This window comes from Streptomyces sp. NPDC022910 (assembly GCF_055561075.1).
In genome coordinates, this window is the sequence record NZ_JBVHHL010000008.1 from 1 (window position 1) to 56,274 (window position 56,274).

The following is a 56,274-nucleotide window of genomic DNA, read 5'->3' on the forward strand; positions in this document are numbered from 1 at the left end:
GTCGCACCGACGTCCGACGTACGCGTCGTCGTCATCGACTGCACCGACACCGGGGCATCACCACCCACCGCCACAGATCCGACCTGGATCTGCCGGCTCTTCCGGCGTTCGGCGAGCTTGGTCGGAACGGACGGCATGCCGAGTGAAATCGCAGTCATCTGCTGTGCAACCCCAAGTTGTGGATCAAGGTCCGGTCCCGGAACGGCGGGCTCCAAGGCCTGAGATTACGCCACGGGCGTGGACGCCGGCACATCACGGTCCGTGGACCCACTCAATGGGCGGCGGCCGGGAAGGGACTCTTCCCGGCCGCCGCCAACTCCCGATGGCTAGGAGATTTTCACCGGGTTAACCACGTCCGCGATCAGCACCAGAATGGTGAAGCACACGAAGATCCCGGCCACCACGTACGCGACCGGCATCAGCTTCGCCACGTCGAAGGGGCCCGGGTCGGGGCGGCGCAGCACCCTGGCCACCGCGCGCCGCAGCGACTCCCACAGGGCACCCGCGATGTGCCCGCCGTCGAGCGGGAGCAGCGGAAGCATGTTGAACAGGAAGAGGGACAGGTTGAAGCCCGCGACGAGCAGCAGCATCATCGCGAGCTGCTGCGACGGCGGGATGTCCAGGGTGAACACCTCACCGCCGACACGGGCCGCGCCGACCACGCCCATCGGGGAGTCCGGCTCACGAGGGGCGTTGCCGAAGGCCGCGTCCCACAGGGCGGGGATCTTGCCCGGCAGGGAGACCAGCGACTCGACGCCGTTCTCCATCATGTCGCCCATCCGCTGCACGGACTGGTCGAAGGACTGCTGGACGATGCCGGTTGCGGGCGTGAAGCCGAGGAAGCCGGCGTACACGTACTTGCCCTCGACATAGCCGCCGTTGCCGTCCGTCTTGCTCACCTGGTTCCTGATCAGGTGGGCGTGCAGGTCGACCTTCTGGCCCTTGCGCTCGACGGTGAGCGTGACGTCCTTGCCGGGGTTGGCGCGGATGTCGGACTGGAGGGTGGACCAGTCCTTCACCTGCGTGCCGTCGAACGCGACGATCTTGTCGCCCGGCTTGAGCCCGGCGGCCTGGGCCGGTGCGGCCGGGTCGTCCTTTCCGCACTTCGTGCGATTGTCGCTCTGCTGGATGACGCAGTCGGAGACATTGGAGACCGTGGTGGTCTGGGTCTGGACGCCGAAGGTCATCATCACGCCGAGGAAGACCGCCACGGCGAGGACCAGGTTCATGAAGGGACCCGCGAACATGACGATGACCCGCTTCCACGGCTTGCGCGTGTAGAAGAGGCGCTTCTCGTCACCGGGCTGCAGTTCCTCGAAGGACTGCGCCCGGGCGTCCTCGATCATCCCGCGCCACGGTGAGGTCGAGCGGGCCTCGATCCGGCCGTCCGGGCCCGGCGGAAACATGCCGATCATGCGGATGTAGCCGCCGAGCGGGATCGCCTTGATGCCGTACTCGGTCTCGCCCTTCTTGCGCGACCAGATGGTCGGGCCGAACCCGACCATGTACTGCGGCACCCGGATGCCGAAGAGCTTGGCCGTCGACAGATGCCCCAGCTCGTGCCAGGCGATCGAGACCAGCAAGCCGACCACGAAGACGACTATGCCGAGGATCATCATCAAGGTCGTCATGCACGAGCCTCCGCAATTGCCGTCTGAGCCGTCAGTTCCCTGGCCCGGGCGCGTGCCCAGGTCTCCGCTTCGAGGACGTCCGCGACGGTCAGGGAAGTTCCCGTTCGAGGTGTGCCGTGCTCCTCCACCACGCGGGTGACCGTGTCCATGATCCCGAGATACGGCAGGGTGCCGTTCAGGAACGCGTCGACGCACTCCTCGTTTGCCGCATTGAACACCGCCGGGGCCGTGCCCGCGAGCTCTCCCACGTGCCGGGCGAGTCCGACCGAGGGGAACGCCTCGTTGTCGAGCGGGAAGAACTCCCAGGTCGACGCGGTGGTCCAGTCGAAGGCGGGTGCCGCGTCGGGCACCCGTTCGGGCCAGCCGAGTCCGATGGCGATCGGCCCCCGCATGTCGGGGGGCGTCGCCTGCGCCAGTGTCGATCCGTCCGTGAATTCCACCATCGAGTGGACATACGACTGCGGGTGCACGACAACCTCAATGCGGTCGAAGGGAATGTCGTACAGCAGGTGCGCCTCGATCACTTCGAGACCCTTGTTCACCAGGGTCGCCGAGTTGATCGTGATGACCGGCCCCATCGCCCAGGTGGGGTGGGCGAGGGCGTCCTCGGGAGTGACGTTCGCCAGCTCGGCCTTCGTCCGGCCGCGGAACGGACCGCCGGAGGCGGTGACGACGAGTTTGCGCACGTCGGCGCGGGTACCGGAGGCGAGGGCCTGGAAGAGGGCGGCGTGCTCGGAGTCGACCGGGATGATCTGGCCGGGCTTGGCCAGGGCCTTCACCAGCGGGCCGCCGACGATGAGCGACTCCTTGTTGGCGAGCGCGAGTGTGCGGCCCGCCTCCAGGGCGGCGAGGGTGGGGGCGAGGCCGATCGAACCGGTGATGCCGTTCAGGACGGTGTGGCAGTCGGAGGCGGCGAGGTGGGTGGCCGCGTCGGGACCGGCGACGATCTCGGGGAGGGGTTCGCCGGGGCCGTACTGTGCGCTCAGGGCCTCCCGCAGGGCCGCTACGACGTCCTCGCGCGCCACCGCGACCGTGCGCACCCGCAGGCGGTGGGCCTGCTCGGCGAGCAGTCCGACCCGGCCGCCGTTGGCGGAGAGCCCGGTGACCTTGAACCGGTCGGGGTTGCGCAGCACGAGGTCGACGGCCTGGGTACCGATCGAGCCGGTGGAGCCGAGGATCACGACGTCCCGCACTCCGTCCACGGGGTCGAAGACGAGATGGGGGTCGGCAAGAGGGGCTGGACTGTCGCTCATCCCTCCATTGTTGCCGCACCGTGCGACCGGGAGGACAGGGTGTCCCTCGAGCGTGTGGCATATCGGCCTCCGCTGCCGAATGAAGCGGATGCACCCTCTGTGAAGCCAGAGTGAAGATCATGCGATAACACTTCATTCCCGGTCGGCGGACGACCGGCCGATGAACGACACCCTGGGGGGATCTCCATGCGCATACGCGCTGCCTTGCCCGCGCTCGCGGGCGCCATCGCCCTGGCGGGCACGGCCTTGCTGGCCACTCCGGCGCAGGCCGCCGGAGGAGTGACCATCTACCACGTCTGGTTCGACAGTCCCGGCAAGGACGACCGCTCGAACAAGAGCCTCAACGCCGAATGGGTGCAGATCAAGAACAACGGCTCCTCGGCGGTCTCGCTGAAGGGCTGGATCTGAAGGACGCCTCGAACCACAAGTACACGTTCCCCAACGTGAAGATCGGGGCGCACAAGACGATGAAGGTGCACACCGGCCGGGGCACGGACACGACGGCGGACAAGTACCAGAACCGCCGGGCGTACGTCTGGAACAACACGAGCGACACGGCGACGCTCACGAAGGCGAACGGCTCGAAGGTCGACGCCTGCTCCTGGACGACGCGGGACCCCAGCGACAAGTACTGCTGAGCTGTTGGGCCGCTCGGGGCTGCGCGTCGTGCGTCGGCCGGGGGGCCGTCCTTGGCTGGTCGCGCAGTTCCCCGCGCCCCCACCGGGGGGCGCGGGGACAGGTGTCAGCGGATCGGCCGGTGGACGTTCTCCCGGAGCGACGGGCCGGGGGTCGCATCCGCGATCCACGGACCCTCGCCGGACGGGTCGACGACGCCCTCCTCCAGCCATTCATAGGTACCGGACAGGACGCCCTTGACCACCTTGCGGTCGAGGTCGTCCGTGTTGGTCCACAGCCGGCCGAACAGTTCGTCCACACGGATGCGGGACTGCCGGCAGAAGGCGTCGGCAAGCTGGTACGCCTCACGCCCGTGACGACCGGTCCTGCGCATATGCTCGGCCCGCACGCAGGCCGCGCTCATCGCGAACAGCTCGGCGCCGATGTCCACGATCCGGCCCAGGAAGCCCTGCTTGGTCTCCATGCGGCCCTGCCAGCGGGACATGCCGTAGAAGGTGGAGCGGGCGAGCCGGCGGGCGCTGCGCTCGACGTACCGCAGGTGCGACGAGAGGTCGACCTCCTGGTGGAACTCGCCGTACGCACCCGGGATCTGACCCTGCCCGGCCACCAGCTTCGGGAGCCACTTGGCATAGAAGACGCCGGCGTTCGCACCCGCCTTCGCCTTGTCGGCCAGAGTCTTGTCCGGGTCGATCAGGTCACCGGCCACGGACAGATGGGCGTCCACCGCCTCGCGTGCGATCAGCAGGTGCATGATCTCCGTGGAGCCCTCGAAGATGCGGTTGATCCGCAGGTCGCGCAGCATCTGCTCGGCCGGCACCGCCCGCTCCCCGCGCGCCTCCAGCGACTCCGCCGTCTCGAAGCCGCGTCCGCCACGGATCTGGACCAGCTCGTCGGCCATCAGCCAGGCCATCTCGGAGCCGTACAGCTTGGCGAGGGCGGCCTCGATGCGGATGTCGTTGCGGTCCTCGTCGGCCATCTGCGACGACAGGTCGACGACCGCCTCCAGGGCGAAGGTCGTCGCCGCGATGAAGGAGATCTTCGAGCCGACCGACTCGTGCAGCGCGACCGGCTTGCCCCACTGCTCACGCGCTCCCGACCATTCGCGGGCGATCTTCAGGCACCACTTGCCCGCGCCCACGCACATCGCGGGCAGGGAGAGCCGGCCGGTGTTCAGTGTGGTCAGCGCGATCTTCAGGCCGGCGCCCTCGGGGCCGATGCGGTTGGCGGCCGGGATGCGGACGCGGTGGAAGCGGGTGACGCCGTTCTCGAGACCGCGCAGGCCCATGAAGGCGTTGCGGTTCTCGACGGTGATGCCTTCCGACGCGGCTTCGACGACGAACGCCGTGATGCCGCCCTTGTGCCCCTCGGACTTCGGGACGCGCGCCATGACGACGAGCAGGTCGGCGACCACGCCGTTGGTGGTCCACAGCTTCACGCCGTCGATCACGTAGTCGTCCCCGTCGGGTACGGCCGTGGTGGCGAGGCGGGCAGGGTCGGAACCCACGTCCGGCTCGGTGAGCAGGAACGCCGATATGTCGGTGCGGGCACAGCGGGGCAGGAACGTGTCCTTCTGCCCCTGGGTGCCGAAGATTTTCAGCGGCTGCGGTACGCCGATCGACTGATGCGCGGACAGCAGGGCGCCGATCGCGGGGCTCGCGGATCCGACCAGAGCGAGTGCCTTGTTGTAGTACACCTGGGTGAGGCCGAGACCGCCGTACTTCGTGTCGATCTTCATACCGAAGGCACCGAGCTCCTTGAGCCCGTTGATCGTCTCGTCGGGAATCTGCGCCTCGCGCTCGATGCGGGCGGAGTCGATCTGCGTCTCGCAGAAGTCGCGCAGCTTGGCGAGAAACTCCTCGCCGCGCTGTACGTGCTCGTCGGCGGGCTGCGGGTGGGGGTGGATGAGGTCGAGCCGGAAACGGCCGAGGAACAGCTCCTTGGCGAAGCTGGGCTTGCGCCAGTCCTGATCGCGCGCGGCCTCGGCGACCTGACGGGCCTCGCGCTCGGTCACGGTGGGCTTGGGAGTGGGGGCTGTTGGTGCGGACATGAGGCTCACCTCGCCGCGAATCGGGGTCTTATGGGGCGTACGCCGATCAAGCTGCCGTACGACGACCAAGGGCGCCGTACGGCGATCTTGCGGGCGTACGTTACTGACCGGTGCTACTCGATCGTTGGTACCCCAATCCGGGCGCGGTCACCAGTCCTCGCGCAACCACCCGCCCGGGAAAACGCCCCAACCGATGTCCACCGAGCACGCCTTGGTGTCAAGTCGACCTGTGCCCCTGAAGCGCCGGCGTTGCATCGGGGTCCTTCCGAGGGGACGGTTCGGGTGCGCCCCTTCAGTGGCCGCCGGGTGCCCGGGAGGTTGCCACGGCCCTCTCGGGAATTTCGCGTCGAAGCGCTTCGACAACCTATGGACAGCCCTCCCCCCGTCAAGCTACTGTCGAGCCACCCTCACACGCCCCCCCCCTTTAGCAACGCGCACACTGTCGAAGCGCTTCAGTCACGCTTGGAGAGCTGGATGGTCACCCTAGCCGAGGTCGCCCAGCACGCCGGAGTGTCGGCGAGCACGGTGAGCTATGTCCTCAGCGGCAAGCGGTCCATCTCCGCGACCACCCGGCAGCGGGTCGAGCGGAGCATCCGGGAGCTCGGCTACCACCCGAACGCCGGGGCCCGCGCCCTGGCGAGCAACAAGTCGAACATCGTCGCGCTGATGGTCCCGCTGCGCACGGACATGTACGTGCCGGTGATGATGGAGATCGCCATCGCCGTGGCGACCACCGCGCGCACCCACGGGTACGACGTCCTGCTGCTCACCGGCGAGGAGGGCCCCGACGCGGTGCGCCGGATGACCGGCAGCGGCCTCGCCGACGCGATGATCCTGATGGACGTCGAACTCGACGACGAGCGGCTGCCGCTGCTGCGCGAGACGGACCAGCCGTCGGTGCTCATCGGACTGCCCGCCAGCACCTCCGGACTGACCTGCGTCGACCTCGACTTCGGGGCCACCGGGGCGTTGTGCGCGGAGCACCTGGCGACGCTGGGACACCGTGACATCGCTGTCATCGGCGAGGCGCCCGCCGTCTACGAGCGGCACACCGGTTTCGCCGAGCGCACCCTCGAGGGCCTCAGGTCCCGCTCCCGCGAGCTTGGACTGCGCGTACTGCACCGCCCCTGCGAGGGCGGATACGACGCGATGGCCGTGACCCTGGCCCGGATCTTCGACGAACGGCCGGGCACCACGGGGTTCGTGGTGCAGAACGAATCCGCGCTCGAGCCGCTGCTGGCGCTGCTGCGCCAGCAGGGCCGTGCCGTGCCCGAGGACGTCTCCGTGATCGCCGTCTGCCCGGACCAGGTGGCCACGCAGGCGTCGGTGCGGCTGACGTCCGTCGCCATCCCCGCGCACGAGATGGGGCGGCGCGCCCTCGAACTGCTCGTCGCCAAGCTGGACGGGTACGGAACGGACGAAGTGGTGCTGCTCGCACCGGAGCTGACGGTCCGGGCGAGCACCGGCCCGGCTCCGACCGCGCCCTGAGCCGGTCTTTCGGACCGGTCCGCCATGCCCCGCCGGGGCACCCGACGACCCCACTCCTCCAGGCACCCCCCGGGCACATTCCCGTCTTCCAGGCACTTCGCGGTCCGCACTCCTCCAGGAGCACCCCTCGTGAATCAGCCTGCCGAAAACCAGCCCCAGGTCAGTCTCGCCCAGTCCTCGCCCACCGTCGGCACGTTCCGAGAGCGGGACGGGGCGCTGGAGTGGAGCGGCCGCCAGGAGACCGTACGCATCGAGCCGTGGGGGCCGGACGCCGTTCGCGTGCGGGCCCGGCTCGGCGGCCCGGTCCTCGACGGACTGCCGGGCGCCCTGCTCGCCGATCCGCCGGCCGCCGAGTCCTCCGTCAAGATCGAGGCCGGGCGCGGGCGTTTGACGGTCGGCGGGCTCACCGTCGACGTGGACGCCGAGGGACTGGTCCCCGGCGGGGACCGGCCGCACTCCTCCCTGTGCCGCGGCTCAGCTGCTGCTGACGGTCAGACTGTTGGTGGTGAAGTCCAGGCCGCCGGAGGAGGACGTGATCTCGTAGCCGAACTGCACGTCACCGATGGTCACGTTGCCGAACCAGCCCTTGGTGTCCTTGATCCCCTTCAGGATCGGCAGGACGTCGACGGTGCCGGGGCTGGAGTTCGAGCTGCGTACGAACGAGAAGACGTCGTTCGCGCCGTTGTTGCCCTTGTAGACGGTCCAGGTGCTGCCGCCGAGCGTCACGCTGCCAAGCGAGGTGCCGAGAGGACCGACGGCTCCGGTCTTGTTCACCCAGAGCATGACCTCGTACTCGTAGCCGGTGTCCCAGATGTCGTACGAGGTGTTGTACGCGCCGGACGACGGGACCGTGACGTTGTAGCTGCTGGTGAGTGAGGAGAGGGAGGTGATCGACTTGTTGATCACCTTCTTGGCGTCGGGGTAGGACTTGATGCCGCCGGTGTGCGGGTGGTTGGCCCAGACGCCCCAGTTGGTGCCGGAGTTGGTCCAGATGCACCATCACCTCGCCGGCCGGATTCGCCGAGCTCATCGCCCGAGCCGGCACCCCAGTTCACCTGGCCACGCCGGAGACCGAGTTGGACGCGGAGCTGTTCACGGCGGTGACCGAGGAACTCGGCGATGTCGTCCTCGGCCCTCCCGGCATGACCCCCGCCGACCTGGACCGCCTCGGCCAGTAGCGGCGGACACCCGCCTTGGTCGTGATCGGCGAGCCCTGCCGGCGCCGAGGCCGCCATCGGCAGGACGATGACAGAACGCCCCGGAAACACCCTGCGGTAGGCGCCGTCGGCCCCGCGATCGCGGGGACAGTTCCGCGGACTTCACCAGCACGCAGCACAACGTCATGCTCGCCCCCGCGCCCGTCCTCGAAGCGACAACGGCCGGAGCCCCCGCACAGCGGGCTCCGGCCGTCGGCATGAAGGTGGCGTCAGAGAGCGAGGCCCGTGAGGACCAGCACACGCTCGTAGGTGTAGTCGTCCATCGCGAACTTCACGCCCTCGCGTCCGACGCCGGACTGCTTGGCACCGCCGTACGGCATCTGGTCGGCGCGGTAGGAGGGAACGTCGCCGATGACGACGCCGCCGACCTCGAGGGCGCGGTGCGCACGGAAGGCGACCTGGAGGTCGTGTGTGAACACGCCCGCCTGGAGGCCGTACTTGGAGTCGTTGACCGCGGCGAAGGCCTCGGCCTCGCAGTCCACCTTCTGCACCATGAGGACGGGCCCGAAGACCTCCTCGCAGGAAATGGTCACGTCGGCCGGCACGTCGGTCAGGACGGTCGGCGCGTACGAGGCGCCGACCCGCTTGCCACCGGTCAGGAGATTGGCGCCCGCGCCCACGGCCTCGTCGACCCAGGTCTCCACGCGCTTCGCCGCGTCCTCGCTCACCAGCGGACCGACGTCCGTCGCGTCGTCGGAGGGGTCGCCGGTGACCTGCGCCTCGACGGCGGCGACGATACGCGGCAGCAGCCGGTCGTAGACCGACGCGTCGGCGATCACGCGCTGCACGGAGATGCAGGACTGGCCGCCCTGGTAGTTGGAGAACGTGGCGATGCGGTGGGCGGCCCGGTCCAGGTCCTCGTCGCTCGCGTAGTCGGCGAGGACGACGGCCGCGCCGTTGCCGCCGAGCTCCAGGGTGAGGTGCTTGCGCGGCACCGAGTCCATGATCGCGTAGCCGACCTTGTCGGAGCCCGTGAAGGAGATGACCGGCAGACGCTCGTCCTGGACCAGGGCCGGCATGCGGTCGTTGGTGACCGGGAGGATCGACCAAGCGCCGGCGGGCAGGTCGGTCTCGGCGAGCAGGTCACCGATGATCAGGCCGGACAGCGGGGTGGCGGGCGCCGGCTTGAGGATGATCGGGGCGCCGGCGGCGATGGCCGGGGCCACCTTGTGGGCGCACAGGTTCAGCGGGAAGTTGAACGGCGCGATGCCGAGGACCACGCCCTTCGGGAAGCGGCGGGTCAGCGCCAGACGGCCCTGGCCGCCGAGGTCGGTGTCCAGGCGCTGGGCCTCGCCGCCGTTGAAGCGACGGGCCTCCTCGGCCGCGAACCGGAACACGGAGACGGCACGGCCGACCTCGCCGCGGGCCCACTTGACGGGCTTGCCGTTCTCGGCGGAGATCAGCTGCGCGATCTCCTCGGTGCGCTCCACGAGCCGCTTCGAGACGTGGTCGAGGGCGGCGGCGCGGACGTGCGCCGGGGTGGCGGCGAACTCGTCCCGCACGGCGTACGCGGCGGCCACGGCCTCCTCGACCTGGGCCTCGGTCGGAACGCTGACCTTGCCGACGAGCCGTCCGTCCCACGGGGAGGTGACGTCGAAGTGGGTCTCGCCGGTGGCCTGACGGCCGGCGAGCCAGAAGGCGTGGGTGGAGGTCATGGTCGAGTCCCGGCCCTTCCGAGGTTGATGAAGTTCGTGGTCCACGGTAGGGCCGGGGCGGCGGCGGGTCGTTTGTCCGGGGAGGAGTAGTGCGATGCGGGGGTTCTACGGGTTGTACAGCCGACGCCCGGTGGCCGTCACTCCCCCGCCGCCGCCGTCGCCTTGAGCGCCAGCCACAGCTCCATCCGTACGTCCGGATCGTCGAGCGAGCGCCCCAGGATCTCCTCGACCCGTCGCATCCGGTAGCGCAGCGTGTGGCGGTGGACGCCGAGGTCGGCTGCCGCCGCGTCCCACTGGCCGTGACGGGACAGCCAGGCCCGCAGCGAGGCGACCAGGTCGCCCCGTCCCGTGGCGTCGTGTTCGCGCAGGGCGCGCAGCAGGCCGTCGGCGAAGGCGCGCACCGCGTCGTCCGCGAGCAGCGGCAGGACCGACCCGGCCGCCAGCTCCTCGTGCTCGACCATCGACCGGCCGCGCCGCCGGGCCACCGACAGCGCCTGTTCGGCCTGCTTGTAGGCGGCCGCCGCGGCGATCGGCCCGGCGGGCGCCGAAAGACCCACCACCAGCTCGTCCTCGTCAGCGGCCGACTGCTCCAGGGTCGAGGCCCGCGCCGCCTGCACCGCCAACGCGTACTCCTGGCACGCGGCGACGGCCGCGCCCCCGTCCACCGCGAGCACCACGAGCCGCTCTCCGTCGGGCACGACCAGGACCGGCTCGCCGGAGCGCGCGGCGGCGGACTCCACGGTCTCGGCGAGCCCGCCCAGTGGATCGCCGCTCGTGTCGGCCGCGGCGAGCGCCGCGGCGGTGGGCGGCGCGGGTGCCACGCGCGCGTGCCCGTCGGCGTGCGCCCGGGCCGCCGACGCGGACGCCGACTCGGCGAGGATCAGCCGGAAGGGAGCGTCGAGGAGCTCGCCGTACAGGTCCCCGGCCACCGCCCGTGCGTGGTCCGGCTCCCCGGCGAGCAGCATGCGCAGCACGGCCGCGCCGATCCGCTGCTCGGCGGCGTGCAGGGACCTGGACCGCTCGGTGGTGAGGGTCAGCAGGGCGATCGCGGAGTGGACCGCGTACCGCTCGGCGGTGCCCAGTGCGGCCGCGGTACCCACGGCGAGCGCGGCGCGCGGGCGCCGTCCGGTGCCGAGGGAGTGCAGCTCGACCCGGTCCTCACCGCTCGGCCCGCCGACCACGGAACTGGCCGGCGCGGGCCGCTCCCGCAGCCGTTCCACGTCGGCGGTGAGCCGTGCGGCACGCCGTGCGGCCCACTCGGGTGCGGCGGCGACGACGGCGCCGGAGGCGTCGTACAGCGCGGCCCAGCCGTCCACCTGCCCGGCGAGGGCGGCGAGCAGCCCCTCGGGGCCGTCGTTCAGGGACTGCTTCGTCAGCTCGCGCTGGGCGGCGAAGCCGGCGGTCACGGCCCGGTACTGGTCGGCCGCTATGGCGGCGGAGACGGCCTTGCTGATGGCGAGGAAAGGGGTGCGCCGGGGTACCTCAAGCAGCGGCAGCCCCTCCTCCTGCGCCGCGTCCACGAGTGCCTTCGGGATGTCGTCGTAGTTCACGCCGACGGCGAAGCCGAGCCCGACGACGCCCGCGCCCACGAGCCGCTTCACATAGCGGCGCATGGCCTCGGGGTCCTCCGCGTCCAGCTTCAGCGCCGTGATCAGCAGCAGTTCGCCACCCTCCATGTAGGGCACCGGGTCGGCGAGCTCGCTGACGTGCGCCCAGCGGACAGGGACGTCCAGGCGGTCCTCGCCCGCGCGCACGGTCAGCTTCAGCGCGGAGTGGTGGACGAGCGAGGCGAGCGTGGGGGGCATGAGGCCTTCAGGTCTGCACGGGCCGGCGGTTCTCCACAGAATCCCTGACAGTCACGGATTATGTGATCTTCGTGATCCTTTGGCCGCCACGTATGAACGACCTATGTCGATTCTGCCTCACCGTACGGTCGCCGCGTGCCCCGATCCGGACATCCTGATCGTCGGCCTCAACCGCGCAGGTCCACGAGCAGCGGGGGCGCGTGCTCGCCCTTCGCATTCGTCAGGGACAGCACCGCGTGACCGGGCGGCACCGCGTGCGCCAGCTCGGACGCGGACCAGCGCTCGCGCTCGACCTGGCGGACGGTCACGGCGTCCGTGGTGACGGCCTTTCCGGTGATGAGCTTGCGCAGGGCGTGGATGGCACGGGTCATCGGCTGATCCGCGAAGACGGTGTGCTTGGCCACGTCGCGCGTCTCCACCCACTCCGTGCCCCAGGCCTGGGCGAACCTGCCGCCGTCCCATGTCGTGACGCCGGAGAAGGCCATGCGGCAGCCCACAGACCCGAACAGCGGCCCGTGCAGGGTCTCAGGGACGTCGCCGACCGTGCGCAGGGCGAGGACGACTCCCGCGTTCCGGGAGCGCAGTCGCTGGATGGCACGGACCGATTCGGTGGTCACCGTCCCGGTGGCGTCGTCGAGGACCAGACATACGTAGTGGGGACGCTCGCCGTCCCGCACGATCGCGGTGAACTGGGCGAGGACGAGCCGGGTGATCAACCGGGACGCCTCTTCGTGGCCGTGCTCCGGGAGGTCGATGCGGACCCGCAGCGGATGGTGGGCCACGGCGCGCAGCGAGAACGGCCGTACCGTGCCGCCGGCGCCGAAGAACTCGGCGAAGGCCGGCCGGTCCAGCAGGGCCAGCCGGTCGGCGAGCGCCGGACCCACGTCGGCGGTGCCGCCGATCTGCCGGACGCGGGCGTCGAGTTCCCGGCGCATCACCACGTGTTCCTCCCCCGAGAGGGCCTCGCGCAGGGACGAGAGCGCCGACGGCTCGCCCTCCAGCAGTTCTCGCAGGAGGGGCAGGGGCGGGAACGCACCGTGCACGGCCCGGTAGGGGCCGAGCAGTTGCGCGAGGGCGGTCGCGGCCCGCTGACTGCCGACCGTGTCCAGATCCCCGGCCAGGCCCTCGGCGAGGAATGCGGCCGTTTCGTCGGGGTCCTCACAGCCCGCGTACGGATCCAGGTCGTGGACGGACGCCGGGTCCCCGATCCGTACCACGACGTCGAACGCCGGATCCGGGGCGAGCGGCGCGCCGGCCGCACAGACCGCGACGACGGCGCACTCGCCCGTCAGGGCCTGCAGGGCGAGGGACTCGACCACGGGTGCGATGAGGTGGCGGGTCTTTCCGGAGCCCGGCGGCCCCACGGCCAGGAGCGAGGTGCCGAGCACATCCGGGCCGAGGGCCGCGCCGGTGCCGCGGTACGCGAGCGGCGTCCGGTCCCCGGCCACCCACTGTCCGATGCGAACCAGCCCCGTGAGCAGGTCGTGGCGTGCGGTGCGGCCGGGCAGGTCCCGGGCGCCGGACGGGTGGGTCCAGGCCGCGGCCCCCCGGCGCAACACGGTGTCGGTGAAGGCGGGGAGGCGCCCTTCACTTTGGGCCGCGGCCCAGGCGTGCGCTACCCGGGCGCAGTCCACGTCGTTCATACGACCGGCGAGCACCTCGGCGGTGAGCAGGTCCGCCGCCTCGTGCGCTCCGGCCTCTCTGAGCTCGGGCCACTGCGCGCGCGGCGCGTCCGGTTCGGTCGGTGCGGCCCGGCCCTCCTGCGTACGGCTGCGGGCGGCGAGCCGGTGCCCGGCCAGCGCCCACCATCCGCCGAGCCTCGCGAACGGCCACAGGACCAACACCGTGATCAGCGCGTACAGCGCGTCCGTGAACAGCTGCGACTGGAACAGTTCGTATCCGCCCGAGATCAGGACGATGAGGGAGAACACGGGGTCGACGACGGGCAGAGCGTCCCAGCCGATGCCGGGGAAGGCTCTCGGGAACACGAAGCTCAGGGTGACGAGGGCGCCGAGTGCGGCGAGGAGGGCCCGGGCGGGCTGCTCGCGGCGCCCGACGACGTGTCGGAGGACCTCGGGCCAGCTGCCGAGCCGCCCCACGGTGTAGACGAGCAGGCCGAAGAAGGCACCGTCGTAGACCACGATGGCCTCTTGGCCCCGCGATCCCTTGGGGGCCGTCGTACCGCCCCACCACCAGTCCTCCGGGGTGAACAGCTTGAGGACGGCCCACTGGTACGGGACGGCGCCGTGGCGCCACAGGGACCAGACGACCAACGCCACCACCAGGGGCACCGCGATGCCGACGATCGTGACCGGGGAGAGCCGGTCGGGTGCCTGTGCGTCCTTCGGAAGGCGGTAGCCGAAGCGCCAGATTCCCGGGCCGGCGGCCGGACGCGGCTCGTTGAGCCAGTCGGCGACCGCCGATCCTTGGCGCGGGGGCTGGTCAGGAGCGGAAGACACCTCCGGTGCCCGCGCCGGCCGTGGCGGGACCCGTGGCGGCCCCGCCGGACGCGGCACGGAACCGGCCCGTGTGGCCCGTGCGTCCTGCGTCCCGTCGCTGTCCATCGCCCTTGCCCCCTGACCAGCCGCTCCGTGCACCATCAGCGAGTCAATCTAACGCCCCCGCCAAGGGAGTTCACCGCATACACGGCCGAGCCCGCGAAGCCGGGATCCGCCGCGCTATGTCCACCGCGGACAAGCGGGCGCACCCAAGGCGCCCACATGGAGCATGCCCACCCTCCACGACCCGTCTTAGCCTGCGAGATAAAGAAGGCAAGCGTCCGAAAGACACCCCCGCCCGGAACCACCGGCCCACCGGGACGCCCGGTACGCCCAAACCTCCGGTTCGGTTCGCACGATCATCAGGGAGCCCCCATGACCGCACTTCCGCAGGAGCGCCGCGTCGTCACCGCCATCCCCGGCCCGAAGTCGCAGGAGCTGCAGGCCCGCCGTACCGCCGCGGTCGCGCAGGGTGTGGGCTCCGTGCTGCCGGTCTTCACCACGCGCGCGGGTGGCGGGATCATCGAGGACGTCGACGGGAACCGCCTGATCGACTTCGGCTCCGGCATCGCGGTGACGTCCGTGGGCGCCTCCGCCGAGGCCGTCGTCCGCCGAGCCTCGGCCCAGCTGCAGGACTTCACGCACACCTGTTTCATGGTCACGCCGTACGAGGGCTACGTGGCCGTCGCCGAGGCGCTGGCCGAGCTCACGCCGGGTGACCACGCCAAGAAGTCCGCGCTGTTCAACTCGGGTGCCGAGGCCGTCGAGAACGCCGTCAAGATCGCCCGCGCCTACACCAAGCGCCAGGCGGTCGTCGTCTTCGACCACGGCTACCACGGCCGGACGAACCTCACGATGGCGCTGACCGCCAAGAACATGCCGTACAAGCACGGCTTCGGCCCGTTCGCGCCCGAGGTCTACCGGATGCCGATGGCCTACGCCTACCGCTGGCCGACCGGTCCGGACAACTGCGGCCCCGAGGCCGCCGCGCAGGCCATCGACCAGATCACCAAGCAGGTCGGTGCGGACAACGTGGCCGCGATCATCATCGAGCCGGTGCTCGGTGAGGGCGGCTTCATCGAGCCGGCCAAGGGCTTCCTGCCCGCGCTGCGCAAGTTCGCCACCGACAACGGCATCGTCTTCGTCGCCGACGAGATCCAGTCCGGCTTCTGCCGCACCGGCCAGTGGTTCGCGTGCGAGGACGAGGGCATCGTCCCGGATCTGATCACCACCGCCAAGGGCATCGCGGGCGGTCTGCCGCTCGCCGCCGTCACCGGCCGCGCCGAGATCATGGACGCCGCGCACTCGGGTGGCCTGGGCGGCACCTACGGCGGCAACCCGGTCGCCTGCGCGGGCGCGCTGGGCGCGATCGAGACGATGAGGGAGCTCGACCTCAACGCCCGGGCGAAGGAGATCGAGGAGACCATGAAGGCCCGTCTCACGGCGATGGCCGAGAAGTTCGACATCATCGGCGATGTCCGCGGCCGCGGCGCGATGATCGCGATCGAGCTGGTGAAGGACCGCGCCACCAAGGAGCCGAACGCGGAGGCGACGGCCGCGCTGGCCAAGGCCTGCCACCAGGAGGGGCTGCTGGTCCTGACCTGTGGCACCTACGGCAACGTGCTGCGCTTCCTGCCCCCGCTGGTCATCGGTCAGGACCTGCTGAACGAGGGTCTGGACATCATCGAGCAGGCGTTCGCGCGCATCTGAGCCGACAGAGGTCGGAGGGTGTGAAGAACGTGTGCGAGGTGGATGGCGGGACGCGCTTCCGGCTGTCGGAGCGGTTTTTCCTGCCGTAGGTTCTACCCAGATGAGAGATACACCCGCCCACAGGGGACTGTGGGTGACACCGGGCCGAGGCCTCCCCAGCTTCGACCTGGTCGTGCCCTCGCGCACACACCCGGAGCCTCCAGCTCCGGATCTCCTCACCGATCGGACGGCCGCACGCCCCAAACCCCCCGGGGCGGGCGGCACACCGATCCGGACGGCCGCCTCGGAACCACCCCCCCTGTTCCGGGGCGGCCGGCCTGACTTCCACTCGTTCCCGCCCGCGGGATTCCCGTGACCCGTGCGTCGAGCACTTCCCCGGCGTCGCGCCAGCCTTTACGATCACGCTCCGAGATCACGAGAAGTGATCTTTCATGGGGGTGGGGGCTGTGCGCTTTCTGATCGGTCTGTTTCTCATCGTCTTCGGGGCGCCGCTCATCGGGATCACCGGCCGGGTGCTTGAGGGCTCCGGTCACAAGGGCCTGGGCAGGACGATCGGGATCGGCATGTATCTGGTCGTACTCGCGGCCGCGGTCTGGCTCGTCCTCGGCGATCTCTGAGCCACGGGCACGGCGCGCCAGGGCCCAGATGATCCCTGGTGCGTAGGTGATGATGTCCACCGTGGCGAGTTCCCAAGACCCAGACCTCAAGCACGCAGCTGCCGAGCGCGACGGAGGGCCTGCCGTTCGCGGGCGGCCGGCCTGGTTCCTGGCCCCCGTGGCCCCTCTCTTCCTCTTCCTCCTGATCACCTGGCAGGTCGCCGCACACGGTCCGCTCGCGCGTGCGGACGCGCGGCTGAGCGGGGCCGTGGTCCATCCGGATCGGGCCTCCGAGCTCCTGTCCGCCCTGGGGAACGTCACGGTCGCCGTCCCGGTCCTGGCCGTCGTCCTGGTGTGGGTTGCCTGGCGCGCCCGGACCGCCGGTACAGACCGGTGGTGGCTGCCGGCCGCCGCGGCGGCCGGCGCGATGGCGGCCGTGCCGGCGCTGGTCGTCCCGCTCAAGGTGCTGATCGCCCGGCCGGGCCCACCGGTCATGGGCCCGGTCTCGGGCTACTACCCCTCGGGTCACACGGCCACTGCGGCGATCGCCTACGGCTCCGCGACCCTGCTACTCCTCCCCTGGCTCCGCACCGCCTACGCCCGCCGCGAACTCGTCATCGCCTGCACCGTCGTCAACGCCGGGGTCGGCTTCGGACTGGTCCGCCGCGGCTACCACTGGCCCCTGGACGTGCTGGCCAGTTGGTGCCTGAGCGCGGTGCTGCTCTACTCGCTGTGGCTCGTCCTCAGCCGAAGTAGCCGTCGAACGTCCTCTGGAACTCCCAGCCTCCGTACCGGTCCCAGTTGACCGACCAGGTCATCAGGCCGCGCAGTGCGGGCCAGGTGCCATGGGTCGCGTACGAGCCGCAGTTCGTCTTCTTCGTCAGGCAGTCCAGGGCCCTGGTGACCTCCGACGGGGCGACGTGGCCGTTGCCCGCGTTCGTCGACGCCGGCATGCCGATCGCCACCTGGTCGGGCCGCAGCGGCGGGAAGACGTTGTTCGCGTCGCCCGCCACCGGGAAGCCGGTGAGCAGCATGTCGGTCATCGCGATGTGGAAGTCGGCGCCGCCCATGGAGTGGTACTGGTTGTCGAGGCCCATGATCGGACCCGAGTTGTAGTCCTGGACATGGAGCAGGGTCAGGTCGTCCCGCAGGGTGTATATCACCGGCAGGTACGCCCCGCACCGCGGGTCCTGGCCGCCCCACTTGCCCGTGCCGTAGTACTGGTAGCCCATCTGCACGAAGAAGGTCTCCGGGGCCATCGACAGCACGAACCTCGATCCGTACCTGGCCTTCAGGGCCTTCAGGGCCGAGATGAGGTTGACGACCACCGGCGTCGTCGGGTTCCTGAAGTCCGTGTCGTTCGCGTTCAGCGACAGCGAGTGGCCCTCGAAGTCGATGTCCAGGCCGTCGAGGCCGTAGGTGTCGATGATCTTCGAGACCGAGGAGACGAAGGCGTCCCGGGCAACCGTGGTCGTCAGCTGCACCTGGCCGTTCTGGCCGCCGATCGAGATCAGCACCTTCTTGCCGGCCGCCTGCTTGGCCTTGATCGCCGCCTTGAAGTCGGCGTCGCTCTCCACGTTCGGGCACTCGGTGACCGGACAGCGGGTGAAACGGATGTCGCCGGAGGTGACGGAGGTGGGTTCGCCGAAGGCGAGGTCGATGACGTCCCAGCTGTCGGGGACGTCCGCGAGGCGCGTGTACCCGGAGCCGTTGGCGAAGCTCGCGTGGAGATAGCCGACCAGCGCGTGCGCGGGGAGGTCCGTGGAGCCGCCCGATCCGGCGGAGGTCGTCGCGGTCACCGCAGCCGACTTCGCGGACTCGCCCGCGCCGTTCACCGCCGTCACCTGGAAGCTGTAGGCGGTCGAAGGCGACAGACCGGTCACCGTGGCCGACGTGCCGCTCACCGTCTGGACCTTCACACCGTCGCGGTAGACGGCATAACCCATCGCGCCCGTCACCGCCGACCATGACAGGGCGACGCTGGAGGACGTGACGGTGCCGGTCTTCAGACCGGTCGGCGCGGCGGGCGGCTGCCCCGCATCCACGCCCGGTCCGACCAGCGAGATGTCGTCGGCGTAGTAGGCGCCGGTGCCGTACCAGCCGTGCGTGTGGATCGTGACCTCGGTGGTGGATGCGCCGGTGCGGAAGGTGGTCGTGAGCTGCTGCCAGTCGGTCGCCGACTGGGTCCAGGTGGAGACGTCGGTGGTCCCGGTACCGCTCGCGCCCAAGTAGACGTAGCTGCCGCGGACATAGCCGCTGAGCGTGTACTGCGAGTCGGGTTTGACCGTCACCGTCTGGGTGCACTGCGCGTTGTCGCTGCCGGCCGGGGTCGCCTGCAGCGCCGAGGTGCCACCGCGTACAGGGGAGTTGACCGTGGTGCCCGCGGTGCAGGTCCAGCCGTCGAGGCCGGACTCGAAACCGCCGTTCCTCGCGAGGTCGGTGTCGGCCGCGCGGGCGGCCGGCGCGAGTGCGGTCAGGCCGGGCAGGGCCAGGGCCGCTGCCGTGCACACGACCAGGAGCCGATGCCGGACGAATGGTCTGGTGTGATCCGGACTGGTGTGATCCGGACTGGTGCGATCCACAAGTGCCTCCGGGCATGGGGAATTGGAGGGTGGAGCGCGCCCAACTTGGTCCAGACCAATTCGGTTGTCAAGGCCTCTGCCGCCGGGGCCCGGGCCTGCCGGGACCGCCGGCGGGCCCCTTGCGGCCCGCGTCAGCTGTCGAAGCCCAGGCCCAGCCTGTCCATCGTCTTCAGCCAGAGGTTGCGCCGCCCGCCGTGTGCGTCGGCGCGGGCCAGCGACCACCTGGTGAGCGCGATGCCCGTCCAGGCGAAGGGTTCCGGCGGGAACGGCAGCGGCTTCCTGCGGACCATCTCCAGCTCGGTGCGCTCCGTACGCTCCCCTGCCAGCAGGTCCAGCATCACCTCCGCACCGAAGCGCGTGGCGCCGACGCCCAGGCCCGTGTAACCGGCCGCGTACGCCACCTTCCCCTGGTGCGCCGTCCCGAAGAACGCCGAGAAGCGCGAGCAGGTGTCGATCGCGCCGCCCCACGCATGCGTGAAGCGGACGCCCTCCAGCTGCGGGAAGCAGGTGAAGAAGTGCCGGGCGAGCTTGGCGTACGTCTCCGGGCGGTCGTCGTACTCGGCGCGCACCCGGCCGCCGTACGGGTAGATCGCGTCGTAACCGCCCCACAGGATGCGGTTGTCGGACGAGAGCCGGAAGTAGTGGAACTGGTTCGCCGAGTCTCCGAGGCCCTGGCGGTTCTTCCAGCCGATCGACGCCAGCTGGTCGGCGGTCAGCGGCTCGGTCATCAGCGCGTAGTCGTAGACCGGGACGGTGTACGAGCGCACGCGCCGCAACAGGCTGGGGAAGATGTTCGTGCCGAGCGCCACCCTCCGGGCGCGAACATGGCCGTACGGAGTGCGTACGGCCAGGCCGGCGCCGTACGGCTTCAGGGTGAGCGCGGGCGTGCGCTCGTAGACCCGCACGCCCAGCTCAAGGCAGGCACGTCTGAGACCCCAGGCGAGCTTGGCCGGGTTGACCATGGCCACGCCCCGGCGGTCGTACAGACCGGCCAGGAACGTCGGCGAGTCGACCTGTTCCCGTACCGCCTCCGCGTCCAGGAACTCGGTGCCCTCGGCGAGGCCCCGGCGCTTCATCTCCGCGTACCAGTCACGGAGTTCCCACGCCTGGTACGTCTCGGTCGCCACGTCGATCTCGCCGGTGCGCTCGAACTCGCAGTCCAGGGCGTGGCGGGCGACCGCCTTCTCGATCTCGTCGAGGTTGCGGGCGCCCAGCTCCTGGAGCTTGTGGATCTCGTCCGGCCAGCGGGTGAGTCCGTTGGCCAGGCCGTGCGTGAGGGAGGCGGCGCAGAAGCCTCCGTTGCGGCCCGAGGCGGCCCAGCCCACCTCGCGGCCTTCGAGCAGCACCACGTCCCGCTGCGGATCACGCTCCTTGGCGATGAGCGCGGTCCACAGTCCGCTGTAGCCGCCGCCGACGACCAGCAGGTCGCAGGTCTCGGCGCCGGTCAGGGCGGGCTCGGGGTGGGGCTTGCCGGGGTCGTCCAGCCAGTACGGGACAGGCTGGGCTTCGGAAAGAGACTTGGTCCAACGGGTCATGGCGCTTGGGGCCATGATGTCAACTCCCTACCGGGTGCATTACGCCTTTTGGCGGTTCCGGCGATTGCCGATGGCCATGGAGACCAGGACGAACAGTACGGCGACGATGAACATGGTCGTGCCGATGACATTGATCTGAACGGGCGTTCCGCGCTGTGCCGAGCCCCAGACGAACATGGGGAAGGTGACGGTCGAGCCCGCGTTGAAATTGGTGATGATGAAATCGTCGAAGGAGAGCGCGAAGGCGAGCAGTGCGCCCGCGGCGATTCCGGGTGCCGCGATCGGCAGGGTGACCCGCACAAAGGTCTGGAACGGGCCGGCGTAGAGGTCCTGCGCGGCCTGCTCCAGCCTCGGGTCCATCGACATGACACGCGCCTTGACGGCGGTCACGACGAAGCTGAGGCAGAACATGATGTGGGCGGTCAGGATCGTCCAGAAGCCGAGCTGTGCACCCATGTTGAGGAACAGGGTGAGCAGCGAGGCCGCCATGACGACCTCGGGCATCGCCATCGGCAGGAAGATCAGCGAGTTCACGGCGCCCCGGGCGCGGAAGCGGTAGCGGACCAGCGCGAAGGCGATCATCGTGCCGAGGATCGTGGCGCCGATCGTCGCCCAGACCGCGATCTGGAGGCTGACCGACAGCGAGCCGCACATGTCGGCGACGCCGCACGGGTCCTTCCAGGCGTCCAGCGAGAACTGCTGCCATTCGTAGTTGAAACGCCCCTTCGGTTTGTTGAAGGAGAACACCGTGACGACGACGTTCGGCAGCAGGAGATATCCGAGTGTCAGCAGTCCCGCGATGACGACGAGATGGCGCTTGAGCCAGTTGACGAAGGCCATTTAAACCAGATCCTCCGTGCCGGACCTGCGGATGTAGAAGGTGACCATGACGAGAATCGCGGCCATCAGGATGAACGAGAGGGCCGCGGCCGTCGGATAGTCGAGGATCCGCAGGAACTGTGTCTGGATGACGTTGCCGACCATGCGGGTGTCGGTGGAACCGAGCAGGTCGGCGTTGACGTAGTCGCCGGCGGCCGGGATGAAGGTCAGCAGCGTGCCCGAGACCACACCCGGCATCGACAACGGGAAGGTGACCTTCCGGAAGGTCGTGAACGGCTTGGCGTACAGGTCCCCCGCCGCCTCGTGGAGGCGTCCGTCGATGCGCTCCAGCGAGGTGTACAGCGGCAGGATCATGAACGGCAGGAAGTTGTACGTCAGACCGCAGACCACCGCGAGCGGGGTGGCGAGGACGCGGTCCCCCTGGGTCCAGCCGAGCCAGTTGGTGACGTCCAGGACGTGCAGCGTGCCAAGAGCGCCGACGACCGGGCCGTTGTCGGCGAGGATGGTCTTCCAGGCGAGCGTGCGGATCAGGAAGCTGGTGAAGAAGGGCGCGATCACCAGGATCATGACCAGATTCCGCCAGCGGCCCGCGCGGAACGCGATGAGGTACGCGAGCGGGTAGCCGAGGACCAGGCACAGCAGCGTCGCGGCGGCGGCGTAGAGGACCGAGCGCAGGAACTGCGGCCAGTATGCGGACAGCGAGTCCCAGTAGGTCGCGAAGTGCCAGGTGACTTTGTAGCCCTGCTCCAGGGAGCCCGTCTGCACGGACGTGGAGGCCTGGTAGATCATCGGCAGCGCGAAGAAGACAAGCAGCCAGAGGATGCCGGGCAGCAGCAGCCAGTACGGCGTCCGGCGGCCCCGCCTGCGCGGGGGCCTCTTCTGCTCGGCGGCGGTGGGCGCGAGAGGTGGGGGCGCCTCGGTGACAGCGGCCATCAGGCGGCCTCCTCCTCGACGGTTTCCACGCCCGCGTCGATGTCCTGAGCCGCGTCCAGGCCGAAGGTATGCGCCGGGTTCCAGTGCAGGACGACGTCGGCGCCAGGCACCAGGCGGGGGTCGCGGTCGATGTTCTGGGCGTAGACCTCGAACTCGGGGCAGACGGGGCTGTCGATCACGTACTGGGTGGAGACCCCGATGAAGCTGGAATCGGCGATCTTGCCGGTGATGCGGTTGCGGCCCTCGGGGACCTCGCCCGCGTCGTCGGCGTGGGTGAGGGATATCTTCTCCGGGCGGACGCCGACCAGCACCTTGCCCCCCGCCGTCGTCGGCGCGGAGCAGCGCGCCTCGGGCAGGGTGAGCTTGCCGCCGCCGGCCTTGAGGACGATCTCCTCGCCGCTCTTGGAGTCGACCTCGGCCTCGATCAGGTTCGACGTGCCGAGGAAGTTGGCGACGAACGTGGTCTGCGGGTTCTCGTACAGGTCGGTGGGCGAGCCGAGCTGTTCGACACGGCCCGCGTTCATCACGGCGACCGTGTCGGCCATCGTCATGGCCTCCTCCTGGTCGTGCGTGACGTGGATGAAGGTGATGCCGACCTCGGTCTGGATGCGCTTGAGCTCCAGTTGCATCTGGCGGCGCAGCTTGAGGTCGAGGGCGCCGAGCGGCTCGTCGAGGAGGAGCACCTTGGGGTGGTTGATCAACGCGCGGGCCACCGCGACGCGCTGCTGCTGGCCGCCGGAGAGCTGGTGCGGCTTCTTGCGCGCCTGTTCACCGAGCTGCACCAGGTCCAGCATGTCCTCGACCTGTTTCTTCACCGACTTGATGCCGCGGCGCCGCAGGCCGAACGCGACGTTCTCGAAGATGTCGAGATGCGGGAAGAGCGCGTAGGACTGGAAGACCGTGTTCACCGGCCGTTTGTAGGGCGGCAGATGCGTCACCGCCTGGTCGCCGAGGTGGACGGTGCCGCTCGTGGGCTCCTCCAGACCCGCGATCATGCGCAGGGTGGTGGTCTTGCCGCAGCCGGAGGCGCCGAGCAGGGCGAAGAAGGAGCCCTGCGGCACGGTCAGGTCGAGCGGGTGTACGGCGGTGAAGGAGCCGTAGGTCTTGCTGATCCCGGAGAGGCGAACGTCGCCGCTGTTGTCTGTCGTCATCTTCGTCACGCCCCTGTGAGCTTCGCGAACTTCTCTTCGTAGGCCGTCTCTTCCTTCTGCGTCAGCGAGCGGAAGGCGTGGGACTTCGCGGCCATGGCCTTGTCGGGAATGATCAGCGGGTTGTTCGCCGCGTCCTTGTCGATCTTCGCGAGGTAGGGCTTCACACCGTCGACGGGAGACACGTAGTTGATGTAGGCCGCGAGCGCGGCGGCCTGTTCGGGCTCGTAGTAGAAGTCGATGAGCCGCTCGGCGTTCGTCTTGTGGCGCGCCTTGTCGGGAACCAGCATGTTGTCGGTCGACGTCATGTAGCCGCTGTCCGGAATGACGAAGTCGACGTCCGGGCTGTCCGCCTTGAGCTGCACGACGTCGCCGGCCCAGGCGATGCAGGCGGCGAAGTCGCCCTTGGTGAGGTCGGACGTGTAGTCGTTGCCGGTGAAGCGGCGTATCTGGCCCTTGTCGACGGCCTTCTGCAAGCGGGCGATCACCGCGTCGAAGTCGTCGTCGGTGAACTTCGCCGGGTCCTTGCCCATGTCGAGCAGCGTCATGCCGATGCTGTCGCGCATCTCCGACAGGAAGCCGACACGGCCCTTGAGCTTGGGGTTGTCGAGCAGATCGGAGACCGACTTGACCTCGATGCCGTCGAGCGCCTTCTTGTTGTAGGCGATGACGGTCGAGATGCCCTGCCAGGGGTAGGAGTAGGCGCGGCCCGGGTCCCAGTCGGGGCTGCGGAACTGGTCCGACAGATTGGCGAAGGCGTGCGGGAGGTTCGAGGGATCCAGCTTCTGGACCCAGCCCAGGCGGATCAGCCGGGCGGCCAGCCAGTCGGTGAGGATGATGATGTCGCGGCCGGTGTCCTGGCCCGCGGCGAGCTGCGGCTTGATCTTGCCGAAGAACTCGTTGTTGTCGTTGATGTCCTCGGTGTACTTGACCGTGATGCCGGTCCGCTTGCCGAACGCCTCGAGCGTCGGGTGGTGCTTCCCGCTGTCGTCGACGTCGATGTACTCGGTCCAGTTGGAGAAGTTGACGACCTTCTCCTTGGCCGAGTGGTCCTCGGCGGACGTGCCGCCCTGGGTCTTGCCTGCCGCGGGGATCCCGCAGGCGCTGAGCGACCCGAGGCCGCCCAGCGCGAGCGCGCCGCTCGCGGAGGCGCGCAGCAGCGAACGGCGGGTGAGGGAGGCTCTGCCGCCCCGGAAACTGCGCCGCATGGCGGCCACTTGGGCCGGGGAAAGGCGGTCGGGCTCGTACTGCTGCATGCGCGTGGTGCCCTTTCGGGAGGAATATGCGGCCGCGGGTCGGGCGGCCTGTCTACTGGCGGTCCCCGAAGACGGTGCGGTGCCAGTCCTTCCTGGCATTCGCGGTGTTGTCGAACATGACGTGTTTGATCTGGGTGTATTCCTCGAAGGAGTACGCGGACATGTCCTTGCCGAAGCCGGACGCCTTGTAGCCGCCGTGCGGCATCTCGCTGATGATCGGAATGTGGTCGTTGACCCACACGCAGCCCGCCTTGATCTCGCGGGTCGCGCGGTTCGCCCGGTAGACGTCGCGGCTCCAGGCGGAGGCGGCGAGGCCGTACGGGGTGTCGTTGGCGAGCCGGATGCCGTCGTCGTCGCCGTCGAAGGGCAGGACGACGAGCACGGGCCCGAAGATCTCGGACTGGACGATCTCGCTGTCCTGGGGTGCGTCGGCGACAAGGGTCGGCCGATAGTACGCACCGTTCTTGAGTTCCCCCTCAGGGGCCTCTCCGCCGGTCACCACGCGTGCGTAGGCACGCGCCCGGTCGACGAAACCGGCGACGCGGTCGCGCTGGACGTGCGAGATCAGGGGGCCGAGGTCGGTGCCGGGGGCGAAGGGGTCGCCGATCCGGACGGTCTCCATCAGTACGGCGGTCCGCGCGACGAACTCCTCGTAGAGAGGCCGTTGCACGTACGCACGCGTGGCGGCCGTACAGTCCTGACCGGTGTTGATGAGCGCGCCCGCGACCGCGCCGTGGACGGCCGCTTCCAGGTCGGCGTCGTCGAAGACGACGAAGGGTGCCTTGCCGCCGAGTTCCAAGTGGAGGCGTTTGACCGTGGCGGTGGCGATCTCGGCGACCCGCTTGCCGACGGCGGTGGAGCCGGTGAAGGAGGTCATGGCCACGTCGGGGTGGCCGACGAGGTGCTCGCCCGCCTCCTTGCCGGTTCCGGTGACGATGTTGACGACACCGTCCGGGATCCCGGCCTCGGTGGCGGCCTGGGCGAACAGGAGCGAGGTCAGGGGGGTGAGCTCGGCCGGCTTGAGGACGATGGTGTTGCCCGCGGCGATCGCCGGGAGGATCTTCCAGGCGGCCATCTGGAGGGGGTAGTTCCAGGGCGCGATGGAGCCGACGACGCCGATGGGCTCGCGGCGGACGTACGAGGTGTGGTCGCCGGAGTACTCGCCCGCGGACTGCCCCTGGAGGTGCCGGGCGGCACCCGCGAAGAAGGCGGTGTTGTCGATCGTGCCCGGAACGTCGAACTCCCGGGTCAGCTTCAGGGGTTTGCCGCACTGGAGGGACTCGAAGCGGGCGAACTCCTCGGCCCGGTCGGCGAGGACGGCGGCGAAGCGGTGCAGTGCGCCGGAGCGCTCGCCCGGGGTGGCGGTGGACCAGCCGGGAAAGGCGGCCCGGGCGGCGGCCACGGCACGGTCGACGTCCTCGGCCGCGGCAAGCTCGTACGTGTACACCTCGGCGCCCGTCGACGGGTCGACCACCGCGTGCGTACGGCCCGACGTGCCCTTGGCCGGTCTGCCCGCGATGTACTGCGCAGCGTCCGCGAAGCGCTCCTGTACGTCGTCCCGCGTCCGGGTGCGGGTGTCGGCGCCGCCGGCGTTGCCCGGGTTGTGCATGTCGCTCTCCTCCGCCGCCGGCCTGCGTCCGCCGCGGGAGCTGGCGTAGCTCCGGCTCAATTTGAGTGCCGATCCTGACAGAGCAAGTGCACTCCAACAAGTGATTCCGTTGTTGCCTTTTGGTTACGCGACGGAATCTGTCGACCAGGTGTCGACTTCCCCAGGAAAAGCAAGGACGGAGTGTCAGTGGTGCGTGCCAGACTCGCGTGCATGGGGAAGATCGATTCTTGGGACGCCCTGGTCAGGGAGGTCCGGGTGGGGGCGAGGGTCAAGTACCTGCACTTCTGGGGCCACCGGCCGCGCCCGGACGGACAGCTCGGGTCGAGCTGTCTGAGCCAGTGGTGGCCGTCCCCGTTCACCGTGGGCGGCGTGAAGTACGCGACGGCGGAGCACTGGATGATGGCGTCCAAGGCGCGGCTCTTCGGTGATGCGGAGGCCGAGCGGAAGGCCCTCGAGGCGTCGAGCCCGGCGCTCGCGAAGAAGGCGGGGCGGCTGGTGCGCGGCTTCGAGGACGCGATATGGGAGCGCGAGCGTTTCGGCATCGTCGTCGAGGGCAGCGTCCACAAGTTCGCCGCGCACGCCGATCTGCGGGCGTTCCTGCTGGGCACGGGCGACCGGGTGCTCGTCGAGGCGAGCCCGATGGACCGCGTGTGGGGCATCGGACTCGCGGCGGCCGACGAGCGCGCGAGCGACCCGGAGCGCTGGCGGGGACTGAACCTGCTGGGCTTCGCCCTGATGGAGGCTCGGGAGCGGCTGGGGATGTCCTAGCGAGACCGGACACGGGCCTTGGTCCTGCGAGGGCCCCGCAGCGCGCGGCCGTCGTAGGGGACCGCAGCGAGTGTCCGTCGCAGCGTCACGGGAGTCGGTGCGCCACCAGTGACGTCGAGTAGCCGTCGTCCGTGCCGACCCAGGGGTCGTCGCCGCTGTCCGGGGCGGCGACGAAGACGATGAGCAGCACGATGCCGAGGACAAGGCCGACCGCTCCGCAGATGAGGCCGGCGAGGGCCATGCCCCCGTTCGTCGCCTCGCCGCGGTGCGTCTTGCGGCGGCCGATGACGCCGAAGATCACGGCGAGCACGCCGACGATGATGGACACCGGCCAGAAGCAGAACACGACGGCGGAGATGATCCCGAGCACAAGCGAAGCGGTGCCCATGCCGTTGCTCGGCGCGAGCGGCATCCCGGTCCAGCCGTAGCCGGGGACGCCGCCCTGGGGTCCGTAGGGCACGCCGTAGCCCGGATAACCGGGGTACTGGGGATAGCCGTACGGCATCTGCCCGGGCCCTTCGGGTCCGACGGGCGGCGGCGGCACGGGCTCGCCAGCGGCGGGCGGCGCAAAGGGGTTGGCGGTGGCGGCGGGAGACGGTGGTGCGTACGGGGTGCCCGGGGCCGGGCTCGGTGAGGCGAAGGGGTTGCTCCACGGCCCCTGGGCCGGAGCGCTCGGCGCCTCGGGCTCCGGGTGGGAGACGACCGTGGGCTGGTCGTGCACGGACGGGGTGCCACCGGAGACCACGGTGCCCTGGGGGCCGACGGGGGCTCCCGGGCCCGGTCCGGCGGTGCTCGGGCCGGCCGCCTGGTCGGCGGGCGGCGCCCAGGGGTTCGGTGCGGGGCGCGGGCCGGCGGCGGGCTTGTCCAGCGGAACCCCTGGGGCCCGGACGGCAGGGGCAATCGGCGCCATCTGCCCGGGCGACGCCCCCGGTGGGCCCGGCACCTGGCCGCCTGCCGCACCCGTTGTCCCCTCGCCCACTCCTTCCGGCGCGCCCGGTGACGCGTCCGTCTCGTTGCTTGGCGCAGCCCACGTGCCCGGGGCTGCGTCCTGCGGCGTTCCCGGCGCCTGCGCGTCGTCGGACATGCGTGAGTCCCCCTCCGTCATACGTTCCGTCATGCTACGGCCCGCGCCTCCCCGACGTGACCCGCGCCCTACGATGATCCCTGAACCACCGATCAGCCGATCACCCGCGTCCCGTCCGACCCCGGCGCCGGGACGCCGTTCCCGGGGAGGAACCCTTGACCGACCACCACGACACCCCTGCCGTGCGTGATCTGCACGCCTTCATCGCCGGACTGCCCAAGGCCGAACTGCATGTGCACCACGTCGGCTCCGCCTCCCCCCGCATCGTCTCGGAACTGGCCGCCCGCCACCCCGACTCCAAGGTGCCCACGGACCCCGAGGCCCTCGTCGACTACTTCACGTTCACGGACTTCGCCCACTTCATCGAGGTCTATCTGTCCGTGGTCGACCTCGTCCGAACCCCCGAGGACGTACGCCTGCTGACCTACGAGGTCGCCCGTGACATGGCCCGGCAGCAGGTCCGCTACGCCGAGCTGACCATCACGCCCTTCTCGTCCACCCGCCGTGGTATCGACGAACGCGCGTTCATGGATGCGATCGAGGACGCCCGCAAGGCGGCCGAGGCCGACTTCGGAACCGTACTGCGCTGGTGCTTCGACATCCCCGGCGAGGCAGGCCTCGAATCGGCGGAGGAGACGGCACGGCTCGCCACCGACGACCGGCTGCGCCCCGAGGGGCTCGTCTCGTTCGGACTCGGCGGACCCGAAGTCGGCGTTCCCCGACCGCAGTTCAAGCCGTACTTCGACCGGGCGACAGCAGCCGGGCTGCGCTCCGTGCCGCACGCGGGCGAGACGACCGGCCCCGAGACGGTCTGGGACGCCCTGAACGAGCTGCGTGCCGAGCGCATCGGGCACGGCACGAGTTCCGCCCGGGACCCGAAGCTGCTCGCCCACCTCGCCGAGCACCGCATCCCGCTGGAGGTCTGCCCGACCTCCAACATCGCGACGCGAGCGGTCCGCACGCTCGACGAGCACCCCATCAAGGAGTTCGTGCGCGCGGGTGTCCTCGTGACCATCAACTCGGACGACCCGCCGATGTTCGGCACCGACCTCAACAACGAGTACGCGGTCGCCGCACGGCTGCTGGGCCTCGACGAGCAGGGTCTGGCCGGGCTCGCCAGGAACGCGGTCGAGGCGTCCTTCCTCGACGACGCCGGCAAGGCGAAGCTGGCCGCCGAGATCGACGCCTACACCTCGGCGTGGCTCGCCCCTTGACCTCCCACCCGTCGCCCGGCCACCACCCCCCGACGAGCCGCTTCGCAGCATGGCTCCTTCACAATGGGGCTCCATGCGCACCGTGACTGCCGTCGCCCATCGCGGCGACCCCTACCGCCACCGCGAGAACACGCTCACATCGCTGCGTTCCGCGCTCCTCCGGGGCGCGGACGCGGTGGAGATCGACGTACGGCTCACCCGGGACGGCGTCCCCGTGCTGCTGCACGACGAGACGCTGAAGCGACTGTGGGAGCAGGACCGGCCGCTCGTCGCGCTCTCCTCGGACGAGGTGAGGGGGCTGACGGGGGGCGGTCTGCCGACTCTGGCGCAGGCGCTGGCGGCCACGGACGGGAGCCGGGTCATGATCGACCTGCCGGGCCGCCCCTCGGCCCGGGCCGTGCGCCGGATCGTGGACATCGTTCGGCAGTGCGATGCCACGGAGCGGGTCTACTACTGCGCCGGGGCGCAGACCATGCTGGCGGTCCGTGCCGCCGAGCCCTCGGCCGAGATCGCCCTGACCTGGACGACCCTCGCACCGCCGCGACCCGCCCTGCTCGACGCGGTGCGCCCGCGCTGGCTCAACTACCGCTTCGGCCTGGTCGACCGCGACCTCGCGGCCCGCGTGCACCGGGGCGGCCACCTGCTGTCGGTGTGGACCCCCGACACCCGCCGCATGATGCGGCGCCTGCTCGACCTGGGCGTGGACTCGATCACGACGAACCGCGTCGACGCGCTGTGCGCACTGCGCGAGCCCGAGGACCACTGCACACGCGAGCGTTGAAGGACCGTCGCCGGGTCCGCCGGGGTCGAGCGGGTGAGGTACTGGGGCACCGGCGCGGTGTCCTTGCCGTTGTCGCGGACCAGGCCGTAGCGGATCGCGCCCTGGTCGGGTCCGGTCAGTACGTCCTTGTCCACCGCGTCCCAGCTCGACGGGAAGACGATCAGGCCGTAGTCGCAGCCGCGCTCGTTCTGGGTGAGGGTGACGGAACCGTCGAGGTAGAAGTACTCGTTCTGCCACATCTGCTGGGTACCGGCCGGCAGGACGGCGTTTGCGATGCTCGGTCCGCCCATGCCGGTGACGTAGCCGTCGGGGCTCCCGGGCAGTGGGTCGTCCATCCGGCGGCCGTTGGCCCGGCCGGTTCTTCGGCGAGATCTGCCAGCGCACCAGGACATAGCCCCGGCCCCTGAGCGTCACGCTCTCCCCGCGGTGCTGCATGACGGCCTTCGGACCGCCGGTGCTGGCGATCCCGGACTCCGGACGATGGGGCAGCGTCGCAGGCCGGGCGTCGGCGGCGGGAGTGCTTTCGACAGCGTCCACGACCGTGCCGTACAGGTCTGTCCTCGTTTTCGAGGGCGTCGGTGACGGCGACGACGGCGCGCGACGCCATGCGCGCACACTCGGCCTCGCTCGAGCGGGAGGTGCCCCACGCCGCCGCGAGGCCCGCCCTCCGGGCGGACCACGGGAGTTCGACGACAGGACTTAGGCGGCCACGGCGGCACGTTCGCGGGCGACGCGTACGGCCTCCGAGAGGCCGGCGATGTCGTACGCACCGTGGTGCCTGCGCCCGTTGACGAAGAAGGTGGGGGTCCCTGCCACACTGCTGAGATCCGCGGACTCGACGTCCTCGGCAACCCGAGCCGCGCCCGCGTGAGCACGCATGTCCCGCTCGAAGCGCTCCAGGTCCAGCCCGATCTCCGCGGCATAGCGTCGCAGGTCGTCGAGGGTCAGGGCGCCCTGATGGCCGAGCAGCAGATCGTGCATCTCCCAGAAACGCCCCTGCCGGGCGGCCGCTTCCGCAGCCTCGGCGGCGAGCTGTGCGTGCACGTGCACATCGGTCAGCGGAAGATGCCGCCACACGTACCGCACGTCCCCGAAGTCCCCGAGCAGTTCTCGGACGACCGACTCCGCCTGCCCGCAGTAGGGGCACTCGTAGTCGCCGTACTCCACGACGGTCACCGGTGCGTCCTGCGGTCCGCGGATGTGGTCGCGGCCGGGGTCGACGGGAACCGCCAGGTCGACGATCGTCTCGGCCTTCCCGAGCCGCGCCCGCAGCTGCAGCGGGCGCGGCAGCATCCCGATGACTCCGGTGACGAGCCGGCTGGTCAGGAACGAGCAGAGCACGGCGCTCAGAATGCCGATCTTCGCGTCCTCGAGTCGCGTGCCGTCGAAGGCGCGCGTGGCGATGAGCAAGGACACCGTGAAGCCGACTCCGGCCAGGGTCCCACCCGCGACGACGGCTCCCCAGCCTACGGGCACCCGGATCCGTCCGCGGGTCACCGCCGTCGCCAGCGCCGACGCCCCGACGATGCCGATCGGTTTGCCGAGGACGTAGCCCAGGAGGATGCCCAGGGTGACGGGCGAGGTGAACGCTCGTCCCAGCTGGTCGCCGCCGACCGGAATGCCGGCGTTGGCCAGGGCGAAGAGCGGCACGACGACATAGCTGGTCCATGGGTGGTACAGGCGCTGAAGCCGCTCGTTCGGGGAGATCGCCGAGGCGATGCCGACGCGTACGGTGCGCTCCAGCTCGGGCGTGGGCTGCTCGCGGAACAACCGGAACAGTTGGGTGACGTGCTCCAGTTCGCTGCGCGCCGCCGGATACGCGTACGTCAGCAGCCCCATGGCGAGGCCGATGACCACGGGGTCCACGCCGGATTCGAGCAGCGCACCCCAGGCGACCAACGCGAGCAGCGCGTACACCACGCCTCGACGGACCCCGAGCCACCGGACGAGCAGTACGACGGCGAAGGTCCCGACGGCCACAAGGAGCGCCGGCACGGTGAGGCGGTCGCTGTAGGCAAAGGCGATGACGCCGAGCGCCAGGAAGTCGTCGACCACGGTGATCGTGAGGATGAAGACCCGTAGTCCCGGCGGTATACGGCGCCCGACGACGGCCAGCATGCCCAGCGCGAAGGCGGTGTCGGTGGACATCGCCGCACCCCAGCCCTGCGTCGATCCGTGGCCCGCGTTGATCGCGAGGTAGATACCGATCGGGACGAGCATGCCGCTGACACCCGCCGCGAGCGGCAGGGCGAGCCGTGTGCGGTCGCGCAGCTCACCCATGTCGAACTCGCGGCGCGCCTCCAGTCCGACGACGAAGAAGAACAGCGTCATCAGCCCGCTGTTCACCCACTCGCGCAGCGGGAGCGACACACCGTACGAACCGATCCGGACCGAGAGACGGGTGTGCCAGAAGGCCTCGTAGACCGAGGGTGTCGCGTTGGCCCAGACGAGTGCCGCGAGCGTCGCCGCCACCAGGACGGCGGCGCTTCCGGTCTCGGTCCGCAGGAAGTCGCGCAGCGGAGAGCGCTGGTTGTGACCGCACGCGGTCTGCTGCGTGTAGTCGGTGGCTTCGAAGGACATGCTCAGGCAATCATTCGACGATCGGCACATGATAGCGACAGATCCGCCACCTCCCTCGGTCGCGGTGGTGTCATCCGCCGGTGGTCAGCACCATGCGGAAGCGCGCCGCCCCGGACAGCATGCGCGCGAAGGCGTCGTTGACCTCCTCCAGCGGCATCGTCTCCACCATCGGACGGACTCCGGTACGGCCGCTGAAGGCCATGGTCTCCTCGACCTCCTGCGCCGTGCCCGACGGATGCCCGCTCAAGAACTGGCTGCCGCCGATGAGCTGCAGCGGCCTCACCTTGATCGGCTGGTCCGTCACCCCGATCACGACCAACTGTCCGCGCGGAGCGAGCCCGTCGATCGTCGCCGCCATGGCATCGGAGTTCGCCGCGGTGCCAAGGACGACCTTCGCCCCGCCCAGTTCCTTCAGCTCCTGCGCGGGATCGGACGCCGAGCTGTCGATGTAGTGGTCCGCACCCAGCTCCCGGGCCAGCGCCTCCTTGTCCCGGCCGCGGGCGATCGCCACGGTCTCGAAGCCCATCCTGGCCGCGTACTGGACGCCCAGATGCCCCAGGCCCCCCACCCCGAGCACCGCGACGAGGTCGCCGGCGCGTGCCACGCTGGAGCGCAGCCCCATGAAGGAGGTCACTCCCGCACACCCGAGCGGAGCGGCATCCACCGCGGAAAGGCCCTCGGGGATCCGTGCCAGGGCCTCGACGGGCGCAACCATATGGGTGGCGTATCCGCCGTCGTACGCCCAGCCGGGGACCTTCAGGTTCTCGCAGCTGATGAAGTCGCCCTGCCTGCAGGGACGGCAGTGCCCGCACTGACCGCCGAACCAGCCCACCTCGACCCGGTCGCCGGCCTCCCAGCCGGCCACCCCCTCGCCCACCGCGTCGATCCTGCCCGCCACCTCGTGTCCGGTGACGAGAGGGAACGTGACGCCCGGAAACGGGGTTTGCACGAAGACCGCATCGGTGTGGCAGACGCCCGAAGCCTCCACGGCGATCCGCACGTGTCCCGGCCCTGGCTCCGGCACCTCGCGTTCGACGATCTCGAAACTTCCCCCCGGCTCGGCCACCTGGGCGACTCGCATCACGGACATGGTTTTTGCCTCCTTCTGCTGCGGATAATCCCGACATACAAGGAGGAATCATTTCGCTTCCCCGCCGAGCGGCTCGGCAGGACGCGCGGCACCGCGGCTGCCACGAAGGCGGGTTTCTCGGGCCACGAGGCCCCGGGGCGTACCGCTCAGCCCTCGCGCCAACCGAGCTTGATCAGCAGGTTCTTCGCTTCTTCCGCGACCTCCGCCTCGGCGACCACGTCGTAGCGGGCGGCGACGATCTGACTGCGGGAGGCGAAGTCGCGTCGGCCTCCGGTGAGGGCATGGCCGGCGAAGCCGAAGAGCGCTCCGAAGACCGCGCCGTAGAACAGACCACTGAGCATCAGCACGATGACGTGATGGTTGCCCGCGGCGAACAACGACAGGAGCAGGCCGATGAGCAGGCCGAACCAGGCACCCGAGCCCGCGCCCGCCAAGGCGGCCCGGCCGCGGGTGAGGCGGCCGAGCACCGTCTCCACCATCCGCAGGTCGGAGCCGATGATCGCCGTGCGCTCCACCGGGAACTTGCTGTCGGAGAGGAAGTCGACGGCACGCTGGGCACCCTCGTAGGTCGGATACGAGGCCACCACGGGGCGGTCGAGGGGCGCCGTGGGGGGATGCTGGGTCATCGAAGGGTTCCCTTCGTCATCTGCGTCGTCAAGCAGCGTGCTGCCACGCAGTACCCGTCGCAAGGCGGGGCACACGCACCCGCTCACGTCACGGCGGCAGCATACGGTGGAATCCACGCCGGGGCGGCTGGACATCATGGCCGTGGCGGCGGTCGCGTTCGTCGCGGCCGTCGCGGCCGTCGCCGGGGACGACGTCGGATACCTCCTCGGCCGGTCCGGCGGCCGCTCGTTTGTCCGCTCTACGCCCTCGTCGCCCTGGGGGTACTCGCCGCCGGGCTCCTCGCCCGGCACCTCCTGCCCCACAAGCACCAGGACTGATCGACGCGATCGGGTCCGTTCACCCCTCTGTCTCGGGCGTGGGTGCGACCGACACGGAGCGGAAGAGGGCGCACACGGCCCCCGCACCCACCGCGAGGAGCACCGAGAGTGTCGCATAGCCGTAGGTGAGCGTGGCGAACGAGGCGACTGCTGCCACGAGGAGGGGCCGCCCGCGTCGCCGAGTTCGCGAGGCCCCCAGGAGCGAGGGCGTGCATGCCCAGCAGCCCCCGCCAACAGGCCGAGCCCGGACCATGGCGGCCGTCACGGCGACGGACGACCAATGCCCCGACGGCCACTGCGGCGGGAGCCACGTCCAGCACGCCGACTCGACCTGCGCGTCGGGCGCCATCAGCGGGGGACCGTCCCTGCCCGCGCTCGCTCCGGATCCGGTGGCCGTCGCCGCGCACGCCGACGCCGCGTGCTCGAACACGGCCGCGGCTCCGGACGGCGCACGCGCGCCACCGTCTCTGTCCGAACTCCGACTCCTGCGGATCTAGAGGCCGCCCGGCACCGCGTCACGACCCGACGCGGCGCTCACGTACGCCCAGATCCGTTCTTCCACACCGCAGGAGTTCAGGCATGTCCATCCCCCGTACCCTCACGCGCCGCGCCGCCCTCATCGCGGCCACCGCCACCGCCGCCGTCGCCCTCGCCGCCTGCGGCGGTGGCAGTGACAGCAGCGGCCACTCGGGCCACGACCCGGCGTCGTCGTCCGCGGGCGCAGAAGCCACCGCCGGAACGCACAACGCCCAGGACGTGTCCTTCGCGCAAGGCATGATCCGGCACCACCAGCAGGCCCTGGAGATGGCGGGGCTCGCCGCCGACCGGGCTTCCTCCGCCCAGGTCAAGGACCTCGCCTCGCGCATCCAGAAGGCGCAGGGCCCGGAGATCGCGACCATGACGGGCTGGCTGAAGTCGTGGGGCGAGGAGGTACCGACGTCCGACGGTTCCATGGAGTCCATGCCCGGCATGGAGCACTCCAGCCACTCCGGCATGCCCGGAATGATGGCCACCAGGGACATGGACGCGTTGAAGAAGGCCTCCGGCAAGGACTTCGACACCATGTTCCTGACCATGATGGTCGAGCACCACAAGGGCACCGTCCAGATGGCCACCACCGAGAAGGGCAAGGGCGAATACGGCCCCGCCACCTCCCTGGCCGATGACATCGTCACCGCACAGAACGCCGAGATCACCGAGATGAACAAGCTGCTCGGCGGGAACTGACACCACCACCGGTAGACCGGTGCCGCCGGCACCGGCCTACCGTCCCCCGGGCGACATCCCGGACCGTCAGCGGGACGGTCGCAGGCCGTCGACCGTGGCCGCGACGAGCCTGCGTACCGCGGCGCCGGCAGCCAGACCACCCGCCGCGGCAAGGGCGTACAGGCAGTAGCCGGCGAGTTCGTCCGGCGCCACGTCGTCACGTACCTCGCCCGCCTCCACGCCTTCGGCGAGCAGGTCGCGGACGAAGGTGCGCAGATGCTGCTCGGCGTGGGCGACGTGCTCCCCGCGGTGCAGCGCGGCACCGATCTCCGCGACTGGGAAGTCCACGAGGAGACGCGTACGCGTCACCCCGTCGCCCCCGCCCCCGCCCCCGCCCCCGCGTCCACGCGACCGGTCCCGGCCCGCCGGAACCACCTCGCCTGGGCAGGGGTCGCGGTCCTGGCCGTCCTGGCTGTCGCCGTGCACCTGGGCCTCGCCGGAGCCGTGCTGTCGCCCCGCGCTGGGCGGTCGGCGTCGTACTGGGGGTGATCGTGGTCAAGCTTGCCGCCGTCGCGATCCTGGGCCGACGCGTGCACACCGGATCCGACGCCGTACGGGATGAGCGGCCCCTCGACGACTGGTGTCGCCGTGACGCCCTTGGAGGGGGAGCATGGAGGTGAGCAACGAAGGAGGCCCGTCATGAAATCCGGAGCCTCGGATTACGACACGTGGTACTCGGGCACACCGTCGCAGGCAGAAGGCGAGCGGGACGAGGTGAGCGAGCGCACGGCGATGGAGCGGCACCCGGAAGTCCCCAGGACCGAGCCGTCCCAGGCGGAGGGCGAGCGGACCGACGACGCGTAGACCGGTGATCGCGGCAATCGCGCGTGATCGCCCGGGAGGTCCCGCATTCGCATGACAGCGGGAGGTCCCGTATTCGCATGGCAGGTATGGAGCTCGGTCCGACAACGGGGACCGGCTCCTTGCCGCGTCCGGCTGTTTCCCAGGGGCGGGGCCTCGACCTGATGCCCGCGGCCCGGGGAGGTGCGGCGTGGGCCGGGGGATGGCGCCTCGGCGGCTGGCGCGGCAGCCGAGGAGCGGGCCTAGACTCGAAAACGTGGCCCGGCCCGGGTCCGGGTCGGCCGGCCGGAGGGTGGTGGCCTTGGAGTGTCGTATGTCGCGGTCAGTGCGCTGAGCCACCCCGGGCTGCTACGGGACAAGAACGAGGACAGCCTCGTCGCGGGGCCGTGGACGCTGTGCGCGACCGTCACCGAGAATCCTCAGACGCTGGTGTTCCCTCTGGGTACGCCACTTGTCGTCGCCGTGGCCGACGGGCTGGGCGGGCATCCCGGCGGCGAGGTGGCCAGCGCGCTGGTCGTCCGGAGGCTCGCGTTCATGGGGCCCGCGCTGAACAGTGAGGACGCCCTCCGGGAGGCCGTCGAGTCCTGCAACCGCGCCGTGTACGCCGCCGCCGAGGCCAAGGGGGAGGACCGTGGCGGGGTCACGATGATGGGCACCACGCTCGCGGGGGTGGTCGTACTGCCCGAGTCGCTGCTGGTGTTCAACGTGGGCGACAGCCGGGTCTTCGCCGCGCCGCGGGAGGAGCTGCGGCAGCTGAGCCTGGACGACAGCCCGCCACTGCAACCGGGGCAGCGCACCACCTCCCTGGTGACGCAGTGTCTGGGCGGCAGCCCGGAGTACCGTGCCGTCGGCCCTCATGTGAGGACCGAGTCTTTGTCGCCCGGCGACCGCTGCCTCGTCTGTACCGACGGCCTCACCGATCCCGTGCCGGACGACGCCGTCGCCGACGTGCTGCGGGACCACGACGACGGCCGGGCCGTCTTCGAGCTGTGGAGGGCCGCCATCGCCGAGGGCGGCCCCGACAACATCACTCTCGCACTCGTACGCGTCGCCGAGAGTTAGGGGTGACTCGAGACAGCGGCATCGTCGGTGGGAGTGTTTCGATCGCCTGCTGATCGCCGGAGACACCGCGGCCCCGGACGGAACATCTCCGATCCGGGGCCGCGCAGTTGCCGTACGCCGCTTACGCGTCCAGCGACGTCATCACGTGCTTGATCCGCGTGTAGTCGTCGAAGCCGTACGCCGACAGGTCCTTGCCGTAGCCGGACTTCTTGAAGCCGCCGTGGGGCATCTCCGCGACCAGCGGGATGTGCGTGTTGATCCACACACAGCCGAAGTCGAGGGCCTTGGACAGGCGCATCGCGCGCGCGTGGTCCTTCGTCCACACCGAGGACGCGAGGGCGTACTCGACGCCGTTCGCGTACTGGATCGCCTGCTCCTCGTCCGTGAAGGACTGGACGGTGATGACCGGGCCGAAGACCTCCTTCTGGATGATCTCGTCGTCCTGCTGGAGGCCCGAGACGACGGTCGGCGCGTAGAAGTAGCCCTTTTCGCCGACCTGGTGACCGCCGGCCTCGACCTTGGCGTGGGCGGGCAGGCGCTCGATGAAGCCGGAGACCTGCTTGAGCTGGTTCGGGTTGTTGAGGGGCCCGTACAGCACGTCCTCGTCGTCCGGCTGGCCCGTCTTCGTCTCGGCGGCGGCCTTGGCGAGCGCGGCCACGAACTCGTCGTGGATGGACTCCTGGACGAGGACGCGGGTGGCGGCCGTGCAGTCCTGGCCGGCGTTGAAGAAGCCCGCCACCGAGATGTCCTCGACGGCCTTGGCGATGTCGGTGTCCTCGAAGACGACGACCGGCGCCTTGCCACCCAGCTCCAGGTGGACGCGTTTGAGGTCCTTGGACGCGGACTCGGCGACGGACATGCCGGCGCGGACCGAACCCGTGATGGACGCCATCGCCGGGGTCGGGTGCTCGACCATCATGCGGCCGGTGTCACGGTCGCCGGTGATGACGTTGAAGACACCCTTGGGCAGGATCGAGCCCATGATGTCGGCGATCAGGACCGTGGACGCCGGGGTGGTGTCCGACGGCTTCAGGACGACGGTGTTGCCTGCGGCGATCGCCGGGGCGAACTTCCACACGGCCATCATCATCGGGTAGTTCCACGGCGCGACCTGCGCGCAGACGCCGACCGGCTCGCGGCGGATGATCGAGGTCATCCCCTCCATGTACTCGCCGGCCGAGCGCCCCTCGAGCATACGGGCCGCGCCCGCGAAGAAGCGGATCTGGTCGACCATCGGCGGGATCTCCTCCGACCGGGTCAGCCCGATCGGCTTGCCCGTGTTCTCGACCTCGGCCGCGATCAGTTCCTCGGCGCGCTCCTCGAACGCGTCAGCGATCTTGAGGAGGGCCTTCTGGCGCTCGGCGGGCGTGGTGTCGCGCCAGGCCGGGAAGGCCGCGGCGGCGGCCGCCATCGCGGCGTCGACGTCCGCCTGCCCGGACAGGGGGGCGGTCGCGTACGCCTCACCGGTCACGGGGTTGACCACCTCGGTGGTCCGTCCGTCGGCGGCGTCACGGAATTCGCCGTCGATGTAGTTGCGCAGACGACGCAGCTCGGTGCTCACTGCCGGCCCTCCAAATTCGGGTGTCCAATCACTGAGACACCCACCCTAGTCCGTGGCCCCACGTTTTCAACACCCCCGATCGCCTCAGAACTGCGAAATCCGCAGGGTTCCACCACGTAAACAACGAATTTCATCGATCCAATCTTGCGGAACTGTCGAGACGTCGTGCACAGTGAGGTCGTGGCCAGTCGAAGCGCAGACCAGAGGGACTCCCGCGAGTCCAGGAACGGCACTCCCCAGCTGGACGCCGTCTCCCTCGCCATCATCGAACAGCTCCAGGAGGACGGCCGTCGGCCGTACGCAGCCATCGGCAAGGCCGTCGGGCTCTCCGAGGCGGCCGTGCGCCAGCGCGTCCAGAAGCTGCTCGACCAGGGCGTGATGCAGATCGTCGCCGTCACGGACCCGCTCACCGTGGGCTTCCGGCGGCAGGCGATGGTCGGGATCAACGTCGAGGGCGACGTGGAGTCCGTCGCCGACGCGCTGACCGCCATGTCCGAATGCGAGTACGTGGTGATGACCGCAGGCTCGTTCGACCTGATGGTGGAGATCGTCTGCGAGGACGACGACCACCTGCTGGACGTCATCAACAAACGCATCCGGGCCCTCCCCGGAGTGCGCTCCACCGAGAGCTTCGTCTACCTCAAGCTCAAGAAGCAGACCTATATGTGGGGAACCCGATAGCCGTGAGCACCAAGGACCTCAGCAAGACCGCGTACGACCACCTGTGGATGCACTTCACCCGCATGTCCTCGTACGAGAACGCACCCGTTCCCACCATCGTCCGGGGCGAGGGCACCTACATCTACGACGACAAGGGCAAGCGCTACCTCGACGGTCTCGCCGGCCTCTTCGTGGTCCAGGCGGGCCACGGCCGCACCGAACTGGCGGAGACGGCGTTCAAGCAGGCCCAGGAGCTGGCGTTCTTCCCGGTGTGGTCCTACGCCCACCCGAAGGCCGTGGAGCTCGCCGAGCGGCTCGCCCACCACGCGCCGGGCGACCTCAACAAGGTCTTCTTCACCACCGGCGGCGGCGAGGCGGTCGAGACCGCCTGGAAGCTCGCCAAGCAGTACTTCAAGCTGGTCGGCAAGCCCGCCAAGCACAAGGTCATCTCCCGCGCGGTCGCCTACCACGGCACCCCGCAGGGCGCGCTGTCCATCACCGGCCTGCCGGGCCTGAAGGCGCCGTTCGAGCCGCTGGTGCCAGGCGCGCACAAGGTCCCCAACACCAACATCTACCGCGCGCCGATATTCGGCGACGACCCGGAAGCCTTCGGCCGCTGGGCCGCCGACCAGATCGAGCAGCAGATCCTCTTCGAGGGCCCGGACACCGTCGCCGCGGTCTTCCTGGAGCCCGTGCAGAACGCCGGCGGCTGCTTCCCGCCGCCGCCCGGCTACTTCCAGCGGGTGCGCGAGATCTGCGACCAGTACGACGTGCTGCTGGTGTCGGACGAGGTCATCTGCGCCTTCGGCCGCCTGGGCACGATGTTCGCCTGTGACAAGTTCGACTACGTCCCGGACATGATCACCTGCGCCAAGGGCATGACCTCGGGCTACTCCCCGATCGGCGCGTGCATCGTCTCCGACCGTCTGGCCGAGCCGTTCTACAAGGGCGACAACACCTTCCTGCACGGCTACACCTTCGGCGGCCACCCGGTCTCCGCGGCCGTGGGCCTCGCCAACCTCGACCTGTTCGAGCGCGAGAACCTCAACCAGCACGTGCTGGACAACGAGTCGGCGTTCCTCTCGACCCTGCAGAAGCTGCACGACCTGCCGATCGTCGGCGACGTCCGCGGCAACGGCTTCTTCTACGGCATCGAACTGGTCAAGGACAAGGCGACCAAGGAGTCGTTCGACGCGGAGGAGACCGAGCGCGTCCTGTACGGGTTCCTCTCCAAGGCGCTGTTCGAGAACGGCCTGTACTGCCGTGCCGACGACCGCGGCGACCCGGTCGTCCAGCTCGCCCCGCCGCTGATCTCCAACCAGGAGACGTTCGACGAAATCGAGCAGATCCTGCGTGCGACGTTGACGGAGGCGTGGACCAAGCTCTGAGCCGCCCGAGGTTCCGATCATCCTTCCGAAGGATCAGCAACGGCCCCGTGCCGCCCGTTCGAGTGAGAAACGGCGGCCCGGGGCCGTCGCTTTCCGCGGCTTCCGGTGCCGCCTGCCTAGCGTGCAATGTGACCGATCGCTCCGGCCTTCGTTCCCCCGAACGGTCCCCCGGGCGGGGGACCGGCATGGGACAACGGATCAGAACCGAGGTGTACGCGATGGTGGCCCCGCCGGACAACGACGTGCTCTGGGCACGCGCCCTGCACTTCCAGCACAACGGCTCGCCCGCGCTCTGCGGTGTCTCACTGGGTGTACGCGAGGGCGAGATCCTCGCCGTCACCGGCCCGCGCGGCAGCGGCAAGACGACCCTGCTCCAGTGCCTGGCCGGGCTCCTCCCCGCCCAGCGGGGGGAGGTCTGGTTCAACAGCACACCGGTCCACACGATGGGCCCGCTCACCCGGGAACGGCTGCGCCGCGACCGGTTCGGCTGGATCGATCCGGCGCCCCTGCTCCTGGCCGAGCTGAACGCCTGGGAGAACACCGCCCTGCCGCTGATGCTGCGCGGCACGAGCCGCCGCCGGGCCAAAACCACCGCCCTGGAGTGGCTGGAGCGCCTCGACGTCGGCGGCTGCGCGCGCAAGCGCCCGTACGAGCTGGCCCAGGCCGAGCGGCAGCGGATCGCCGTCGCCCGGGCGCTCGCCGCGTGCCCGACCGTGCTCTTCGCGGACGAGCCGACCGCCTCGCTGCACCACGCCGACGGCGTCCAGGTGCTGCGCACGCTCACCGCGGCGGCCCGCTCGCACGGCATCACGGTCGTCCTCGCCACACACCCGGCGGACGGCGCGGCCGTGGCCGATCGCACGGTGTCCCTGCTGGACGGTCGGCGGGTGAACACCGTGCATCTGCCCCCGGTGCCCGAGGAAGGCCGAGCACCATGCTCGCTCTCCGTCTAGCGCGCGGGGCCCGCCCCCTGGTACAGCTCCGCCGACTCCTCGTGGCAGCGGCCTCGGCGGGCACGGGCTTCCTGCTGCTGTGCACGCTGGGGTACGCGATGGAGCACCCGGAGGCGTCTGCCGGTTCCGTGCTGCGGCTCGCCTGGTGCCTGGCGCCGGCGGTCGCGACGGTGTACTTCGCGGTCGCGGTCGCCCGTACGGACCCGGGCACCCGCCCGCGGTCCGGTCTGGCCATGATCGGCCTAGGACCGGCCCGGCTGATGGCTCTCTCGTCGGTGACCACGGCGCTGTCGACCGTGCTCGGCTCGCTTCTGGCACTCCTGGTCTTCCTGCACCTGCGTGGCGATCTGACGGGGATGCCCTTCGACGGCGTGGCCGCCGGGTTCCTCGCCGCCGACCAGTCCCTGCCGCTGCCCGCGGCGCTCACGCTCCTCGCCCTGGTGCCGCTCACCGCGTCCCTGGCGAGCGCCCTTGCCCTGCGGCCGAGGGACGGACGGCCGCCACGCGCGGGGCGTCGCGGCGACGGCGCACAGTCCCCCGCCGAGTCCGAGGACGCCTCGGACGCCGGGTCCCCCGGCCTGTCGGGCGACGCACCCGCGCCCGATCTGCCTCCCGCTCCCCGGCCCGCCCCGGGCGGCCTCCCCTGGGGTGTGGCCGCGCTCGCCGCGGGACTCGCCGTGGAGACACGAGCGAGCCATGACGGCCAGGCGCCGGGGCTCCACCTGCCCGGCGGTCTCGCGAGTGGGCCCCTCGGGGTGCTGGCGGGCTGGGCCCTGACCGCGCTGGGGCTGGCGCTGGCCGGGCCCGCGCTCGCTCACCTGTGCGGCTGGCTGCTGCAGTCCGCGCACCCCGGTCCCGTGCGACTGCTCGCCGGGCGCTGTCTGCAGGAGGAGGCACGGCGGATCGGGCGGCCGCTCGGGGTGGTGTGCGCGGTGGCGTCGGGGGCGTATGCGATGGCGGCGCTGTACGGCGGCGCGCGTCCGTCGTTCGGGCCGCTCACCGTGCTGGGTGCCGTGCTGGTGGCGGGCTGCACACTCGCGACGCTGGCGATGGCCGCCGTGGAGGCGAGACAGGCGCGCGCCGACACGATCGCCGCGCTGGTGCGGCTGGGCGCACCGGCCACGGTGCTGCGCACCGCGGCACTGCTGCGCGGGGGGACGCTGGTGGTGGTGTTCGTGCCGGTGACGTGGGCGGTCGCGGAGATCGCGGCGATGCCGCTGACCCGATGAGAAAGCCGGAAAAATCTTGGCGCCCCGGCGATGAGTTTCGTATCGGACCCCGGTCCATCCCTCCGTACGACCCACCACCACCGGGAGAGACCCCTCATGTACCAGCAGATGATCTTCGTGAACCTGCCCGTCTCCGACGTCGACTCGTCGAAGAAGTTCTTCACGGAACTGGGCTACACGATCAATCCGCAGTTCACGACGGACGACTGCGCCTGCGTCGTCATCAGCGACACGATCATCGCGATGCTGCTGAGCAAGCAGCGTTACGCCGACTTCACCCAGAAGGAGATCGCGGACGCCACCGAGACCAGTGAGGTGTTGATCTGTCTGAGTGCCGAAAGCCGCGAGAAGGTGGACGAGTTGGTCGACCGGGCGCTCGCGGCGGGCGGCACGGGCAACCGGGAGGCGGTCGACCACGGCTACATGTACGGCCGCGCCTTCGACGACCTCGACGGCCACACCTGGGAGGTCATGTGGATGGACCCGGCGGCGGTGCAGGGCTGACGTCACGCCGCTGAACGGGAGCGCAACGGCGGGGGGTTGAGGCCATTACGGCGGCTTTCAAACGCGCCCGTGGTTAATGACACGGCAAAGTCGACCGTCATGCCGGACATCGCCGTTGACAGCACTTAGCCGCCGCTTATAAACCTGTGAGCCTCTTGGGGATGCTGTTGTTGCAGCAACGTCCCTGGTAACCCCCCGCAGTTGCGCATCCCGTGAAGGGCAATCGTGTCCATATCCTCCCGCACCGCACGAACGGTGCGCATTCTCGGCGTCGTCTCCGCCACCGCCGCGCTCGCGCTCGGCGCCGCCGGAAACGCGCTCGCCTGCAACATCCGTGACTTCTCGGCCGCCGCGTCCTGCGACGGCAACGGGAAGGGCATCATCACCGTCACCGACACGGACGCCTCGGGCAAGCTGGCGACCGTCACGGTCTACCTCGAGTCCAACGGCGCGGACGAGAGGAAGGTCGGCGAACAGACCGTCACCGGCACCAAGCAGGGCGCGAAGGTCACGTTCTCCGAGGACTGGGCGCCCAACGCCGAGTACCGCGTCCACATCACCGTGGACGGCATCGTCAACGACGACGTCTCGCCCGGCCTGACGACGCCGGACAAGGCCTGCACGACCCCCGAGACCACCCCGCCGGCCTCGGAGACCACTCCGCCGGCCTCGGAGACCCCGAAGCCGTCGGCCACGCCGTCGGCCTCGGAGAGCACGTCACCCGCCGCCACCGGGGACAACTCCCCCTCGCCCGCGGCCGGTAGCTCCAACCTGGCCGAGACCGGTGCCAGCTCCAGCACGCCCGTGATCGCCGGCATCGCCGGCGGCCTGGTCGTCATCGGCGGTGGCGCTGTGTTCTTCGGCATGCGCCGTCGCGGCGCGTCGAAGGCCAACTGACGCGCCGACCGCGACCGTCCGCACGACGGCCCGCCCCTGCAGGGGCGGGCCGTTTTGTGTGTGCGCTCGGGCCGGTGCCCCGCTATGCGCCGGAGGTGTTCCCGAGGACGACGACTTCCGCCGCGTCGAAGACGACCCCGACCTCGTCGCCGGTCTCCGGCGCCGCGCGCAGCGGGCACGCCGCCTCCAGCGCGGGCGCCTCCTCCGGCCGCAGTCGCACCGCGACATGGGTGCCGCGGAAGGTGCGAGCGGCCACCGTGCAGCGCAGACCCTCGGACGCGTCGACGAGCCGTACGCCGGCGGGCCGCACGAGCAGCGTGCGTGACCCTTGCGGGGAGCCCCCCGGGACGGGGAGCTTGCCCCATGGCGTGTCCGCGGCCCCTCCGACGACGGTCGCCTCCACCACGTTGTCGAAGCCGAGGAAACGCGCCACGAACGCGTCCGCTGGCCGCTGCCATACCTCAAGAGGCGTACCGGACTGGGCGATCCGCCCCTCACGCATCACCACGACCCGGTCGGCGAGCGCGAAGGCCTCGCCCTGGTCGTGGGTGACGGCGAGCACGGTGGTGCCCAGCCGCCCGAACAGATCACGGAGTTCGACGACGAGGCGCTCGCGCAGCGACCGGTCCAGCTGGCCCAGCGGTTCGTCCAGCATCAGCAGCCGCGGCCGGGGCGCGAGGGCTCGGGCGAGCGCGACGCGCTGCTGCTCGCCGCCGGAGAGCGAGGCGACGGCCCTGCGCGTGGCCCCGGGCAGTCCGACGAGGTCGAGCAACTCCCTTACGCGAACCTCCCGGTCCGTGCGGGCGGCGCCGTGCATGCGCAGCCCGAAGGCGACGTTCCCGCCCACGTCCCGCTGCGGGAACAACTGGTGGTCCTGGAACATCAGTCCGACGCCGCGTCGGTGCGCGGGCACTCCGTCCAGATCCCGGCCGTCGAGGAACACCCGCCCTGAGTCGAGGGGTTGCAGTCCGGCCACGGTCCGCAGCAGCGTCGACTTGCCGCTGCCGCTCGGCCCGAGCACACACACGATCTCGTGCTCGGCGACGTCGAGGTCGACTCCGTCGAGCGCGGCGCGCCCCGCGAAGCGCACGGTGGCTTGGTCAAGCCTGAGCATCGTCAGAACTCCCCCGTCCGATCCGTCCGCAGCCTCTCCAGGACCAGCAGCGCCACCGCGCACACCACCATCAGAATCGTCGAGAGGGCCATGGCCTGGCCGTAGTTGAGGTCGCCGGCCCGTCCGAGCAGCCGCGCCACCGCGACGGGCAGCGTCGGGTTGTCGGGCCGCGCGATGAACACGGTCGCCCCGAACTCGCCCAGCGACACAGCGAACGCGAACCCGGCCGCGACCAGCAGCGCCCGCCGCACGATCGGCAGGTCGACCTCACGCCACACCCGCGACGGCGACGCCCCGAGCACGGCGGCCGCCTCCCGCAGCCGTTCGTCCACGGCCCGCAGCACGGGCAGCATGGTGCGTACGACGAAAGGGGCACCCACCAGCGCCTGCGCGAGCGGCACCAGGATCCAGGATCCACGCAGGTCGAGGGGCGGCTTGTCGAGGGCGATCAGGAAACCGAAGCCCACCGTGACGGCGGATACGCCCAACGGCAGCATCAGCAGCGCGTCGAAGCCGCGCACGAGACGGCCGGCGTCCCTCCGGGCGAGTGCCGCGGCGGCGAGTGAGCCGATCAGTACGGCGATCAGGGTGGCGGCGACGGCGTACTGGAGCGAGTTGCCGACGGCGTCGATCGGAGCCACGAGGAAGGTTCCGCCGTCCGCCCGCATCAGCGCCTTGTAGTACCCGAAACCCGGCGCGTCGAAGGACCGTTGCACGAGGACGGCGAGCGGCAGCACCAACAGCACGGCGACGGTGGCGAGGACCGAGCCGAGCAGCGCCCACTGCCCCGCCCCGCGCGGTGTGCGCCCCGTGAGGGACGCGTCGACCAGCCGCAGCGCGCTCTCGCGGCGGCGCACGGTCCAGGCGTGCACGACGAGGATCGCGCCCACCGCCACGAACTGGACGATCGTCAGCACGGCGGCCGTGGACAGGTCGAAGATCTCCGAGGTCTGCCGGTAGATCTCGACCTCCAGCGTGGCGAAGGTGGGGCCGCCGAGGATCTGCACCACGCCGAACGAGGTGAAGGTGAACAGGAACACCATCAGCCCTGCGGCGGCAACGGCCGGGCCCAGCGCGGGCAGCGTCACCTGCCGCCAGGCCGCGAACCGGGAGGCGCCGAGCACGCGGGCGGCCTCCTCCTGGCGCGGGTCGAGCTGTGCCCACAGGCTGCCGACCGTGCGGACGACGACCGCGTAGTTGAAGAAGACGTGAGCGAGCAGGATGGCCCACACGGTGGTGTCGAGTCGCAGGCCCCACAGGTCGTCGAGGAGTCCGCCGCGGCCGACGAGCGCCAGGAAGGCGCTGCCGGCGACAACCGTGGGCAGCACGAACGGGACGGTGACGACCGCGCGCAGCACCTGCTTGCCCGGGAAGTCGTAGCGCGCGAAGACGTACGCGCCGGGGAGCGCGACCAGCAGCGTGAGGGCGGTGGAGGCGAGCGCCTGCCAGGTCGTGAACCACAGCACATGCCGGATGTCGGGCTGTGCGAGCACGTGCGCGATCCGCCCGAAGCGCCACGCCCCGTCGACGTGGAGACCGCGCGAGACGATCGCGGCGACGGGGTAGGCGAAGAAGACCGCGAAGAACGCGACGGGCAGGGCCATGAGCCCGAGCCGCGCCGCGCTCCCCCGGGTCCGCGGTGCTACTTCAGTACGAGTGACGTCCACGACCTGACCCACTGGTCACGGTTGGCGGTGACCCTGGCGGGGGCCATGGTCTCGGGGTCCTTGGCCGCGGGGCCGTACTCGGTGAACTCCGAGGGCACCTTCGCACCGTTGACCACCGGGTACACGAACATGTTGAGCGGCATGTCCTCCTGGAACCTCTTGGTGAGCAGGAAGTCGATGAACGCCTTGCCGCCCTGCGGGTTGTGAGCGTTGCTCAGCAGGCCCGCGAACTCGATCTGGCGGAAGCAGGTGCCGGTCGCGACGCCGGTCGGCGCGGTCTTGGGCCGCGGCTGGGCATAGATGACCTCGGCGGGCGGCGAGGACGCGTACGAGACGACCAGGGGCCGGTCGCCCCCCGCCTTCCTGCCGCCGGCCGAACCGGAGAACTCCTCGTTGTACGCCTGGTCCCAGCCGTCGACCACCTTCACACCGTTGGCCTTGAGCTTCTTCCAGTAGTCCTGCCAGCCTCCCCCACTCTCGGCTTCGCTCGAGCGGGAGGTGCCCCCATCGCCGTACCGGGCGGCGGTGCCGAGCAGGAAGCCGAGGCCGGGCGAGGACGTGGAGGCGTTCTCGGTGACCAGCAGGTCCTTGTACGCGGGCTTGGTGAGGTCGTCGAAGGAGACCGGCGGAGTCAGCTTGTGGTCGGCGAAGTACTTCTTGTCGTAGTTGACACAGATGTCGCCGTAGTCGATCGGCGTGACCCGGTGCTTGTCCTTGTCGAGTTGGTACCGTGCGCCGGCCTGGTCGAGGCCCTTGGCCTCGTACGGCTGGAAAAGACCGTTGTCGAGGGCCCGCGAGAGCAGCGTGTTGTCGACGCCGAAGAGGACGTCGCCCTGCGGATTGTCCTTGGTGAGGATCGCCTTGTTGACGGCCTGACCCGCGTCGCCGTCCTTGAGGACCTTGACCGTGTATCCGGACTGCTTCTCGAAGGCCGAGATGACGCTCTTGGAGGCGGCCCACGAGTCATGACTGACCAGGGTCACGGTCTTGGAGTCGCCGCCGCTCCCGCTCGAGGAGCCGGACGACCCGCACGCGGACAGCGTGACCATGCCCAGCCCGACGACCACGGCCGCGAACTGCTTACCGGTGATGCTCACTTGATTTCCTCCTGGGGTGACCAGGAAGAGACGCGGCCCTGCCCGGGGCTCCGTAGGGATCCCGGGCAGGGCGCAACAGCTTGAGTGAAGACCGAACTTCCTACCCAGAATGACCTGGGCGAGGTTCAGAGGGTCTGCGGGCTCTCCCGCACTCTCAGCGCTGTGGCGCTCCCCTGTCGGAATATGAAGATGTACCTACCGGGCTCAGACTACCGCCCTAACGCTCGCTGGCCGCCAGCTGCCCGCACGCTCCGTCGATCTCCTGGCCACGGGTGTCCCGGATCGTCACCGGCACTCCATGGGCGGCGATCGCCTCGACGAACGCCTTCTCGTCCTCGGGCCGTGACGCGGTCCACTTGGAGCCGGGCGTCGGATTCAGCGGGATCAGATTGACGTGCACGGGCTTGCCCTTGAGCAGCCGGCCGAGGCGGTCGCCGCGCCACGCCTGGTCGTTGATGTCCCGGATCAGCGCGTACTCGATGGACAGCCGCCGCCCGGACTTCTCGACGTACTCGAACCCGGCGTCGAGGACCTCGCGCACCTTCCACCGGGTGTTGACCGGCACGAGGGTGTCGCGCAGCTCGTCGTCCGGCGCGTGCAGGGAGACGGCGAGCCGGCACTTGAAGCCCTCGTCTGCGAAGCGGTGGATGGCCGGCACCAGTCCGACGGTGGACACGGTGATGCCGCGCTGCGAGAGCCCGAGCCCGTCCGGCGCGGGGTCGGTGAGGGCGCGAATGGCACCGACGACGCGCTTGTAGTTGGCGAGCGGCTCACCCATGCCCATGAAGACGATGTTGGACAGCCGCGTCGGACCGCCGGGGATCTCGCCGTCGCGCAGCGCCCGCATGCCGTCCACGATCTGGTGCACGATCTCGGCGGTGGACAGGTTGCGGTCGAGGCCGGCCTGACCGGTGGCGCAGAAGGGGCAGTTCATGCCGCAGCCCGCCTGGGAGCTGATGCACATGGTGACCCGGTCGGGATACCGCATGAGCACGGACTCGACGAGGGTCCCGTCGAACAGCCGCCACAGCGTCTTGCGGGTCGTCTCCTGGTCGGTCGACAGATGCCTCACGACCGTCATCAGCTCGGGAAACAGCGCCTCCTGGAGCCTGGTGCGGGAGGAGGCGGGGATGTCGGTCCACTGCTCCGGGTCGTGCGCGTACCGGGCGAAGTAGTGCTGCGAGAGCTGCTTGGCGCGGAACGGCTTCTCGCCGATCGCGGCGACCGTTTCTTTGCGCTCGGCGGGCGTGAGGTCGGCAAGATGCCGCGGCGGCGTCTTGGCTCCGCGCGGCGCGACGAAAGTGAGTTCTCCGGGCTTAGGCATGGCTTCACCAGTGTCGCAGATCCGATCGGGTGACCTGGGGTCTCAGCCATGCGCGGAGGCCTCACTGGTCATCTCCGATCGTCGCCGGTCCCCCTCGACGGCCCCCAGACGGCCCGGCGATCCCGGGGCTCAGGGATGTCCTCACAGGTCAAAGCCTGTCACCGCGGTTACCGGTCTGTCCTGCCCCTGTCCGTGGGCTTCCAGGGCCGCGAGGCGTCATCGGGGCGGTTCAGACACAGGCCGCCGATCGCGACATCGACTCCTGGCGGAACTGCCGCGGCTTGGATGGTCACGCGTGAGCCCCTCTCGCCGCAGGGCGCCACCTTCGGGTGAATCCGGGGCCAGCGGGTCGCCAGAAGCGATACCCGGCGCTACCTTCGAACACATGAGCGATTGGCGTGATGCGGAAGAGGTCCCGCTCCCGATTCCGGCCCACATGCCGGCGAGGGAGGAGGTGGAGTTCAACCGCACCGGCCTCTGGCTCACGCTCAACCGGGCCCGTCGACGGCAGAGGACGCAGGTCGTCCAGTACCGCGGCCTGCCGGACGGGACCCGGGCCATCCTCACCGTGGTGGACTGGCCGTCGCCGTCGATTCGCATGACGTGGGTCGTGTGGGACCCTGACCGCATGAGCCTCGAGTACACCTCGGGGACGGTTCTCGCGACGGCGGAGGCCGAGCCGCGCGAGGGTGATGCCCGTGCGATCACCACCGGCGAGATGCTCGACTGCTTCACGGGCCACCACACGACGTACTGGCCGCACCGCGATGTCGAGGTGCGCGTCGGAGGGCTCTGGCGCCCGGGCAAGCTGCGCTGCCTCTTCCACGGGCCCGACGGCCGGGCGGTGGCCTTGGTGATGACGTCGTTGTACGAGCCGGACTGGGGGGCATGGGTCGCGTTCAAGCGGATGTACCGCTGGGATCCGGAGGCGATCAGACCGTCCCGTGTCGTCGATTCCTGATGCCGTTCGTCGAGCCGCGACAGCGGTGGGCGGCGTCAGCTCGTACGGAGGCTCGCGCTGACGTACGAAAGCCCAAGTCAGGCAGTCGTGCCTGACATCGTGTCGCGGAGTTCGGCGATCTCGCGCTCCAGCTCGCGGTAGTGGTCGCTGACCTTGCGCTCGGGGGTCGGGGTGACCCGGCCCTCCTCCAGGGCGGTCAGCCGGTCGCCGAGAGCGGCGAGGTTCGCCTGCCAGCCGAACCAGCCGGCCGCGCCATGGGTCGCCGTCAGCTCGTCGTGGGCGGCGCGGAAGGCAGCGTGGATGCGCTCACGGAGCGGGACCAGGTCCTCGCGCAGACGTTCGGTCTTCTGGCGCAGCTCCACCACCGACTCGACGGCGCCGACCAGCGGGTCCCCGGCCTCCGCCATCGCCTGGGCGTGCTCCACAAGCACCTCGAGCCACGGCATGATCTCGTGGAGGTCGTTCTCGTCCTTGCCGACGAGCAACGCGCGCGTCTCGGCGTACTGCTCCGACATGGTGTCCAGGTCTGCGAAGACGCGCGCGGCCGCGTCGGTCTGCGCGCGGATGGCGTCGACGGGCAGCCCGTCCCGCCGGCCGAGCAGGACCGCGATCTCCGCCATCTCCTGCGCCAGCGCCTCGCGCAGTTCCAGCAGCCCCTGATGGGCCTGGTCCGCCGACTCGATGGTCGACCTGATGCTCCCCGCGAGCGCTTCGGCCGATCCCTGCGCCTCCTGCTCACGTCTGGCGCGCTTACGTCCCCACATACACCGACCCCTGTCCGGACACATCACACGGTGCGGTGATCATATGTAGGGAAGGGGTGGTTCCGGGGGTGTAAGGGCCCGTCCGTCAGCCGGACCCCACGAACAGCACGAGGAGCAGCCACACCACCGGCGCCGTGGGCAGGAGCGAGTCCAGACGGTCCATGATGCCGCCGTGGCCCGGCAGCAGGGTGCCCATGTCCTTGATGCCCAGGTCGCGCTTGATCATGGACTCGCCCAGATCGCCGAGGGTCGCGCTGGCCGCGACCGCGAGGCCCAGCAGGAGGCCCTGCCACCAGGAGCCGCCGTCGATCAGGAACTGCATGCACAGGGCGCCCGCCACCATCGCGAAGGTGACCGCGCCGATGAGGCCCTCGCGGGTCTTGCCGGGGCTGATGCGCGGGGCGAGCTTGTGCCTGCCGAAGCGCCAGCCGATCGCGTACGCGCCCGTGTCGCTGACGACCGTCAGAAGGAGGAAGGTCAGGACGCGGCGCGGACCGTCCTCGGCCGTCAGCATCATCGCCACGAACGTGGCCAGGAACGGCACGTAGAAGGCCGCGAAGACACCCGCCGTGACGTCCTTGAGATAGCCGTCCGGCGGCTCCGTCATACGCCAGACAAGGACCGCGAGCGCCGTGAGCGACATCGCCACCCAGGCGCCTTCGGCACCCCGCAGGTAGCCGGCGACGATCATCGCCGCGCCGCCGACCGCCAGCGGCACGAGGGGCGCCTTGATGCCCTTGCGCTCCTCCAGCCGCTTCGTCAGTTCCCACAGGCCCACGACGACTGCGACCGCTATGACGCCGACGAACACGGCCTTGACGATGAACAACGACGCGACGATCACGACGCCGAGCCCGACGCCGACGCCTATGGCCGCGCCCAGGTCACGGCCCGCGCTCTTCTTCTGCGGTGCGGGCGCCGGCTGCGGGGCGTCGGGCATGGGCTCCGGATTCTGCGAGGCCGCCCACGGGGACGGCGCATACGGCGTCTGGTCGCGGAACAAGGGGCCGCTCACCCGAGCGGCCGCCGGATCGTCATCCTGGTCTCCGCCGGGTGCGGGTACCTCGGGCGCGATGGGCATGGGGCGAGTCTGCTGGGCGTCATGCGCATCGTACGCGGGACCCGCCGGGCCGACCCCATGGGCCGGCCCCTGCTCGGTGGGCCCCCAGTACCCGGTCTGTGGCGGCGCCCCCCAGGAAGAGTCGTTCATCAGACCTCGAGCAGCTCCGCTTCCTTGTGCTTGAGCAGCTCGTCCACCTGCGCGACGTACTTCGCGGTGGTGTCGTCGAGCTCCTTCTCCGCACGGCGGCCCTCGTCCTCGCCGACCTCGCCGTCCTTGATCAGCTTGTCGATGGCGTCCTTGGCCTTGCGGCGCACGGAGCGGATCGAGACCTTGGCGTCCTCGCCCTTGCCCTTGGCGACCTTGATGTACTCCCGGCGGCGCTCCTCGGTGAGCTCGGGGAACACCACACGGATGATGTTGCCGTCATTGCTCGGGTTGACGCCCAGGTCGGAGTCGCGGATCGCCTGCTCGATGTTGCGCAGCGCGCTCTTGTCGAACGGCGTCACCACGGCCATGCGCGGCTCAGGCACCGAGAACGAGGCCAGCTGGTTGATCGGCGTCGGTGCGCCGTAGTAGTCGGCCACGATCTTGTTGAACATCGCCGGGTGCGCACGGCCGGTGCGGATCGCGGCGAAGTCCTCCTTGGCGACCACGACGGCCTTCTCCATCTTCTCCTCGGCCTCGAGGAGGGTCTCTTCGATCACCACTTGCTCCTGCGTGTCTTGAGTAGGCCCGGCAGCTGTCGCTCGTCGGTCTGCCGCCGGCTGCGTCGCGTCTTCTTCCTGCACGGTTCCGGACCGGTAGGACATTGTCCATCCCCCGGTCAGGGTCCGTCGCCCGGACGGGGTTCATCCCGGACGGGTCTGCCCCCGGTCAGTCCCGGCTGCCTTGGTCACCCACGAGTGTGCCGATCTTCTCACCCTTGACGGCCCGTGCGATATTGCCCTCCGCCAGGAGCTCGAAGACCAGGATGGGCAGCTTGTTGTCCCGGCACAGCGTGATCGCGGTCATGTCGGCGACCTTGAGGTCGCGGGTGATGACCTCGCCGTAGCTGAGCGAGTCGAACTTGACGGCCTCCGGGTTGGTCTTCGGGTCGGAGTCGTAGACCCCGTCCACGCCGTTCTTGCCCATGAGCAGCGCCTCGGCGTCGATCTCCAGGGCGCGCTGGGCGGCGGTGGTGTCGGTGGAGAAGTACGGCATGCCCATACCGGCGCCGAAGATGACCACGCGACCCTTCTCCAGGTGTCGCACGGCGCGCAACGGGATGTACGGTTCGGCGACCTGACCCATGGTGATGGCGGTCTGCACGCGCGAGTCGATGCCCTCCTTCTCCAGGAAGTCCTGGAGGGCGAGGCAGTTCATGACCGTGCCGAGCATGCCCATGTAGTCGGAGCGCGCGCGGTCCATGCCGCGCTGCTGGAGCTCGGCGCCACGGAAGAAGTTGCCACCGCCGATGACCACGGCGATCTGGGATCCGTCGCGCACCACGGCCGCGATCTCACGGGCGATGGCGTGCACCACGTCCGGGTCGACGCCGAGTCCGGTGCCGCCGGAGAACGCCTCTCCGGACAGCTTCAGCAGAAACCGGCCGCGTACTTTGCCGTCGTCGCTCTTCTCGGCCTTCGTGGTCATGGAGATCTCCTCGTGGTGCACATACGAAGAAGGCCATTGCCGGTGGGGCGTGTTTCGCATCCCATGCGCGGCAATGGCCTCCTCGTCAGATCTGCCGTCGTCCGCCACGCGTGTGTGCGGGACGGCATACGCGAACAGCATGGACGACTGCTTACGACCTTATCGGGGTCGCACGTCGATCGCGGTACGGACTCAGATGCCGACCTTGATGCGCGTGAAGCGCTTCAGGGTGACACCCGCCTCGTCCAGGACCTTCTGGACGGACTTCTTGTTGTCGAGCGCGTACGGCTGGCCCAGCAGCGTCGCGTCCTTGAAGAAGCCGCCCAGGCGACCCTCGACGATCTTGGCGATCGCGGCCTCGGGCTTGCCCTCGGCGCGGGTGGTCTCCTCGGCGATGCGACGCTCGGACTCGACGACCTCGGCCGGCACGTCCTCCTTGGAGAGGTACTTCGGCGCGAAGGCGGCGATGTGCTGGGCGACGCCCTTGGCGACCTCGGCGTTCGGCTTGTCGAGCTCCACGAGGACACCGATCTGCGGCGGCAGGTCGGGCATGGTGCGGTGCATGTACGCGGTCACGAAGCCGTCGGCGAACTGCGCGAAGCGGTCCAGGACGATCTTCTCGCCGAGGTTGGCGTTGGCCTCGTCGACGAACGCCTGGACCGTCTTGCCGGGCTCGATCTCGGAGGCGAGCAGGGCCTCGAGGTCGGCCGGGGAGGTCTTGGCGACGTGCTCGGCGATCGCCTGGGCGACGGCCTGGAACTTGTCGCCCTTGGCGACGAAGTCGGTCTCGCACTTCAGCTCGACGAGGACACCGGAGGAGTTGTCGTCGGCGATGATGGAGACCACGGCGCCGTTCTCGGCGGAGCGGCCCTCGCGTTTGGCGACGCCCTTCTGGCCCTTGATCCGGAGCGCCTCGACGGCCTTCTCGACGTTGCCCTCGGCCTCGTCCAGCGCCTTCTTGCAGTCCATCATGCCGGCGCCGGTGAGCTCGCGGAGCTTCTTGACGTCGGCGGCGGTGTAGTTCGCCATGATCTGTGAATCTCTTCTCGGAGTTCGAAGTCTCGAAGTCGGCAGCGGCCGCGGCTTGTGCGGGCCGCCGCCAAAGATCTACGGGCTACGAAGATCTAAGGGCTGCGGGTGAACGGCGGGTGACGCGGTCGGCGCCACCCGCCCTCACTTCAGCCGAACGGCCGTGAGGTCAGGCCTGCTCGCCCTCGGCGGCCGGAGCCTCGGCGGCCGGAGCCTCAGCAGCCGGAGCCTCAGCAGCCGCAGCCTCAGCGGCGGGCGCCTCGGCGGCGGGGGCCTCCTCGGCCTTCTTCTCGCCCTCGAGCAGGTCGCGCTCCCACTCGGCGAGCGGCTCGCCCGCGGCCTTCTCACCCTTGCCCTCGGTGGCGACACCGGAGCGTGCGATGAGACCCTCGGCGACGGCGT

At 70.1% G+C, this 56,274-nt stretch carries 48 protein-coding genes and 5 pseudogenes (1 of these 53 only partly in view); 20 read left to right on the forward strand and 33 right to left on the reverse strand.

What is annotated here, in order from left to right; genetic code table 11:
- The 3 genes from ACZ3TS_RS10145 to dxr all read right to left on the reverse strand — a co-directional run.
- Positions 1-158, reverse strand: a 158-nt coding sequence (locus ACZ3TS_RS10145; RefSeq protein WP_355901023.1) for a flavodoxin-dependent (E)-4-hydroxy-3-methylbut-2-enyl-diphosphate synthase, incomplete at its 3' end; no start/stop codon positions are given.
- A gap of 168 nt (positions 159-326) precedes the next feature.
- Positions 327-1,631, reverse strand: coding sequence for a M50 family metallopeptidase (locus ACZ3TS_RS10150; RefSeq protein WP_467615741.1), 1,305 nt, complete (start codon positions 1,629-1,631; stop codon positions 327-329).
- Positions 1,628-2,884, reverse strand: a complete 1,257-nt coding sequence (dxr, locus tag ACZ3TS_RS10155; protein WP_467615743.1) for a 1-deoxy-D-xylulose-5-phosphate reductoisomerase — start codon at positions 2,882-2,884, stop codon at positions 1,628-1,630. Before dxr ends, ACZ3TS_RS10150 begins: the two co-directional genes overlap by 4 nt.
- Positions 2,885-3,070: 186 nt before the next feature.
- Here dxr and ACZ3TS_RS10160 point away from each other — a divergent pair.
- Positions 3,071-3,522: pseudogene (locus ACZ3TS_RS10160) on the forward strand (lamin tail domain-containing protein).
- Positions 3,523-3,626: 104 nt separating this feature from the next.
- Here ACZ3TS_RS10160 and ACZ3TS_RS10165 read toward each other — a convergent pair.
- The gene (locus ACZ3TS_RS10165; protein ID WP_467615744.1) at positions 3,627-5,567 is read right to left on the reverse strand and encodes an acyl-CoA dehydrogenase family protein; all 1,941 of its coding nucleotides are present in this window, start codon (positions 5,565-5,567) and stop codon (positions 3,627-3,629) included.
- 474 nt (positions 5,568-6,041) lie between these two features.
- On the opposite strand from ACZ3TS_RS10165, the gene ACZ3TS_RS10170 reads away from it, so the two are divergent.
- Both ACZ3TS_RS10170 and ACZ3TS_RS10175 read left to right on the forward strand, forming a co-directional pair.
- Complete coding sequence (locus ACZ3TS_RS10170; protein WP_467615746.1) at positions 6,042-7,055, forward strand: LacI family DNA-binding transcriptional regulator; 1,014 nt, start codon at positions 6,042-6,044, stop codon at positions 7,053-7,055.
- A 129-nt stretch (positions 7,056-7,184) separates the two neighbouring features.
- A pseudogene (locus ACZ3TS_RS10175) lies at positions 7,185-7,490 on the forward strand (glycoside hydrolase family 31 protein); the annotation flags it as partial.
- Positions 7,491-7,529: 39 nt separating this feature from the next.
- On the opposite strand, the pseudogene ACZ3TS_RS10180 reads toward ACZ3TS_RS10175, so the two are convergent.
- The 4 genes and pseudogenes from ACZ3TS_RS10180 to ACZ3TS_RS10195 form a co-directional block, all read right to left on the reverse strand.
- Positions 7,530-8,051 (reverse strand): annotated as a pseudogene (locus ACZ3TS_RS10180) (GH12 family glycosyl hydrolase domain-containing protein); the annotation flags it as partial.
- Positions 8,052-8,481: 430 nt separating this feature from the next.
- On the reverse strand, positions 8,482-9,927 hold the full coding sequence (locus ACZ3TS_RS10185) for an aldehyde dehydrogenase family protein (protein ID WP_467615748.1): 1,446 nt from the start codon (positions 9,925-9,927) through the stop codon (positions 8,482-8,484).
- A gap of 137 nt (positions 9,928-10,064) precedes the next feature.
- Positions 10,065-11,732, reverse strand: coding sequence for a PucR family transcriptional regulator (locus ACZ3TS_RS10190; protein WP_467615750.1), 1,668 nt, complete (start codon positions 11,730-11,732; stop codon positions 10,065-10,067).
- Positions 11,733-11,899: 167 nt separating this feature from the next.
- A complete protein-coding gene (locus ACZ3TS_RS10195) occupies positions 11,900-14,296 on the reverse strand; it encodes a type IV secretory system conjugative DNA transfer family protein (protein WP_467615751.1) in 2,397 nt (798 codons plus the stop codon).
- 309 nt (positions 14,297-14,605) lie between these two features.
- On the opposite strand from ACZ3TS_RS10195, the gene gabT reads away from it, so the two are divergent.
- The 3 genes from gabT to ACZ3TS_RS10210 all read left to right on the forward strand — a co-directional run bounded on the left by gabT (position 14,606) and on the right by ACZ3TS_RS10210 (position 17,341).
- Positions 14,606-15,940: a 4-aminobutyrate--2-oxoglutarate transaminase gene (gene gabT / locus ACZ3TS_RS10200; protein WP_467615754.1), complete on the forward strand. Its 1,335-nt coding sequence runs from the start codon at positions 14,606-14,608 to the stop codon at positions 15,938-15,940.
- A gap of 431 nt (positions 15,941-16,371) precedes the next feature.
- Positions 16,372-16,557 carry a hypothetical protein gene (locus ACZ3TS_RS10205; RefSeq protein ID WP_467615757.1) on the forward strand — a complete coding sequence of 62 codons (186 nt, stop codon included), beginning with the start codon at positions 16,372-16,374 and terminating at the stop codon, positions 16,555-16,557.
- 61 nt (positions 16,558-16,618) lie between these two features.
- On the forward strand, positions 16,619-17,341 hold the full coding sequence (locus tag ACZ3TS_RS10210; RefSeq protein WP_467615760.1) for a phosphatase PAP2 family protein: 723 nt from the start codon (positions 16,619-16,621) through the stop codon (positions 17,339-17,341).
- Here ACZ3TS_RS10210 and ACZ3TS_RS10215 read toward each other — a convergent pair.
- From ACZ3TS_RS10215 to ACZ3TS_RS10245, 7 genes are all read right to left on the reverse strand, one after another.
- Positions 17,280-19,046, reverse strand: coding sequence for a chitinase (locus ACZ3TS_RS10215; RefSeq protein WP_467615762.1), 1,767 nt, complete (start codon positions 19,044-19,046; stop codon positions 17,280-17,282). The genes ACZ3TS_RS10210 and ACZ3TS_RS10215 overlap by 62 nt on opposite strands.
- A gap of 203 nt (positions 19,047-19,249) precedes the next feature.
- A complete protein-coding gene (locus ACZ3TS_RS10220; protein WP_467615764.1) occupies positions 19,250-20,668 on the reverse strand; it encodes an NAD(P)/FAD-dependent oxidoreductase in 1,419 nt (472 codons plus the stop codon).
- Positions 20,669-20,692: 24 nt separating this feature from the next.
- Positions 20,693-21,493, reverse strand: a complete 801-nt coding sequence (locus ACZ3TS_RS10225; protein ID WP_467615767.1) for an ABC transporter permease — start codon at positions 21,491-21,493, stop codon at positions 20,693-20,695.
- Positions 21,494-22,426 carry an ABC transporter permease gene (locus ACZ3TS_RS10230; protein WP_467615769.1) on the reverse strand — a complete coding sequence of 311 codons (933 nt, stop codon included), beginning with the start codon at positions 22,424-22,426 and terminating at the stop codon, positions 21,494-21,496.
- Positions 22,426-23,577 carry an ABC transporter ATP-binding protein gene (locus tag ACZ3TS_RS10235; RefSeq protein ID WP_467615772.1) on the reverse strand — a complete coding sequence of 384 codons (1,152 nt, stop codon included), beginning with the start codon at positions 23,575-23,577 and terminating at the stop codon, positions 22,426-22,428. Before ACZ3TS_RS10235 ends, ACZ3TS_RS10230 begins: the two co-directional genes overlap by 1 nt.
- Positions 23,578-23,582: 5 nt before the next feature.
- Positions 23,583-24,830 (reverse strand): ABC transporter substrate-binding protein, encoded by a 1,248-nt coding sequence (locus tag ACZ3TS_RS10240; protein WP_467615774.1) that lies wholly within the window; start codon positions 24,828-24,830, stop codon positions 23,583-23,585.
- Positions 24,831-24,882: 52 nt separating this feature from the next.
- Positions 24,883-26,439: a gamma-aminobutyraldehyde dehydrogenase gene (locus ACZ3TS_RS10245; RefSeq protein ID WP_467615775.1), complete on the reverse strand. Its 1,557-nt coding sequence runs from the start codon at positions 26,437-26,439 to the stop codon at positions 24,883-24,885.
- 210 nt (positions 26,440-26,649) lie between these two features.
- Between ACZ3TS_RS10245 and ACZ3TS_RS10250 the strand changes: the two genes are divergently transcribed.
- Positions 26,650-27,207, forward strand: a complete 558-nt coding sequence (locus ACZ3TS_RS10250; protein ID WP_467615778.1) for an NADAR family protein — start codon at positions 26,650-26,652, stop codon at positions 27,205-27,207.
- Between the two features lie 85 nt (positions 27,208-27,292).
- On the opposite strand, the gene ACZ3TS_RS10255 is transcribed toward ACZ3TS_RS10250, so the two are convergent.
- Positions 27,293-28,117, reverse strand: a complete 825-nt coding sequence (locus ACZ3TS_RS10255; protein ID WP_467615779.1) for a DUF4190 domain-containing protein — start codon at positions 28,115-28,117, stop codon at positions 27,293-27,295.
- Between the two features lie 273 nt (positions 28,118-28,390).
- On the opposite strand from ACZ3TS_RS10255, the pseudogene ACZ3TS_RS10260 reads away from it, so the two are divergent.
- A pseudogene (locus ACZ3TS_RS10260) lies at positions 28,391-29,505 on the forward strand (adenosine deaminase).
- Between the two features lie 73 nt (positions 29,506-29,578).
- Complete coding sequence (locus ACZ3TS_RS10265; RefSeq protein ID WP_467615781.1) at positions 29,579-30,286, forward strand: glycerophosphodiester phosphodiesterase; 708 nt, start codon at positions 29,579-29,581, stop codon at positions 30,284-30,286.
- On the opposite strand, the pseudogene ACZ3TS_RS10270 reads toward ACZ3TS_RS10265, so the two are convergent.
- From ACZ3TS_RS10270 to ACZ3TS_RS10290, 5 genes and pseudogenes are all read right to left on the reverse strand, one after another.
- Positions 30,271-30,928, reverse strand: a pseudogene (locus ACZ3TS_RS10270) (sigma-70 family RNA polymerase sigma factor); the annotation flags it as partial. The gene ACZ3TS_RS10265 and the pseudogene ACZ3TS_RS10270 sit on opposite strands and share 16 nt — an antisense overlap.
- A gap of 57 nt (positions 30,929-30,985) precedes the next feature.
- A complete protein-coding gene (gene nhaA / locus ACZ3TS_RS10275) occupies positions 30,986-32,866 on the reverse strand; it encodes a Na+/H+ antiporter NhaA (protein ID WP_467615784.1) in 1,881 nt (626 codons plus the stop codon).
- Between the two features lie 70 nt (positions 32,867-32,936).
- On the reverse strand, positions 32,937-33,956 hold the full coding sequence (locus ACZ3TS_RS10280) for an alcohol dehydrogenase (RefSeq protein WP_467615785.1): 1,020 nt from the start codon (positions 33,954-33,956) through the stop codon (positions 32,937-32,939).
- Positions 33,957-34,102: 146 nt separating this feature from the next.
- Positions 34,103-34,582, reverse strand: coding sequence for a general stress protein (locus ACZ3TS_RS10285; protein WP_467615788.1), 480 nt, complete (start codon positions 34,580-34,582; stop codon positions 34,103-34,105).
- Between the two features lie 337 nt (positions 34,583-34,919).
- Complete coding sequence (locus tag ACZ3TS_RS10290) at positions 34,920-35,057, reverse strand: hypothetical protein (protein ID WP_467615790.1); 138 nt, start codon at positions 35,055-35,057, stop codon at positions 34,920-34,922.
- A gap of 52 nt (positions 35,058-35,109) precedes the next feature.
- On the opposite strand from ACZ3TS_RS10290, the gene ACZ3TS_RS10295 reads away from it, so the two are divergent.
- Entirely contained in the window at positions 35,110-35,397 is a 288-nt protein-coding gene (locus tag ACZ3TS_RS10295; RefSeq protein WP_467615792.1) for a DUF6153 family protein, read from the forward strand.
- Positions 35,398-35,479: 82 nt separating this feature from the next.
- A complete protein-coding gene (locus ACZ3TS_RS10300) occupies positions 35,480-36,127 on the forward strand; it encodes a DUF305 domain-containing protein (protein WP_467615794.1) in 648 nt (215 codons plus the stop codon).
- Positions 36,128-36,193: 66 nt separating this feature from the next.
- Here ACZ3TS_RS10300 and ACZ3TS_RS10305 read toward each other — a convergent pair whose 3' ends face one another.
- Complete coding sequence (locus ACZ3TS_RS10305; RefSeq protein ID WP_467615795.1) at positions 36,194-36,454, reverse strand: SbtR family transcriptional regulator; 261 nt, start codon at positions 36,452-36,454, stop codon at positions 36,194-36,196.
- Positions 36,455-36,805: 351 nt separating this feature from the next.
- On the opposite strand from ACZ3TS_RS10305, the gene ACZ3TS_RS10310 reads away from it, so the two are divergent.
- Both ACZ3TS_RS10310 and ACZ3TS_RS10315 read left to right on the forward strand, forming a co-directional pair.
- Entirely contained in the window at positions 36,806-36,970 is a 165-nt protein-coding gene (locus ACZ3TS_RS10310) for a hypothetical protein (protein WP_467615797.1), read from the forward strand.
- Positions 36,971-37,273: 303 nt separating this feature from the next.
- Complete coding sequence (locus ACZ3TS_RS10315) at positions 37,274-38,029, forward strand: PP2C family protein-serine/threonine phosphatase (RefSeq protein WP_467615800.1); 756 nt, start codon at positions 37,274-37,276, stop codon at positions 38,027-38,029.
- A gap of 121 nt (positions 38,030-38,150) precedes the next feature.
- Here ACZ3TS_RS10315 and ACZ3TS_RS10320 read toward each other — a convergent pair whose 3' ends face one another.
- The gene (locus ACZ3TS_RS10320; RefSeq protein ID WP_467615802.1) at positions 38,151-39,590 is read right to left on the reverse strand and encodes a gamma-aminobutyraldehyde dehydrogenase; all 1,440 of its coding nucleotides are present in this window, start codon (positions 39,588-39,590) and stop codon (positions 38,151-38,153) included.
- A gap of 165 nt (positions 39,591-39,755) precedes the next feature.
- Here ACZ3TS_RS10320 and ACZ3TS_RS10325 point away from each other — a divergent pair, with 165 nt between their 5' ends.
- The 6 genes from ACZ3TS_RS10325 (at position 39,756) to ACZ3TS_RS10350 (ending at position 45,221) form a co-directional block, all read left to right on the forward strand.
- On the forward strand, positions 39,756-40,271 hold the full coding sequence (locus tag ACZ3TS_RS10325) for an Lrp/AsnC family transcriptional regulator (RefSeq protein WP_234514466.1): 516 nt from the start codon (positions 39,756-39,758) through the stop codon (positions 40,269-40,271).
- The gene (locus ACZ3TS_RS10330; protein ID WP_467615805.1) at positions 40,256-41,638 is read left to right on the forward strand and encodes an aspartate aminotransferase family protein; all 1,383 of its coding nucleotides are present in this window, start codon (positions 40,256-40,258) and stop codon (positions 41,636-41,638) included. Before ACZ3TS_RS10325 ends, ACZ3TS_RS10330 begins: the two co-directional genes overlap by 16 nt.
- A 218-nt stretch (positions 41,639-41,856) precedes the next feature.
- Positions 41,857-42,591 carry an ABC transporter ATP-binding protein gene (locus tag ACZ3TS_RS10335; RefSeq protein WP_467616122.1) on the forward strand — a complete coding sequence of 245 codons (735 nt, stop codon included), beginning with the start codon at positions 41,857-41,859 and terminating at the stop codon, positions 42,589-42,591.
- On the forward strand, positions 42,573-43,820 hold the full coding sequence (locus tag ACZ3TS_RS10340) for a hypothetical protein (protein WP_467615808.1): 1,248 nt from the start codon (positions 42,573-42,575) through the stop codon (positions 43,818-43,820). Before ACZ3TS_RS10335 ends, ACZ3TS_RS10340 begins: the two co-directional genes overlap by 19 nt.
- Before the next feature lie 96 nt (positions 43,821-43,916).
- Positions 43,917-44,324, forward strand: coding sequence for a VOC family protein (locus tag ACZ3TS_RS10345; protein WP_467615810.1), 408 nt, complete (start codon positions 43,917-43,919; stop codon positions 44,322-44,324).
- 225 nt (positions 44,325-44,549) lie between these two features.
- Positions 44,550-45,221: an LAETG motif-containing sortase-dependent surface protein gene (locus ACZ3TS_RS10350; RefSeq protein WP_467615813.1), complete on the forward strand. Its 672-nt coding sequence runs from the start codon at positions 44,550-44,552 to the stop codon at positions 45,219-45,221.
- Between the two features lie 82 nt (positions 45,222-45,303).
- On the opposite strand, the gene ACZ3TS_RS10355 is transcribed toward ACZ3TS_RS10350, so the two are convergent.
- The 4 genes from ACZ3TS_RS10355 to rlmN all read right to left on the reverse strand — a co-directional run bounded on the left by ACZ3TS_RS10355 (position 45,304) and on the right by rlmN (position 50,423).
- Positions 45,304-46,335 carry an ABC transporter ATP-binding protein gene (locus ACZ3TS_RS10355; protein WP_467615816.1) on the reverse strand — a complete coding sequence of 344 codons (1,032 nt, stop codon included), beginning with the start codon at positions 46,333-46,335 and terminating at the stop codon, positions 45,304-45,306.
- A gap of 2 nt (positions 46,336-46,337) precedes the next feature.
- Entirely contained in the window at positions 46,338-48,002 is a 1,665-nt protein-coding gene (locus tag ACZ3TS_RS10360) for an ABC transporter permease (protein WP_467615818.1), read from the reverse strand.
- Positions 47,978-49,051 carry a thiamine ABC transporter substrate-binding protein gene (locus ACZ3TS_RS10365; protein ID WP_467616124.1) on the reverse strand — a complete coding sequence of 358 codons (1,074 nt, stop codon included), beginning with the start codon at positions 49,049-49,051 and terminating at the stop codon, positions 47,978-47,980. The genes ACZ3TS_RS10360 and ACZ3TS_RS10365 overlap by 25 nt, the downstream gene beginning before the upstream one ends.
- Positions 49,052-49,316: 265 nt before the next feature.
- Positions 49,317-50,423 carry a dual-specificity RNA methyltransferase RlmN gene (rlmN, locus tag ACZ3TS_RS10370; RefSeq protein ID WP_467615821.1) on the reverse strand — a complete coding sequence of 369 codons (1,107 nt, stop codon included), beginning with the start codon at positions 50,421-50,423 and terminating at the stop codon, positions 49,317-49,319.
- Positions 50,424-50,808: 385 nt separating this feature from the next.
- Here rlmN and ACZ3TS_RS10375 point away from each other — a divergent pair, with 385 nt between their 5' ends.
- Positions 50,809-51,384, forward strand: a complete 576-nt coding sequence (locus tag ACZ3TS_RS10375; protein ID WP_467615824.1) for a hypothetical protein — start codon at positions 50,809-50,811, stop codon at positions 51,382-51,384.
- Positions 51,385-51,461: 77 nt separating this feature from the next.
- On the opposite strand, the gene ACZ3TS_RS10380 is transcribed toward ACZ3TS_RS10375, so the two are convergent.
- From ACZ3TS_RS10380 to rpsB, 6 genes are all read right to left on the reverse strand, one after another.
- The gene (locus ACZ3TS_RS10380) at positions 51,462-52,148 is read right to left on the reverse strand and encodes a hypothetical protein (RefSeq protein ID WP_467615827.1); all 687 of its coding nucleotides are present in this window, start codon (positions 52,146-52,148) and stop codon (positions 51,462-51,464) included.
- An 85-nt stretch (positions 52,149-52,233) separates the two neighbouring features.
- Positions 52,234-53,358, reverse strand: coding sequence for a phosphatidate cytidylyltransferase (locus tag ACZ3TS_RS10385; protein WP_467615829.1), 1,125 nt, complete (start codon positions 53,356-53,358; stop codon positions 52,234-52,236).
- A complete protein-coding gene (frr, locus tag ACZ3TS_RS10390; RefSeq protein WP_014675285.1) occupies positions 53,358-53,915 on the reverse strand; it encodes a ribosome recycling factor in 558 nt (185 codons plus the stop codon). Before frr ends, ACZ3TS_RS10385 begins: the two co-directional genes overlap by 1 nt.
- A gap of 169 nt (positions 53,916-54,084) precedes the next feature.
- Positions 54,085-54,843, reverse strand: a complete 759-nt coding sequence (pyrH, locus tag ACZ3TS_RS10395) for a UMP kinase (RefSeq protein ID WP_234514508.1) — start codon at positions 54,841-54,843, stop codon at positions 54,085-54,087.
- 192 nt (positions 54,844-55,035) lie between these two features.
- Positions 55,036-55,872 (reverse strand): translation elongation factor Ts, encoded by an 837-nt coding sequence (gene tsf, locus ACZ3TS_RS10400; RefSeq protein ID WP_467615832.1) that lies wholly within the window; start codon positions 55,870-55,872, stop codon positions 55,036-55,038.
- Between the two features lie 169 nt (positions 55,873-56,041).
- On the reverse strand, positions 56,042-56,274 hold the end of the coding sequence (gene rpsB / locus ACZ3TS_RS10405; protein WP_467615833.1) for a 30S ribosomal protein S2. Its footprint extends 658 nt past the window's final position; 233 of the gene's 891 nt are visible here — the last part of the coding sequence; the start codon falls outside the window, past its right edge; its stop codon occupies positions 56,042-56,044.

Excerpts from the sequence above, each read along its gene's own strand:
- dxr (WP_467615743.1), bottom strand. The coding sequence starts at position 2,884 with ATGAGCGACAGTCCAGCCCCTCTTGCCGACCCCCATCTCGTCTTCGAC.
- ACZ3TS_RS10310 (WP_467615797.1), top strand. The coding sequence starts at position 36,806 with ATGAAATCCGGAGCCTCGGATTACGACACGTGGTACTCGGGCACACCG.
- ACZ3TS_RS10375 (WP_467615824.1), top strand. The coding sequence starts at position 50,809 with ATGAGCGATTGGCGTGATGCGGAAGAGGTCCCGCTCCCGATTCCGGCC.
- ACZ3TS_RS10220 (WP_467615764.1), bottom strand. The coding sequence starts at position 20,668 with ATGGCCCCAAGCGCCATGACCCGTTGGACCAAGTCTCTTTCCGAAGCC.
- ACZ3TS_RS10230 (WP_467615769.1), bottom strand. The coding sequence starts at position 22,426 with ATGGCCGCTGTCACCGAGGCGCCCCCACCTCTCGCGCCCACCGCCGCC.
- nhaA (WP_467615784.1), bottom strand. The coding sequence starts at position 32,866 with ATGTCCTTCGAAGCCACCGACTACACGCAGCAGACCGCGTGCGGTCAC.
- ACZ3TS_RS10335 (WP_467616122.1), top strand. The coding sequence starts at position 41,857 with ATGGTGGCCCCGCCGGACAACGACGTGCTCTGGGCACGCGCCCTGCAC.
- ACZ3TS_RS10245 (WP_467615775.1), bottom strand. The coding sequence starts at position 26,439 with ATGCACAACCCGGGCAACGCCGGCGGCGCCGACACCCGCACCCGGACG.
- ACZ3TS_RS10225 (WP_467615767.1), bottom strand. The coding sequence starts at position 21,493 with ATGGCCTTCGTCAACTGGCTCAAGCGCCATCTCGTCGTCATCGCGGGA.
- ACZ3TS_RS10280 (WP_467615785.1), bottom strand. The coding sequence starts at position 33,956 with ATGTCCGTGATGCGAGTCGCCCAGGTGGCCGAGCCGGGGGGAAGTTTC.
- tsf (WP_467615832.1), bottom strand. The coding sequence starts at position 55,872 with ATGGCGAACTACACCGCCGCCGACGTCAAGAAGCTCCGCGAGCTCACC.
- ACZ3TS_RS10205 (WP_467615757.1), top strand. The coding sequence starts at position 16,372 with ATGGGGGTGGGGGCTGTGCGCTTTCTGATCGGTCTGTTTCTCATCGTC.
- pyrH (WP_234514508.1), bottom strand. The coding sequence starts at position 54,843 with ATGACCACGAAGGCCGAGAAGAGCGACGACGGCAAAGTACGCGGCCGG.
- ACZ3TS_RS10300 (WP_467615794.1), top strand. The coding sequence starts at position 35,480 with ATGTCCATCCCCCGTACCCTCACGCGCCGCGCCGCCCTCATCGCGGCC.
- rlmN (WP_467615821.1), bottom strand. The coding sequence starts at position 50,423 with ATGCCTAAGCCCGGAGAACTCACTTTCGTCGCGCCGCGCGGAGCCAAG.
- ACZ3TS_RS10285 (WP_467615788.1), bottom strand. The coding sequence starts at position 34,582 with ATGACCCAGCATCCCCCCACGGCGCCCCTCGACCGCCCCGTGGTGGCC.
- ACZ3TS_RS10380 (WP_467615827.1), bottom strand. The coding sequence starts at position 52,148 with ATGTGGGGACGTAAGCGCGCCAGACGTGAGCAGGAGGCGCAGGGATCG.
- ACZ3TS_RS10170 (WP_467615746.1), top strand. The coding sequence starts at position 6,042 with ATGGTCACCCTAGCCGAGGTCGCCCAGCACGCCGGAGTGTCGGCGAGC.
- gabT (WP_467615754.1), top strand. The coding sequence starts at position 14,606 with ATGACCGCACTTCCGCAGGAGCGCCGCGTCGTCACCGCCATCCCCGGC.
- ACZ3TS_RS10195 (WP_467615751.1), bottom strand. The coding sequence starts at position 14,296 with ATGGACAGCGACGGGACGCAGGACGCACGGGCCACACGGGCCGGTTCC.
- ACZ3TS_RS10265 (WP_467615781.1), top strand. The coding sequence starts at position 29,579 with ATGCGCACCGTGACTGCCGTCGCCCATCGCGGCGACCCCTACCGCCAC.
- ACZ3TS_RS10185 (WP_467615748.1), bottom strand. The coding sequence starts at position 9,927 with ATGACCTCCACCCACGCCTTCTGGCTCGCCGGCCGTCAGGCCACCGGC.
- ACZ3TS_RS10235 (WP_467615772.1), bottom strand. The coding sequence starts at position 23,577 with ATGACGACAGACAACAGCGGCGACGTTCGCCTCTCCGGGATCAGCAAG.
- ACZ3TS_RS10240 (WP_467615774.1), bottom strand. The coding sequence starts at position 24,830 with ATGCAGCAGTACGAGCCCGACCGCCTTTCCCCGGCCCAAGTGGCCGCC.
- ACZ3TS_RS10365 (WP_467616124.1), bottom strand. The coding sequence starts at position 49,051 with ATGGTCACGCTGTCCGCGTGCGGGTCGTCCGGCTCCTCGAGCGGGAGC.
- ACZ3TS_RS10340 (WP_467615808.1), top strand. The coding sequence starts at position 42,573 with ATGCTCGCTCTCCGTCTAGCGCGCGGGGCCCGCCCCCTGGTACAGCTC.
- ACZ3TS_RS10355 (WP_467615816.1), bottom strand. The coding sequence starts at position 46,335 with ATGCTCAGGCTTGACCAAGCCACCGTGCGCTTCGCGGGGCGCGCCGCG.
- ACZ3TS_RS10255 (WP_467615779.1), bottom strand. The coding sequence starts at position 28,117 with ATGGCGCCGATTGCCCCTGCCGTCCGGGCCCCAGGGGTTCCGCTGGAC.
- ACZ3TS_RS10190 (WP_467615750.1), bottom strand. The coding sequence starts at position 11,732 with ATGCCCCCCACGCTCGCCTCGCTCGTCCACCACTCCGCGCTGAAGCTG.
- ACZ3TS_RS10250 (WP_467615778.1), top strand. The coding sequence starts at position 26,650 with ATGGGGAAGATCGATTCTTGGGACGCCCTGGTCAGGGAGGTCCGGGTG.
- ACZ3TS_RS10165 (WP_467615744.1), bottom strand. The coding sequence starts at position 5,567 with ATGTCCGCACCAACAGCCCCCACTCCCAAGCCCACCGTGACCGAGCGC.
- ACZ3TS_RS10385 (WP_467615829.1), bottom strand. The coding sequence starts at position 53,358 with ATGAACGACTCTTCCTGGGGGGCGCCGCCACAGACCGGGTACTGGGGG.
- ACZ3TS_RS10345 (WP_467615810.1), top strand. The coding sequence starts at position 43,917 with ATGTACCAGCAGATGATCTTCGTGAACCTGCCCGTCTCCGACGTCGAC.
- ACZ3TS_RS10150 (WP_467615741.1), bottom strand. The coding sequence starts at position 1,631 with ATGACGACCTTGATGATGATCCTCGGCATAGTCGTCTTCGTGGTCGGC.